Annotated in this window: 52 protein-coding genes (1 of these 52 running past the window's edge); 22 read left to right on the top strand and 30 right to left on the bottom strand. The window is 72.6% G+C overall.

Annotated features, from left to right (window positions below; translation table 11 throughout):
- On the bottom strand, positions 1 to 103 hold the 5' portion of the coding sequence (locus ADK86_RS34895; protein ID WP_053700211.1) for an LLM class flavin-dependent oxidoreductase. The gene continues 926 nt to the left of window position 1, outside the view; 103 of the gene's 1029 nt are visible here — the first part of the coding sequence; its start codon is at positions 101 to 103; the stop codon falls past the left edge of the window.
- A gap of 188 nt (positions 104 to 291) precedes the next feature.
- Between ADK86_RS34895 and ADK86_RS34890 the strand changes: the two genes are divergently transcribed.
- Positions 292 to 609 carry a hypothetical protein gene (locus tag ADK86_RS34890; protein WP_030374571.1) on the top strand — a complete coding sequence of 106 codons (318 nt, stop codon included), beginning with the start codon at positions 292 to 294 and terminating at the stop codon, positions 607 to 609.
- A 1-nt stretch (position 610) separates the two neighbouring features.
- On the opposite strand, the gene ADK86_RS34885 is transcribed toward ADK86_RS34890, so the two are convergent.
- From ADK86_RS34885 to mce, 7 genes are all read right to left on the bottom strand, one after another.
- Positions 611 to 1924 (bottom strand): ABC transporter permease subunit, encoded by a 1314-nt coding sequence (locus ADK86_RS34885; RefSeq protein ID WP_078952459.1) that lies wholly within the window; start codon positions 1922 to 1924, stop codon positions 611 to 613.
- Positions 1921 to 3177 carry an ABC transporter ATP-binding protein gene (locus ADK86_RS34880; RefSeq protein ID WP_053700210.1) on the bottom strand — a complete coding sequence of 419 codons (1257 nt, stop codon included), beginning with the start codon at positions 3175 to 3177 and terminating at the stop codon, positions 1921 to 1923. Before ADK86_RS34880 ends, ADK86_RS34885 begins: the two co-directional genes overlap by 4 nt.
- Positions 3178 to 3393: 216 nt before the next feature.
- Positions 3394 to 4167, bottom strand: a complete 774-nt coding sequence (locus ADK86_RS34875; protein ID WP_053700209.1) for an ABC transporter permease — start codon at positions 4165 to 4167, stop codon at positions 3394 to 3396.
- Positions 4168 to 4169: 2 nt separating this feature from the next.
- Positions 4170 to 5219 carry an ATP-binding cassette domain-containing protein gene (locus tag ADK86_RS34870; protein ID WP_053700223.1) on the bottom strand — a complete coding sequence of 350 codons (1050 nt, stop codon included), beginning with the start codon at positions 5217 to 5219 and terminating at the stop codon, positions 4170 to 4172.
- Positions 5220 to 5454: 235 nt separating this feature from the next.
- Positions 5455 to 6393: a cellulose-binding protein gene (locus tag ADK86_RS34865; RefSeq protein WP_030374566.1), complete on the bottom strand. Its 939-nt coding sequence runs from the start codon at positions 6391 to 6393 to the stop codon at positions 5455 to 5457.
- Between the two features lie 114 nt (positions 6394 to 6507).
- Positions 6508 to 10752 (bottom strand): polarized growth protein Scy, encoded by a 4245-nt coding sequence (scy, locus tag ADK86_RS34860; protein WP_053700208.1) that lies wholly within the window; start codon positions 10750 to 10752, stop codon positions 6508 to 6510.
- A gap of 199 nt (positions 10753 to 10951) precedes the next feature.
- Positions 10952 to 11425 carry a methylmalonyl-CoA epimerase gene (mce, locus tag ADK86_RS34855; protein WP_053700207.1) on the bottom strand — a complete coding sequence of 158 codons (474 nt, stop codon included), beginning with the start codon at positions 11423 to 11425 and terminating at the stop codon, positions 10952 to 10954.
- 173 nt (positions 11426 to 11598) lie between these two features.
- Between mce and ADK86_RS34850 the strand changes: the two genes are divergently transcribed.
- Entirely contained in the window at positions 11599 to 12774 is a 1176-nt protein-coding gene (locus ADK86_RS34850) for an acetyl-CoA C-acetyltransferase (RefSeq protein WP_053700222.1), read from the top strand.
- Between the two features lie 27 nt (positions 12775 to 12801).
- Entirely contained in the window at positions 12802 to 13770 is a 969-nt protein-coding gene (gene meaB, locus ADK86_RS34845; RefSeq protein WP_053700206.1) for a methylmalonyl Co-A mutase-associated GTPase MeaB, read from the top strand.
- Positions 13771 to 14031: 261 nt separating this feature from the next.
- On the opposite strand, the gene ADK86_RS34840 is transcribed toward meaB, so the two are convergent.
- Together ADK86_RS34840 and ADK86_RS34835 are read right to left on the bottom strand one after the other, a co-directional pair.
- Positions 14032 to 14916 carry a DUF2268 domain-containing protein gene (locus ADK86_RS34840; protein ID WP_053700205.1) on the bottom strand — a complete coding sequence of 295 codons (885 nt, stop codon included), beginning with the start codon at positions 14914 to 14916 and terminating at the stop codon, positions 14032 to 14034.
- Positions 14917 to 14983: 67 nt separating this feature from the next.
- Positions 14984 to 15649: a PepSY domain-containing protein gene (locus ADK86_RS34835; protein ID WP_053700204.1), complete on the bottom strand. Its 666-nt coding sequence runs from the start codon at positions 15647 to 15649 to the stop codon at positions 14984 to 14986.
- A 128-nt stretch (positions 15650 to 15777) separates the two neighbouring features.
- On the opposite strand from ADK86_RS34835, the gene ADK86_RS34830 reads away from it, so the two are divergent.
- Entirely contained in the window at positions 15778 to 16440 is a 663-nt protein-coding gene (locus tag ADK86_RS34830; RefSeq protein WP_053700203.1) for a response regulator transcription factor, read from the top strand.
- A 4-nt stretch (positions 16441 to 16444) separates the two neighbouring features.
- On the top strand, positions 16445 to 17836 hold the full coding sequence (locus tag ADK86_RS34825) for a sensor histidine kinase (protein ID WP_053700221.1): 1392 nt from the start codon (positions 16445 to 16447) through the stop codon (positions 17834 to 17836).
- A 151-nt stretch (positions 17837 to 17987) separates the two neighbouring features.
- Here the strand turns inward: ADK86_RS34825 and ADK86_RS34820 are convergent, their stop codons facing one another.
- The 4 genes from ADK86_RS34820 to ADK86_RS34805 form a co-directional block, all read right to left on the bottom strand.
- Entirely contained in the window at positions 17988 to 18464 is a 477-nt protein-coding gene (locus tag ADK86_RS34820; protein WP_030595585.1) for a MarR family winged helix-turn-helix transcriptional regulator, read from the bottom strand.
- Positions 18465 to 18580: 116 nt separating this feature from the next.
- Positions 18581 to 19366, bottom strand: a complete 786-nt coding sequence (locus tag ADK86_RS34815; protein ID WP_053700202.1) for an AIM24 family protein — start codon at positions 19364 to 19366, stop codon at positions 18581 to 18583.
- Positions 19363 to 20013: an AIM24 family protein gene (locus ADK86_RS34810; protein WP_030636117.1), complete on the bottom strand. Its 651-nt coding sequence runs from the start codon at positions 20011 to 20013 to the stop codon at positions 19363 to 19365. Before ADK86_RS34810 ends, ADK86_RS34815 begins: the two co-directional genes overlap by 4 nt.
- A complete protein-coding gene (locus ADK86_RS34805; protein WP_078952457.1) occupies positions 20013 to 20651 on the bottom strand; it encodes an AIM24 family protein in 639 nt (212 codons plus the stop codon). The genes ADK86_RS34810 and ADK86_RS34805 overlap by 1 nt, the downstream gene beginning before the upstream one ends.
- Positions 20652 to 20780: 129 nt before the next feature.
- On the opposite strand from ADK86_RS34805, the gene ADK86_RS34800 reads away from it, so the two are divergent.
- Together ADK86_RS34800 and ADK86_RS34795 are read left to right on the top strand one after the other, a co-directional pair.
- Entirely contained in the window at positions 20781 to 21125 is a 345-nt protein-coding gene (locus ADK86_RS34800) for a DUF3817 domain-containing protein (RefSeq protein WP_030595573.1), read from the top strand.
- Positions 21122 to 21427, top strand: coding sequence for an MTH1187 family thiamine-binding protein (locus ADK86_RS34795; protein ID WP_053700200.1), 306 nt, complete (start codon positions 21122 to 21124; stop codon positions 21425 to 21427). The genes ADK86_RS34800 and ADK86_RS34795 overlap by 4 nt, the downstream gene beginning before the upstream one ends.
- 15 nt (positions 21428 to 21442) lie before the next feature.
- Here the strand turns inward: ADK86_RS34795 and ADK86_RS34790 are convergent, their stop codons facing one another.
- Positions 21443 to 22441, bottom strand: coding sequence for an ArsR/SmtB family transcription factor (locus ADK86_RS34790; protein WP_030374559.1), 999 nt, complete (start codon positions 22439 to 22441; stop codon positions 21443 to 21445).
- Between the two features lie 118 nt (positions 22442 to 22559).
- Here ADK86_RS34790 and ADK86_RS34785 point away from each other — a divergent pair, with 118 nt between their 5' ends.
- From ADK86_RS34785 to ADK86_RS34770, 4 genes are all read left to right on the top strand, one after another.
- Complete coding sequence (locus ADK86_RS34785) at positions 22560 to 23876, top strand: MFS transporter (protein ID WP_053700199.1); 1317 nt, start codon at positions 22560 to 22562, stop codon at positions 23874 to 23876.
- Positions 23877 to 23942: 66 nt separating this feature from the next.
- Complete coding sequence (locus ADK86_RS34780; protein ID WP_003982601.1) at positions 23943 to 24452, top strand: MarR family winged helix-turn-helix transcriptional regulator; 510 nt, start codon at positions 23943 to 23945, stop codon at positions 24450 to 24452.
- Positions 24453 to 24505: 53 nt separating this feature from the next.
- A complete protein-coding gene (locus ADK86_RS34775; protein ID WP_053700198.1) occupies positions 24506 to 24838 on the top strand; it encodes a DUF3817 domain-containing protein in 333 nt (110 codons plus the stop codon).
- 158 nt (positions 24839 to 24996) lie between these two features.
- Positions 24997 to 26697 (top strand): acyl-CoA mutase large subunit family protein, encoded by a 1701-nt coding sequence (locus ADK86_RS34770; protein WP_053700197.1) that lies wholly within the window; start codon positions 24997 to 24999, stop codon positions 26695 to 26697.
- 51 nt (positions 26698 to 26748) lie between these two features.
- Here ADK86_RS34770 and secD read toward each other — a convergent pair whose 3' ends face one another.
- From secD to ADK86_RS34750, 4 genes are all read right to left on the bottom strand, one after another.
- Complete coding sequence (gene secD, locus ADK86_RS34765; protein WP_053700196.1) at positions 26749 to 29091, bottom strand: protein translocase subunit SecD; 2343 nt, start codon at positions 29089 to 29091, stop codon at positions 26749 to 26751.
- A 119-nt stretch (positions 29092 to 29210) separates the two neighbouring features.
- Complete coding sequence (locus ADK86_RS43505) at positions 29211 to 29999, bottom strand: hypothetical protein (protein WP_053700195.1); 789 nt, start codon at positions 29997 to 29999, stop codon at positions 29211 to 29213.
- Positions 30000 to 30095: 96 nt separating this feature from the next.
- The gene (locus ADK86_RS34755) at positions 30096 to 31493 is read right to left on the bottom strand and encodes a sensor histidine kinase (RefSeq protein WP_053700194.1); all 1398 of its coding nucleotides are present in this window, start codon (positions 31491 to 31493) and stop codon (positions 30096 to 30098) included.
- Positions 31490 to 32314 (bottom strand): response regulator transcription factor, encoded by an 825-nt coding sequence (locus ADK86_RS34750; RefSeq protein WP_053700220.1) that lies wholly within the window; start codon positions 32312 to 32314, stop codon positions 31490 to 31492. The genes ADK86_RS34755 and ADK86_RS34750 overlap by 4 nt, the downstream gene beginning before the upstream one ends.
- Positions 32315 to 32377: 63 nt before the next feature.
- On the opposite strand from ADK86_RS34750, the gene ADK86_RS34745 reads away from it, so the two are divergent.
- Both ADK86_RS34745 and ADK86_RS34740 read left to right on the top strand, forming a co-directional pair.
- Positions 32378 to 33550, top strand: a complete 1173-nt coding sequence (locus ADK86_RS34745) for a UDP-N-acetylglucosamine--N-acetylmuramyl-(pentapeptide) pyrophosphoryl-undecaprenol N-acetylglucosamine transferase (RefSeq protein WP_053700193.1) — start codon at positions 32378 to 32380, stop codon at positions 33548 to 33550.
- Complete coding sequence (locus tag ADK86_RS34740; protein WP_033035020.1) at positions 33547 to 34566, top strand: GDP-mannose 4,6-dehydratase; 1020 nt, start codon at positions 33547 to 33549, stop codon at positions 34564 to 34566. The genes ADK86_RS34745 and ADK86_RS34740 overlap by 4 nt, the downstream gene beginning before the upstream one ends.
- A gap of 33 nt (positions 34567 to 34599) precedes the next feature.
- Here the strand turns inward: ADK86_RS34740 and ADK86_RS34735 are convergent, their stop codons facing one another.
- Positions 34600 to 35304 carry a TetR/AcrR family transcriptional regulator gene (locus ADK86_RS34735; RefSeq protein WP_030595537.1) on the bottom strand — a complete coding sequence of 235 codons (705 nt, stop codon included), beginning with the start codon at positions 35302 to 35304 and terminating at the stop codon, positions 34600 to 34602.
- Positions 35305 to 35651: 347 nt separating this feature from the next.
- On the opposite strand from ADK86_RS34735, the gene ADK86_RS34730 reads away from it, so the two are divergent.
- The 4 genes from ADK86_RS34730 to ADK86_RS34715 all read left to right on the top strand — a co-directional run bounded on the left by ADK86_RS34730 (position 35652) and on the right by ADK86_RS34715 (position 39895).
- Positions 35652 to 36614, top strand: coding sequence for a tetratricopeptide repeat protein (locus ADK86_RS34730; RefSeq protein ID WP_053700192.1), 963 nt, complete (start codon positions 35652 to 35654; stop codon positions 36612 to 36614).
- A 615-nt stretch (positions 36615 to 37229) separates the two neighbouring features.
- Positions 37230 to 37862, top strand: coding sequence for a DUF6230 family protein (locus ADK86_RS34725; protein WP_053700191.1), 633 nt, complete (start codon positions 37230 to 37232; stop codon positions 37860 to 37862).
- A gap of 142 nt (positions 37863 to 38004) precedes the next feature.
- Complete coding sequence (locus ADK86_RS34720; protein WP_030595530.1) at positions 38005 to 38511, top strand: DUF6114 domain-containing protein; 507 nt, start codon at positions 38005 to 38007, stop codon at positions 38509 to 38511.
- Positions 38501 to 39895, top strand: a complete 1395-nt coding sequence (locus ADK86_RS34715; RefSeq protein WP_053700190.1) for a hypothetical protein — start codon at positions 38501 to 38503, stop codon at positions 39893 to 39895. Before ADK86_RS34720 ends, ADK86_RS34715 begins: the two co-directional genes overlap by 11 nt.
- 133 nt (positions 39896 to 40028) lie before the next feature.
- On the opposite strand, the gene pyk is transcribed toward ADK86_RS34715, so the two are convergent.
- The 3 genes from pyk to pta all read right to left on the bottom strand — a co-directional run bounded on the left by pyk (position 40029) and on the right by pta (position 44930).
- Positions 40029 to 41456 carry a pyruvate kinase gene (gene pyk, locus ADK86_RS34710; protein WP_030595525.1) on the bottom strand — a complete coding sequence of 476 codons (1428 nt, stop codon included), beginning with the start codon at positions 41454 to 41456 and terminating at the stop codon, positions 40029 to 40031.
- Between the two features lie 117 nt (positions 41457 to 41573).
- The gene (locus ADK86_RS34705) at positions 41574 to 42785 is read right to left on the bottom strand and encodes an acetate kinase (RefSeq protein WP_053700189.1); all 1212 of its coding nucleotides are present in this window, start codon (positions 42783 to 42785) and stop codon (positions 41574 to 41576) included.
- 45 nt (positions 42786 to 42830) lie between these two features.
- Complete coding sequence (gene pta, locus ADK86_RS34700; RefSeq protein ID WP_053700188.1) at positions 42831 to 44930, bottom strand: phosphate acetyltransferase; 2100 nt, start codon at positions 44928 to 44930, stop codon at positions 42831 to 42833.
- Positions 44931 to 45161: 231 nt separating this feature from the next.
- On the opposite strand from pta, the gene ADK86_RS34695 reads away from it, so the two are divergent.
- From ADK86_RS34695 to ADK86_RS34680, 4 genes are all read left to right on the top strand, one after another.
- Positions 45162 to 46187: an ATP-dependent 6-phosphofructokinase gene (locus ADK86_RS34695; protein ID WP_053700187.1), complete on the top strand. Its 1026-nt coding sequence runs from the start codon at positions 45162 to 45164 to the stop codon at positions 46185 to 46187.
- Between the two features lie 182 nt (positions 46188 to 46369).
- Complete coding sequence (locus tag ADK86_RS34690; RefSeq protein WP_003982581.1) at positions 46370 to 46789, top strand: phage holin family protein; 420 nt, start codon at positions 46370 to 46372, stop codon at positions 46787 to 46789.
- Positions 46786 to 47184: a DUF3618 domain-containing protein gene (locus ADK86_RS34685; protein WP_050498911.1), complete on the top strand. Its 399-nt coding sequence runs from the start codon at positions 46786 to 46788 to the stop codon at positions 47182 to 47184. Before ADK86_RS34690 ends, ADK86_RS34685 begins: the two co-directional genes overlap by 4 nt.
- On the top strand, positions 47184 to 47444 hold the full coding sequence (locus tag ADK86_RS34680) for a DUF4235 domain-containing protein (protein WP_053700186.1): 261 nt from the start codon (positions 47184 to 47186) through the stop codon (positions 47442 to 47444). Before ADK86_RS34685 ends, ADK86_RS34680 begins: the two co-directional genes overlap by 1 nt.
- A gap of 75 nt (positions 47445 to 47519) precedes the next feature.
- Here the strand turns inward: ADK86_RS34680 and ADK86_RS34675 are convergent, their stop codons facing one another.
- The 7 genes from ADK86_RS34675 to ADK86_RS45335 all read right to left on the bottom strand — a co-directional run bounded on the left by ADK86_RS34675 (position 47520) and on the right by ADK86_RS45335 (position 55209).
- Entirely contained in the window at positions 47520 to 47825 is a 306-nt protein-coding gene (locus ADK86_RS34675; RefSeq protein WP_003982203.1) for a hypothetical protein, read from the bottom strand.
- A gap of 18 nt (positions 47826 to 47843) precedes the next feature.
- The gene (locus tag ADK86_RS34670) at positions 47844 to 49502 is read right to left on the bottom strand and encodes a catalase (protein WP_053700185.1); all 1659 of its coding nucleotides are present in this window, start codon (positions 49500 to 49502) and stop codon (positions 47844 to 47846) included.
- A 137-nt stretch (positions 49503 to 49639) separates the two neighbouring features.
- A complete protein-coding gene (locus tag ADK86_RS34665) occupies positions 49640 to 50620 on the bottom strand; it encodes a YihY/virulence factor BrkB family protein (RefSeq protein WP_053700184.1) in 981 nt (326 codons plus the stop codon).
- A gap of 117 nt (positions 50621 to 50737) precedes the next feature.
- Positions 50738 to 53341, bottom strand: coding sequence for an ABC transporter permease (locus tag ADK86_RS34660; RefSeq protein ID WP_053700183.1), 2604 nt, complete (start codon positions 53339 to 53341; stop codon positions 50738 to 50740).
- Between the two features lie 40 nt (positions 53342 to 53381).
- Positions 53382 to 54170, bottom strand: a complete 789-nt coding sequence (locus ADK86_RS34655; RefSeq protein ID WP_053700182.1) for an ABC transporter ATP-binding protein — start codon at positions 54168 to 54170, stop codon at positions 53382 to 53384.
- Positions 54171 to 54433: 263 nt separating this feature from the next.
- Entirely contained in the window at positions 54434 to 55078 is a 645-nt protein-coding gene (locus tag ADK86_RS34650; protein WP_053700219.1) for a DsbA family protein, read from the bottom strand.
- Between the two features lie 5 nt (positions 55079 to 55083).
- Positions 55084 to 55209 carry a hypothetical protein gene (locus ADK86_RS45335; RefSeq protein WP_267888827.1) on the bottom strand — a complete coding sequence of 42 codons (126 nt, stop codon included), beginning with the start codon at positions 55207 to 55209 and terminating at the stop codon, positions 55084 to 55086.
- Positions 55210 to 55488: 279 nt separating this feature from the next.
- On the opposite strand from ADK86_RS45335, the gene ADK86_RS45005 reads away from it, so the two are divergent.
- On the top strand, positions 55489 to 56423 hold a 935-nt coding region (locus ADK86_RS45005), incomplete at its 3' end, for a helix-turn-helix domain-containing protein (protein ID WP_234346217.1).

Genomic DNA, 56423 nt, shown 5'->3' with positions numbered 1-56423 from the left:
CGGCCTCCTCGGCGACCTCGGCGGACCGCACCGCGCGGTGCAGTGTCTCCCCCTGTCCCTGGCCGGGAAACTGAGCGGCCAGGATGAATGCCCCAACGCGCATCGCTCTTCTGCCTCCTCGCAGCCGACGCGACATCCCCCTAACAGGCAACAACGGGTGACACGTGCCAAGGGCACGGCCTGGGGCGAAGTTTCCCGATGATCGCAGGATTGTGGCAGGCGGCGGACCCCATGACCGATCCGCGTAGGGTGGTGACGGCCCGTGACCCCGTAGATTTCCCGAGGTGCCCAGTGTCCCCGCGTCGAAACCGTCCCCGCGGCGGTGAGAAGCCAGCCGACCACTCGGGCGCAGGCCGCTACGGTCTCGAACGTACCGAGGAGTGGCGCGGCGAGGACTGGGTCGTACGGCACCTGGGGGGCGGCGGTGCGGCCAAGCACTACCGCTGCCCGGGCTGCGACCAGGAGATCCCGCCCGGGGTTCCGCACGTCGTCGCCTGGCCGCGGGAGGGCGACGTGGACGACCGCAGACACTGGCACAAGGCGTGCTGGAACGCACGGGACCGCCGGAGCGCGCGGCTCCAGCGGTCCCGTAACGCGCCGAGGTACTGACCTACACGTCGCGCTTCTCCAGCGCCGCGTACGCGCCGCCGAGGACGACGGCGGTGATGCCCACGAGGATCAGCAGCGGCTGCCAGCCGGACGGGCCGCTGCCCAGGAACGGCTGGTCGTAGAGCGCGCCGAGGCTGTTGGGGATCGAGTACTCGATCATGGCCTTCGCGACCGGCCGCAGGCTCTCCGAGCTGATCATGAACACGGCCAGCAGCATGGGCAGCAGGACCAGGCCCGTCATCGCGCTGATCGCGCCGGCCGAGTGCCGCAGCAGCGCGCCGGCGCCCAGGGCCAGCAGGCTCAGCACGGCCACGTACAGACCGGAGCCGATCGTGGCGCGCAGCCACTGGTCACCGGTGGGCGCCGGGCCGTTGAGCATCCCGGCGTGCACCACCGCGACCAGGGTGGTGGAGAGCGTGGTGATCACGAAGGTCAGCCCGAAGAGCACGATCGCCTTGGCGGTCAGCACCCGGCCCCGGCTGGGGCAGGCGGTGAACGTCGTACGGATCATGCCCGTGCCGTACTCCGAGGAGATCACCAGCACGCCGAGCGGGATCACGCACAGCGTCCCGAGCAGCAGGCCGAGCCAGGCGGAGCCGAGGACCGGGTCGGCGGTCCGGTACGGGTCCGACAGCAGCAGCGCGATCATCAGCCCGATGCCGACGTTCAGCACGATCATCACGCCCAGCGTCCACATCGTGGAGCGCACCGAGCGGATCTTCGTCCACTCGGAGGCAAGGGCGTGGCCCAGGTTCGTCCGGCGGACCGGGATCGGCGAGACGTAGGCCGGTGCGGCGCCGCCGGGGCCGGCGGCCTGCCAGGCGGCCGGGATCTGCTGTTGCCGGGGCGGCTGCGGGGCCTGCTGCTGCGCGGCCTGCTGCGGCTGGTACGGCGGCTGCTGCGGGGGAGCGGCGGGCGGCTGCTGCGCCTGGAGCGTCATGGTGCCCGCGTCCTTGGGCGCGCCCTGCGGGGGCAGCGGCGCGCCCTGCGGAGCCGCCTGGGCCTGGAGCATCATCGTCCCGGCCTCCTTGCCGGGCGCGGCGGCGGGCAGCTGCTGGGCCTGGAGCATCATGGTGCCCGCCTCGCGCGCCGGGCCGCCCTCCTGCGGCGCGGGACCGGCCTGCGGCGGCATCGGCGCCTGGGCCGGAGGCTGCTCCGGCTGCGGGTGCGCGGCCAGCGGCCGGGGCTCCGGCTGCTCGGCGGGGGCCTGCGCGGGCGGCTCGGGCGCCCCGGCCGGGGGCATCGGGGCGGCCGCGCCGGGGGCGGCGGTGTCGTGCGGCTCAGGCTGCGGCTGAGGCTGCTGAGGGCTGGTCATCGGGCGTCCTCGGTGTGCGGCTTGGAGATGTCGGCGGGGGCGGCGGGCTGGGCGGCGGGCTGCATCGGCGCCGGGGCACCGGCCTGCGGACCCGGCTGCGCGTACGGGTTCGGCTGTCCGTACGGCGCGCCCGGCCCGGCCGCCGGCGGGTAGCCGTATCCCTGGCCCGGAGCGCCGCCGGGTGCCTGCGCGTACGGGTTCGGCTGCCCCGGGTGGGCGGGCTGCCCGTACGGACCCGGCTGCGGCGCGTACCCCTGCGGCGGCTGCTGTCCCGGCATGCCGGGGCCCTGCGGCGCGGGAGCGGCCACCTGCTGCTGGAGACCGGCGCGCTGGTCGGTCGTCGAGCGGTAGTCCACGACGCTCTGCGTCAGCTGCATGTACGCCTCTTCCAGGGACGCCTGGTGCGGCGACAGTTCCCACAGGCGGATGTCCGCGCCGTGGGCGAGGTCGCTGATGCGCGGCAGCGGCAGCCCGGTGACGCGCAGCGCGCCGTCCGGCTCCGGCACGACCTGGGCGCCCGCCTCGCCGAGCACCGAGCCGAGCTTCTCGCGCAGTTCCGGATCGGTGTCCGGGGTGCGTACCCGGGCGAAGTCGGCGGAGTTGGCCGAGATGAAGTCCTTGACCGGCATGTCCGCGAGCAGCTGGCCGCGGCCGATGACGATCAGGTGCTCGGCGGTCAGCGCCATCTCGCTCATCAGGTGCGAGGAGACGAAGACCGTACGGCCCTCGGCTGCCAGCTGCTTCATCAGGTTGCGGACCCACAGGATGCCCTCCGGGTCCAGGCCGTTGACCGGCTCGTCGAAGAGCAGCACCTGCGGGTCGCCGAGCAGCGCCGCCGCGATGCCCAGGCGCTGGCCCATACCGAGCGAGAAGCCGTTGGAGCGCTTGCGGGCCACCTCCTGGAGGCCGACCACGCCGAGCACCTCGTCGACCCGGCGCGCCGGAATGCCGGAGAGCTGGGCGAGCGAGAGCAGGTGCTGGCGGGCGCTGCGGCCGCCGTGCACCGCCTTGGCGTCGAGGAGCGCGCCGACGTGGCGCGGGGCGTTGGGCACCTTGCGGAACGGGATGCCGCCGATGGTGACGCGCCCGGAGGTCGGGGTGTCCAGCCCCAGGATCATGCGCATCGTCGTCGACTTGCCGGAGCCGTTGGGCCCCAGGAAGCCCGTGACGGTGCCCGGCCGCACCTGGAACGACAGGTTGTGCACGGCCGTCTTGGCGCCGTAGCGCTTCGTCAGGCCGACTGCCTCGATCATTCTCCGCCCCTCGAAAGATGGTTCGGGGCAGAGGTGCTCTCGTACCCCCGTAAGGGTTAGGAGGTTATCGGGCAGCTGACGGTTCCCGTCAAAACGCGGACGGGTGGGGCGCACGGGACGCGGGGGGCCGCGCCGGATGCCGGGCGCCCGGTCTCAGGGGCGGCCCGGTTTCAGACGCTGCCCGTCTCAGATGCAGCCCGGTTTCGCACGCTTCCCTCAGGCGTCGCGCCGCTTCAGCAGCAGGTACCCGCCCAGCAGGGCGGCGGCCGTCCAGGCCAGCATGATGCCGAACCCGCCCCACGGCCCGTACGGCACGTCCTGCCCGGCCGGCGGCACCACTTGCATGATCCGCGCGCCGGCCTGGTCGGGGAGGTACCGGCCGATCTTCCGGGTGGCCGAGACGTTGCCCAGGATGCTGGAGATCAGGAAGAAGAACGGCATCAGGGTGCCCAGCGCCAGCATGGGGCTGCGCAGCATCGTCGCCACGCCCATCGCGAACACCCCGATCACCGTCATGTAGAGCCCGGCGCCCACCACGGCGCGCAGCACGCCCGGGTCGCCGAGCGACGTCGCGTGGTCGCCCAGCATCGCCTGGCCGACGAAGAAGGAGAGGAAGGCCGTCACGAAGGAGACGGCCAGGGCGAGCAGGGTGGCCACGGCGATCTTGCAGAAGAGGAAGACGCCGCGCTGCGGTACGGCGGCCAGCGACGTACGGATCATGCCGGTGCTGTACTCGTTGGAGACCACCAGCACCCCGAAGACGATCATCGCCAGCTGGCCCAGGCCCATGCCCGCGAAGCTGGTGCCGGCGGGATCGAAGCCGGACCGGTCGCGGGGCGCCGTGCTGCCGAAGTCGTTCGCGGAGAGCAGGCAGATCAGCGCGCCCAGCGCGACCGTGACGACCAGTGCGACGCCCAGCGTCCACACCGTGGACCGCACCGAGCGGATCTTGGTCCATTCCGACCTCAGGACCTGGGGGACGGCCGCCATCGTCACGCCCCCCGCTTCTTGTTCCGCCAGTCGGCACCCCAGCCGCCGGGCCGCGCGCCCGGCGCTCCCGGTGCGCCTGGTGTGCCTGGTGCTCCCGGTACGTCAGCGGCGCCCGGTGGTACGCCGCCCTCCGCCGCCCGCGGCGCCTCCGTCGTATGCGCGTGGTACTCCACCGACCCGGCGGTCAGCTGCATGAACGCCTCCTCCAGCGACGCCTGCTGCGGGCTCAGTTCGTGCAGGACGAGCCGGTGCCGCGCGGCCAGCTCGCCCAGGTCGGCGGCGCTCGCCCCGTCGATCTCCACCGCGTCGCCGGCCGGCACCGCCGCGTACCCGCCCTCCCGGAGCACGTCGAGCAGCCGCTCGCGCTCCGGCGACCGCATCCGTACGTACGAGCGGGAGTTCTCCTGGATGAACCGGGCCATCGAGGTGTCCGCCAGCAGCCGGCCCTGGCCGATGACGATCAGGTGCTCGGCGGTCAGCGCCATCTCGCTCATCAGGTGCGAGGAGACGAACACCGTCCGGCCCTGGGCGGCCAGACCCTTCATCAGGTTGCGGATCCAGTGGATGCCCTCGGGGTCGAGGCCGTTGACCGGCTCGTCGAACATGAGGATGCGGGGATCGCCGAGCAGCGCCGCCGCGATGCCCAGGCGCTGGCCCATGCCCAGCGAGAAGCCCTTGGAGCGCTTCTTGGCCACCGGGGTCAGCCCCACCGTGTCCAGCACCTCGTGGACGCGGGCGCGCGGGATGCCGTTGCTCTGCGCCAGGCACAGCAGGTGGTGGTAGGCGCTGCGGCCGCCGTGCACGGCCTTGGCGTCGAGGAGGGCGCCGAGGGAGGCCAGGGGGTCGGACAGCTGCCGGTAGCGGCGGCCGTCGATACGGACCCGTCCCGACGTCGGATGGTCCAGGTCGAGCATCATCCGCATGGTCGTGGACTTGCCGGCGCCGTTCGGGCCGAGGAATCCGGTGACGACACCGGGCCGTACGGTGAAGGTCAGCCCGTCCACGGCGAGCTTGTCGCCGTAACGCTTGGTCAGCCCCTCGACTTCGATCATGTACAGCACGCTAAGCGGGGGTCAGGAACCCCGCATCTCGGGCGTACCGGGCGCCGCCCACGGGGCGCCTGTCAGGTCGTACCACTGTTGAAAAAAGCATTCCGCCCGCCCGGCCTCCGAAGAGAGGTGGGGCGGGCGGAGCGCGTCTGCCGCCGTCGGGCGCGGTACCGGCCGTCACGGGTGCGGGCTGCGGGAGCCCACCGGCCGCACCGGCGTCACAACGGCGAACGGCGCCTCAGCGCGACTGCTGCGCCGGGACGCCGCGGGAGATGGGCTCCTCGTCCGCCGGGGTGCCGGCCGCGGCGACCGCCGCGCCGGTCAGCGTGGCGAGCATCTCGCGGACGTTCGTCAGCTGGGCGTTGATCGAGTCCCGGCGGTTGGTCAGCGCCGCCAGCTCCCGCTCGGACTCGCTGCGGATCCGGTCCGCCTTGGCGTTCGCGTCGGCCACGATGTCCTCGGCCTGGCGCTGCGCCGTCTCCACCGTCTGGCGGGCCCGGCGCTCCGCGTCCGTGCGCAGCTTCTCGGCCTCCAGCCGCAGCTGCTCGGCCCGGTGCTCGATCTCCGCGAGCCGCTTCTCGGCCTTGGCCTGACGCGAGGCCAGGTCCCGTTCGGACTGCTCGCGGCGCTTGGCGAGGTTGGTCTCGAAGTCCGCGGCGGCCTGCGCGGCCTTGGCGCGGGTCTCCTCGAAGAGGGAGTCCGCCTCCTCCCGCTTGGACTGCGCGTCCTTCTGCGCCTCGGCACGCAGCGCGGTCGCCTCGCCCTGCGCCTTCTCGACGATGCGGGCGCCCTCGTCCTCGGCCTTGGCCTTGCGCTCCGACGCGAACTGCTCGGCGTCGTTGCGTACCTGCTGGGCGGCCGACTCGGCCAGTTCGCGGTGCTGCTCGGCGGCCCGCCGGGCCTCCTCGCGCAGGTCCTTCGCCTCTTCCTCCGCCAGCCGGAGGATCTTCTCCACGCGCGCGCCGAGGCCCGCGTAGGACGGTTCGGCGTCGTTGACCTGGGCCTGGGCGTTCTGCGTTTCGAGGTGCAGCTCCTCGATCCGCTTCTCCAGGGAGGTGATGCGGGCCAGGGCGCTGTCGCGGTCGGCGACCAGCTTCGAGATGCGGTCGTCCACCTGACCGCGGTCGTACCCACGCCGCACGAGCTCGAAGCCGTAGGGGGAGGAAGTGTCGCTCATGGGGTTCCTGTCGAAAGAGACCGGTGAGGTGATAAAGGGAATCCTAGGGGCCGCAACGGCGTGTCATCGAGTCATTGCGCGTTTGAAGTGGAGAATGGCCCCTCATTTGGGTGGCTACCCCTCAGACTGCTTGCCACTCGAACGAGTTGCGCCCGCTCCCGCGGCAGCCTTCGCCCCTTCCTTGCCACCACCGTTCGACGGCGCCTCGAAAGATTCCAACGCCTCCAGCACGTCCTGGACACGGGAGATCTCCGCGTTGATGTCCTTGCGGCGCCGCACGAGCACCTCCAGCTCGCGCTTGCCCTCCTCGACGATCCGCTCCGCCTCCGCGCGGGCCTCGGCGCGCATCCGCTCCGACTCCCGTACGGCCTCGGCCTTCTTCTGCTCGGCCTCCTTGAGCAGCCCCTCCGCCTTCTTCACCGCGGCGATGCGGACCTTGCTGGCCTCGCTGCTGGCGTCCGACACCATGCGCTTGGCCTTCTCCTCGGCCTCCGCCTGCTGCTGGGTGGCCTGCGCGATCAGCTTGTCGACCCGCTCCCCGGCGTTCTTCATCGTCTCCGAGGACTCCCGGCGGGCCCGCTCGTGCAGCTCCTCGACCTCGCTCTCGATACGGGTGCGCAGCTCCTCGGCGCGCTCCCTTATCGCGGTGGCGTCCCCGCGGGCCTCGCTGAGCAGCGTGTCCGCGTCCGTACGGGCCTTCTCGACGAACCCGTTGCCCTCGGCGGTGGCCTCCGCGACGATCCGCTCGGCCTCCTTGCGGGCCGCGCCGACCATCGTGTCGGCCTGCTCCTCGGCGGCGGTCGCCGCCTTCAGCGCCTCCTCCTGCGCCTTGGCGATCAGCTGGTCGGCCTGCTCGGCGGCGTCCGCGCGGCGCTGCGCCGCGTCCTTGCGGGCCGCGTCGACGGTCTGCTCCGACTCCTCCAGCGCCTCGGTGCGCAGCCGGTCGGCCTCCGCCTCGGCCTCCTCCTTGATCCGCTCGGACTCGGCACGCGTACGAGTGGCGTGCTCCTGCGCCGAGGTGACGGTCTCCGCCGCCTCCGCGCGCAGCCGGTCCGCCTCCGCGGTGGCCTCGGCGATCATCCGGTCGGCCTGCTCGCGGGCGTCGGCCCGGGTGCGGTCCGCGTCCCGCTCGGCGCCCGCCACGGCCTCCGCGGCGTCCGCGCGCAGCCGCTCGGCCTCGCTGCCGGCCTCGGACATCAGCTGGTCGGCCTGCTCGGCTGCGTCCGAACGGGTCTTGTTCGCCGCCTCGCGCGCCTCGTCGCCGATCCGCTCCGCCTCCTGGCGCGCGGTCTCCAGCGCCTCGGCGGCCTCCGTCCGCAGCCGCTCCGCCTCGGCGGTCGCCTCCGCGACCAGCTCCGCGGCGCGCTGCTCGCCCTCGGCGCGCAGCCGCTCGGCGGCCTCCCGGCCCTCGCGCACCGTGCGGTCCGCGTCGTCCTGCGCCGACGAGGTCAGCTCGGTCGCCTCGGTGACGATCCGCTCGGCCTCCGCGCGGGCCTCGGTGAGCAACTGGTCCACCTGCTCGGCGGCGTCCGAACGCATCCGGTTGGCGTCGTTGCGGGCCTCCGCGCGGGCCCGGTTGGCGTCCTGCTCGGCCGAGGCCAGCGCGTCGGACGCGTCCGTACGCAGCTGCTGCGCCTTGGCGGAGGCGTCCGCCACCATCTTCTCGGCCTGCGCGGTGGCCTCCGCGATCAGGCTGTCGGCCTGCTCGGCGGCGTCCGTACGGGCCTTGCCGGCCGCCTCGCGCGCCTCGTCGAGGGTGCTGTCGGCCTCCGCGCGCAGCCGGTCGGCCTCCGCGATGGCCTCGGCGACCGTGCGGTCGGCGAGCGCCTTGGCGGCCTCGGCCTCCTCCTGCGCCTCGTGGCGGGTGCGGGCCGCGTCCTCGGAAGCGCGCTCGCGCTCCGCGTAGGCGTCGGACCGTACCCGGTCGGCCTCCTCCTGCGCCTCGGTGCGCGTACGCTCCGCGGCGTGCTCGGCGGCCGAGCGCAGCCCGGCGATCTCCTCCTCGGCCTGCTCGTGCAGTCCGGCGACCGCGTCCCGCACCTGCTGGGCGGTCTGCTCGGCCGCGGCGACCAGCTCGGCGGCGCGCCGCTCGGCCTCCTCGACCAGCCGCTCCGCCTCCTCCTGCGCCTCGGCGACCCGCTTGCGGGCCGAGGCGAGCAGCTCCTCGCTCTGCTCGCGCGCGGCGGTGCGCTCCTGGTGGGCCTCGTCGCGGGCCTCGCCGAGCAGCTGCTCGGCCTCCCGGCGGCGGCGGGCCGCCTCCTCCTGGGCGGCGGCCAGCGCCTCGGCGGCCTCGGCGCCCGTACGCTCCGCGGCGGCGGCAGCCTCCGCGCGCACCCGGTCCGCGGTCTCCTGGGCCTCGGTCTTCAGACGCTCCACCTCGGCGGCGGCGTCACTGCGCAGCCGTACGGCCACGGACTCGCCTTCGGCGCGCGCGGCGGACGCGTCGGTCGCCGCCTCCGAGCGCAGCCGCTCGGCCTCCTCCTCGGCCTGCTGCTGGAGCGTGCGCAGCCGCTCCGCCGACTCGGTCTTGAGCTTGGCGGCCTCCTCCTGCGCCTCCCGGCGCAGCTTCTCGGCCTCGGCGCGGGCGTCGTGCAGCGCCTCCTCGGCGGCGGTGACCTTCTCCGCCGCCTCGGCCCGCAGCCGGTCCAGCTCCTCCTGCGCCTCGGTACGGCGCTCGGCGGCGGCCTCCTCGGCCTCCGCACGCAGCTGCCGGGCGGCCTCCTCGGCCTCGGCCTTCAGCGCGGCGGCGGCCTCCTCGCTCTCGCCGCGCAGCTCCTCGGCCTCCTCGCGGGCGCGCTCCAGCACCTCCTCGGCCTGCTTGCGCAGGGCCGTGGCCCGCTCGATGGCCTCGGTACGGACCCGCTCGCTCTCCGCGCCGGCGCCCGACCGGGTCTCCTCGGCGTCGGCCTTCGCCTTGGCCAGCAGCTCCTCGGCCCGGCCGGCCGCCTCCTCGATCTGCTGGACCGCCTCGCGGCGCGCCTCGGCCCGGATCCGGTCGCCCTCGTCGACCGCCTCGGCCCGCAGCTGCTCGGCCTCGCCGCGCAGCCGGCGCGCCTCCTCCTGGAGCTCGACGGTCTTGGCGCGGTACTCCTTGGTGTCGTCCTTGGCGGCGCCCTTGAGCTGCTCGGCGGTGTCGTGCGCCTCACCGCGCAGCCGGTCCGCCTCCGCCTCGGCCTCCCGGCGGACCCGCTCGGCCTCCTCGGCGGCGGCCTTGGTGGTGGCCTTGGCGTCCTCCGACGCCTTGGTCAGCACCTCCTCGGCGGTCCGGGCGGCCTTCGCGAGCTGCGCCGCGGAGTCCTCCGCGGCCTTGGACCTGGCGGCCTCCTGCGCCTCGGCGACCAGCCGCTCCGCCTCCGCGCGGGCGTCGGCGCGCAGCTGCTCGGCCTCGGCCTTGAGCGCGTCGGCCTCCTTCGTGGCCTCGGCGACCAGCCGCGCGATCTCCGCCTTGGCGGTCCGCAGCCGCTGCTCCTGGTCCGACTCGGCGGCCGACAGCCGCTTGGTGGCGCTCTCCTGCGCCTCGGTGACCAGCTTCTCGGCCTCGGCGCGTGCCTCGCGCAGCGCGCGGTCGGCCTCCTGCATCCGGGCCTCGGCGGTACGCGTCAGCTCGGCGGCCTGCCGCCGCGCCTCCTCGGTCTCCGAACCGACGCTGGTCCGCAGCTGCTCGGCCTGGTCCGTGGCCTCCTGGGCCTGGGTGGAGGCGGCGTTCAGCAGCCGCTCGGCGTCCGTACGGGCACGCCGCAGGATCGCGTCGGCCTCCGCGCGGGCCTGCTCGGCCTCGCTGCCCAGCCGGGCGCGGGTCTGCTCGGCCAGCCGCTGCGCCTCGGCGCGGGCGGCGGCCAGCGCCTGCTCGGCCTCGGCGCGCGTCTCGTCCATCAGGCGGCGCGCCTGCGCCTCCGTACGGGAGCGCAGCTGCTCGGCCCAGGCCACGTTCTCGTTGACGTGCGACTCGACGGTCTGGCGGCGCTCGTTCAGCTCCTCGTCCAGCCGCCGGCGCCGCTCGACCGCCTCGGCGTGCAGGTCGGCCTCCATGCGCGCCTGGCGCTCGGCCTGCTCCTGCAGCAGCCGCTGCGTCTGGGCACGCGCCTCGCGCACCTCGCGCTCGGCGTCCGTACGCAACTGGTCGGCCTGGATCTGGGCGTTGCGCAGCAGCTGCTCGGCCTGGTGGCTGACGTTGTCGTAAGCGGGGCGGGACGCGATGGTGCGCCGCGCCTCATGGAGCTTGGCTCGCAACACCTCGACCTGATAGCCGAGGTCGTCGGCGTGCTGGACCGCCTTGTCCCGCTCCGTCTTCAGCCGCTCCATCTCGGCCTCGAACTGCGAGAGGTGGTCGTCAGCCTCGTAGCGGTCGTTGCCCCGCACTGCGCGGTCCCATCCGTCCCCTGGTCATGGTGGCGGCCGGCTCCCATCTGCTCGTGCGCAGCCCGAAATGCCTCGTGCGGGACGCGTACTGGAGCTGACCCTTCCGAAGAAATGGTGTCAGATCATCGGCGGAGTGTGGACCGAGCCCCGACCCGGCCCCCGGCCGAAGGTGCACTCTACCGGCCGGGGAAGGGAAAGGTCAGTGCTCTGTCGTGGAGGGAGACGTGGAAGAGGGGGTGGCAGTTCCCTCGTGGGGCGCCGCGGTGACCAGTTCGGTCAGCACGCCGTGGCAGTCCTTGGGGTGCAGAAAAGTGATCCGCGACCCCATGGAGCCCACCCGCGGCTCGTCATAGAGCACCCGAACCCCCTTCTCCCGGACAGCCTCCGCATCCCCGTCCACATCCGCGGTACCGAAGGCGATGTGATGCACCCCCTCCCCGTTCTTGGCGAGCCACTTGCCCACCGCGGAGTCCTCCCGGGTCGGTTCCAGGAGCTGGAGGTACGAGGCGCCGCCGTCCGGCGTATCGTTGATCTTGAGCATGGCCTCGCGGACGCCCTGTTCCTCGTTGACCTCGCTGTGGAACACCTCGAAGCCGTACGTGGCACGGTAGAACTCGACGGTCGCGTCGAGGTCCTTGCAGGCGATCCCGATGTGGTCGATTCGCGTCAGCATGCCTCCAGTGCACCGCTCGCACGCGTGGTTACGCAACGTGCGCGCGATCACACCCGCAGCCCGGTGACCCGGCGCCTACCCCTCAGTACATTGACGGGAACCCTCGTTAACCTCCCTGTACAGGAAGGGCCGCGCTGATGTCGACAGCGAACGGTACGTCCAGCACCACCTCCGTGATCGTCGCGGGCGCCCGGACCCCCATGGGCCGCCTGCTGGGTTCCCTGCGCAGCTTCTCCGGCGCCGACCTGGGAGGCGTGGCCATCAAGGCCGCGCTGGACCGGGCGGGCATCGGCGGCGACCAGGTGCAGTACGTGATCATGGGTCAGGTGCTGCAGGCCGGCGCGGGCCAGATCCCCGCCCGCCAGGCCGCCGTCAAGGCCGGCATCCCCATGAGCGTCCCGGCCCTGACCGTCAACAAGGTCTGCCTCTCCGGCCTGGACGCCATCGCCCTCGCCGACCAGCTGATCCGCGCCGGCGAGTTCGACGTGGTCGTCGCCGGCGGCCAGGAGTCCATGACCAACGCGCCCCACCTGCTGCCCAAGTCCCGCGAGGGCTTCAAGTACGGCGCCGTCGAGATGCTCGACTCGATGGCCCACGACGGCCTCACCGACGCGTACGAGAACGTCGCCATGGGCGCGTCCACCGAGAAGCACAACACCCGCCTGGGCATCGGCCGCGCCGAGCAGGACGAGATCGCCGCCCGCTCCCACCAGCGCGCCGCAGCCGCCCAGAAGAACGGCCTCTTCGAGGCGGAGATCACCCCCGTGGAGATCCCGCAGCGCAAGGGCGAGCCGGTCGTCTTCAGCAAGGACGAGGGCATCCGCGGCGAGACCACCACCGAGACCCTGGCCAAGCTGCGCCCCGCCTTCGCCAAGGACGGCACCATCACGGCGGGCTCCTCCTCCCAGATCTCCGACGGCGCCGCCGCGGTGGTCGTCATGAGCAAGGCCAAGGCCGAGGAACTGGGCCTGGACTGGATCGCCGAGATCGGCGCCCACGGCAACGTGGCGGGCCCGGACAATTCCCTCCAGTCCCAGCCCAGCAACGCGATCCGGCACGCACTGGGCAAGTCCGGCCTCGCGGTCGAAGATCTTGACCTGATCGAGATCAACGAGGCGTTCGCCGCGGTGGCCGTGCAGTCAATGAAGGACCTCGGGGTGTCCCCGGAAAAGGTGAACGTCAACGGCGGCGCCATCGCACTCGGTCACCCGATCGGCATGTCCGGCGCCCGCATCGTGCTCCACCTCGCCCTGGAACTGCGCCGGCGCGGCGGCGGCGTGGGCGCGGCGGCACTGTGCGGCGGCGGCGGCCAGGGCGACGCACTGATCATCCGCGTACCGGGCAAGTAACCCAACCGAACCGGGAGGAACAGGGCAGTGGTGGACGTCCCCGAACTGGTGGAACAGGCACGACAGGGCCGGCCGCGGGCCGTGGCCCGGCTGATCTCGCTGGTGGAAGGGGCGTCCCCGCAACTGCGCGAAGTGATGGCGGCCCTGGCCCCCCTGGCCGGCAACGCCTACGTGGTGGGCCTGACCGGCTCCCCCGGCGTGGGCAAATCCACGTCCACCTCCGCCCTGGTCACCGCCTACCGCCGAGCGGGCAAACGGGTCGGCGTCCTCGCCGTCGACCCGTCGTCCCCCTTCTCCGGCGGAGCCCTCCTCGGCGACCGCGTCCGCATGTCGGAACACGCCTCCGACCCCGGCGTCTACATCCGCTCCATGGCCACCCGGGGCCACCTGGGCGGCCTGGCATGGGCCGCCCCCCAGGCCATCCGTGTCCTGGACGCCGCAGGCTGCGACGTGATCCTCGTGGAGACCGTCGGCGTCGGCCAGTCCGAGGTCGACATCGCCTCCCAGGCCGACACCACGGTCGTACTCCTCGCACCGGGCATGGGCGACGGCATCCAGGCGGCCAAGGCCGGAATCCTGGAAATCGGCGACGTCTACGCCGTCAACAAGGCCGACCGCGACGGCGCCGACGCCACGGCCCGCGAACTCAACCACATGCTCGGCCTCGGCGAGGCAAGGGCCCCCGGCGACTGGCGCCCCCCGATCGTCAAAACGGTCGCGGCCCGCGCCCAAGGCACCGACGAACTGGTAGAGGCCCTGGAAAAGCACCGAGCATGGAGCGAGGAGCGCGGAGTCCTGGCGGAACGCCGCCGCGCCCGAGCAGCCCGCGAGGTCGAAACCATCGCCGTAACCCAACTACGGGAACGCATCGGCGACCTCCGAGGCGACCGCCGCCTGTCCGTACTGGCAGAACGCATCACCGCAGGAGAACTGGACCCGTACGCGGCGGCAGACGAACTGATCGCCGGGCTTACGGGGGAGGAGACGGCGGGCTAGACCGACGCGCCCCACGCCCAGGACTGGGGGCTTGTAAAGACCCCAGCCACGGTGGCGGGAAAGCCGCAAACGGACCGGGCTCGGGGACACGTAGGGGTCTCACCGCAGGCGACCGAAGCCCCGGTTGCGTCCAAACTGTTCGGCCGCTCCAGGCAACGTGGGGGCACCCCCGGCCGGAGGCTGGGGGAGAGAGACCCCGTCAGCGGGGCCCCGAGCCCCCACCCACCGAACCCAAAGCGCCAAGGCGAACCCCCGCCGGGGTCACGCCTCAGTAACCACCCCCGCACTCGTAAGAACCTCCCGAGCCGACAAGCCCACACTCTCCGCCGCACTCACCCCCGAAGCACCCAGATGCGCATCCGCGATGCGCAACCCCACCGCATACCCAGCGTTATCCGGCAACCCGACAGGCGTAAGCCCCATACGCCGAGCAACCGCATCCCCGTACACATACGGCGGCAGATTCCCCATCCCCGCCACATCGACCGCCCCCACAACCGTCCCGTACGCAGCATCCAGCTCCGCCCCCGACAGCGCAGTGGCCCAGGGCCCCATCGCCTCCGCCCCCGCCACCTCCCGCACGAACGCCTCGGCCAGCCCCTCAGCCACCACCTGCTCGCCCACCGTGACCGCCACCGGATCCCAGACCACATTCGCGTAGCGCACGTTGTGGTGCAGCTCATGCGCCGCGGCATACCCGATCTTCGCCAGGCTGACCTCCGTGGGCCACATCGTCAGATGAATCGCCCCCGGAAACCCGCCCAGCCCGGTGTACCCGGCATTACGCATCAGCAGGTCATCGTCCGGATCACCGAGCACCAGCACCACATGCACCGTGTCGGCGGCCCGGAGCCCCGACGCGACGACGGGCCGCAGCCGCTCCCACGCCGCACCGAGCTGTTCCTCCACCCGTTCCCACACCCGCGCGCCCCGCATCCGCTCCAGGGCGGCCAGGTAGCGCGGATCCTCCCGGTCGATCCGGAAGCCGCAGCCCATCTCATGCATCTGCATCAGGTCGACGCCCCCGACGGACATCGCGTCCTGCAGCGGGCTGAGCATGTCCCGCAGGGCGTCGGGCCGCTCCTCCAGCGGGCGCCGGAGGAGCTCGGCCATGGCGGACGCCGTGTCATGCACAACAATCTTCATGACCCGGGACCGTAGAGCCTCACGCTGCGTGAGGCTCAAGCCGCGACGTCACAAAAGCCGCGAACCCTCAGTCGTCGGCGCCATCGGCGTCACCGTCCCGCGGCGCGACCGACACCTTCCCCGACCGCGGGTCGACGTTCAGCTTGTGCTCCTTGCCGTCCTTCGTGACGGTCTCGACCTCCCACACAGCGCTGCTGCGGTGGTCGTCGTCCAGGTCCACGGAGGTCACCGTCCCGTACGAAGCAGCCGCCTTCTCCGCAGCCGCCACCGCACCGACGGACGCCCCCTTCAGCTCGGCACGCGCACGCGCGACACCGTGATCGTCGTCGTCCTCGTGCTCAACGCGCTGGTTCAGAACCTTCGCGTTGCCGGCGTCGAGCGTCACCTCGTGCCACTTGTTGTCCTTGCCGAGCACGTCCACCTCCCAGACCAGACCGGGCCGGTCCTGGTCCAGGTCGATGCCGGTGACCGTGCCGGGCGTGGCCTTCAGCGCGGCCGCCGCGGCCTGCGGCGCGGAGACGGTCGCGGCCTTGGCCTCCCGCGCGTCCTCGTTCACGTCGTCGTCCGGCACGCTGACACTGGACCGCGGCGTGGACGCGGACGACGCGGACGACGCGCCCGCCGTGGACGACGCATCCGACGCCCCGGAGCCGCCGAAGGCCACGGCGGTGGCGGTCCCGCCGCCGATCAGCGCGGCCGCGGCAACGGTGGCAATGACGATGTTGCGCTTCATAGCGATATCTCCCCGATCCATGAGGTGAGGTCCTGCTCGATGACGTGATCCACCGTGGCGCGGCCGACCTGAAGCGGACCTGAAGCCACCTGAAGCGGGCTTCAGGTGAGCAGTGGCATCGTGGGCGCATGCGCCTGTTGATCGTGGAGGACGAGAAGCGACTGGCCCTGTCCCTGGCCAGGGGACTGCGGGCCGAGGGGTACGCGGTCGATGTGGTGCACGACGGCCTGGAGGGCCTGCACCGGGCGGGCGAGGGCACGTACGACCTGGTGATCCTGGACATCATGCTGCCGGGAATGAACGGCTACCGCGTGTGCGGCGCCCTGCGCGCGGCGGGCAACGAGGTGCCGGTGCTGATGCTGACGGCCAAGGACGGCGAGTACGACGAGGCCGAGGGGCTGGACACCGGCGCGGACGACTACCTGACGAAGCCGTTCTCGTACGTGGTGCTGGTGGCCCGCGTGAAGGCGCTGCTGCGCCGCCGCGGGCGGACGGCGCTGCCCGTGCTGCGCGTGGGGGAGCTGAGCATCGACCAGGGCGCGCACCGCGTGGAGCGGGCCGGCGTGGAGGTGACGCTGACCGCCAAGGAGTTCGCCGTGCTGGAGCAACTGGCGCTGCGCGCGGGCGACGTGGTCTCCAAGGCCGAGATCCTGGAGCACGTGTGGGACTTCGCGTACGAGGGCGACAACAACATCGTCGAGGTGTACGTGAGCGCGCTGCGCCGCAAGCTGGGCGCCGCGGCGATCCAGACGGTGCGCGGCGCCGGGTACCGGCTGGTGCCGGGTGCGTAGGGTCATCGGAAAGGTACGGGTCCGGGCGGCGCTGGGCGCCTCGCTCGTCGTGGCGGTCGCCCTGGTCGCCGCCGGCACCGCCCTCCTCCTGGTCCTCAAGAACAACCTCGTGGGCCAGGCCGACCTCCAGGCGGAGAACGCCGCCCGCGAGGTCGCCACGCAGATCGCGACCGGCAAGCCGTACGGCAAGCTGGACCTCCCCGACGGCGACGACCGCCCGGTGGTGGTGCTGTCCGAGGACGGCCGGGTGCTGGCGGCGGGCGAGGACGTACGGGCGGTGGACGGCAAGGCCGTCACCGCGCAGCAGACGCCGCCCACCGGGCAGCCGCGCGACTCCGACGACGATGACGACGACCGCGAGATCAAGCCGGGCGAGGTCGAGGACAAGGCGCGGCACACCGGCGGTACGGCGACGGTCGGCCACCGTACGGCGGACTACCGGTTCGCCACCGTCGAGGCGAAGGACACCCAGGGCGCCAAGGCCGTCGTACGGGCCGGGGCGCCGCTGGCGGCCGAGCGGGAGGCGGTGGGCTCGGTGCGCACCGCGATGCTCATCGGGCTGCCCTGCCTGCTGCTGGTCGTGGCCGGGGTGACCTGGCTGGTCACGCGGCGGGCGCTGCGCCCGGTGGAGGGCATCCGCCGGGAGATGGCGGCGATCACGGCCAGTACGGATCTGTCGCGGCGGGTGCCGGAGCCGGGCTCGCGGGACGAGATCGACCGGCTGGCCCGGACGACCAACGAGACGCTGGGCGCGCTCCAGGAGTCGGTGGAGCGGCAGCGGCGGTTCGTCGCGGACGCCTCGCACGAGCTGCGCAGCCCGATCGCGAGCCTGCGGACGCAGCTTGAGGTGGGCATCGCGCATCCGGAGCTGCTGGACACGCCGGGCGCCGTGGAGGACGCCGTACGGCTGCAGAACCTGGCGGCGGACCTGTTGCTGCTGGCGCGGCTGGACGCGGGGGAGCGGCCGGCGGACGCGCGGATCGACCTGGCGGCGCTGGTGCGCGAGGAGGTCTCGCAGCGGGTGGGCGACCGGATCGCCGTGGAGGTGGGCGAGCTTGCGGGCGTGGAGGTCGCCGGGTCGCGCGGTCAGCTCGGGCGGGTGCTGGGGAACCTGCTGGACAACGCGCAGCGGCACGCGCGGGAGTCCGTACGGGCGAGTGTGGCGCGCGAGGGGGAGTGGGCCGTGCTGCGGGTCGAGGACGACGGGCCCGGGGTGCCGCCGGAGGAACGGGAGCGGATCTTCGAGCGGTTCGTCCGGCTGGACGACGCCCGCAGCCGTGACGACGGCGGGGCCGGACTGGGCCTCGCCATCGCCCGTGACGTAGCCGAGCGGCACGGTGGCACGCTGACTGTCCGCACGGGCTCGGTCTTCGAACTACGCCTGCCGGTGGCGTAGCGGCCCGGCCGTCCGGCGTAGCGTCCCGCTCCCTGGGCGCCGCAACCGGCCACGCGGCGCCCGGTCACGTACGGGTCCCCGGTCACGTACCGTCATCCGACGGCGTGGCTGTCAGACGTACCGTCCCCCCGACGGCGCACTCGTCAGCCCGTCAGATCTTCCCCCGCCGGCCCCGCAGATGCTCCGCCACCGGCGTCAGGGACGTGCGCAGCGCTTCCAGGTCCTGCGTGGTGAACAGGTCGATGAAGTGGCGCCGCACGGAGGCGACGTGGTGCGGCGCGACCCGGCGCATGGTGTCCCAGCCCTCGTCCGTGAGCACCGCGTACAGCCCGCGGCGGTCGGACTCGCAGCTCTCGCGGCGCACCAGGCCGGCGTTCTCCATACGGGTGATCTGGTGGGACAGACGGCTCTTGGACTGCAGGGTGGCGGCGGCCAGATCGCTCATGCGCAGCCGCCGGTCCTCGGCCTCGGAGAGGTTGACCAGGATCTCGTAGTCGTTGTTGGTCAGTCCGAACGGCTGCAGGTCCCGCTCCAGCTGGTGCATCAGCAGCCTGCTGACGTCCAGGTGGGTGCGCCAGGCACGCTGCTCCTGGTCGGTCAGCCAGGGAGTGTCGCTGTCGGTCGTCATGAATGAATTCTACCCGTGGAAGTTGAATATCGAATTAAGTCATGGCTGTGACATGGCTCAGGCGCTCGGCCGGGCGCTTGCTCAGACGTTCGAGGTCACCGTCCGCAGACTACCGCTCACAGCCCGAAGCGGCGCTGGAGGCCCCCCAGCCCGCCCGGCAGCTGCGGCAGTTGTGAGCCACTTTGGCGAGTTGCCTCGCCCTGTCCGCCGCCCCCGCCCGGTACCCCCGCCTCGGATACGACCTCACCCGTGGGCAGCTCGGGCATCAGCTGCTCGGTGGACTGGAGCAGCACCGTGCCCGCCCCCACGAACTCGAACTGGTGCTCCTCGCCGGAGACCCCGCCCAGGCCGGTGTGCGCCCGGATGCCGCCGAGGAATCCGCGCAGGTACTGGTGGTCGTAGTGGTGGCACGGCGAGGGGCAGTCGGCCCAGCCCACCAGGGCCTGTGGGTCCACCCGGATCGGCGGTTCCATGAAGACCACCGGACCGTTGGAGGCGGCCACGAACTTGCCGGTGCCGATGAGTGTGAGGAAGCCCGGGATGATCGACTGCTTCAGCGACAGAGATGGCTGAAAGGCAAGCAAGTTGCCCGAGCGAATGGTCAGGTTGCCGTCTTCCAGATCATAGGAATTCACGTCGAACGCCCGGTCGGCGAGGAGCATCTTGCCCTGGCCCTCGGCCACGACCCAGTCCGCCGCGTGCAATGGCGAATGGAAGCTGTGGGCGACCAGGCGGTCCAGCGCGCCGTGTCCGATGCCCTGGAAGTCGATCCGCCCGTAGTAGGCGATCATCTTCCCCTTCTGCAGGAACCACTGGCCGTTCAGGTCGACGCTGAAGGTGTAGTCGTTGACGTTGTCGTCCGAGGGGAGGGTGTGGGGGTCGAAAACCACGGGACCGGTCACAGTTTCTCCTCCGACGCCTGTACGTAGACGGTGCCCTGGCCGGACAGCTCCAGCTGGAACGCTTCTCCCGAGCCGCGGCCGACCATGTCGCGCCAGCCCAGCGCCGTGGAAAGCTTGTTGCGGACGTCGCCGCGGTGCGCCACGTACGCCTGGGGGTCGACGTGCACGGGACGCTGCGGGGTGATGGGCAGTTCGATGACGCCGCCGTGCGCCATCACGGCCACCGCGCCCTGCCCCTTGAGGGTCGTGGTGAACAGTCCCTGGCCGGTGACCTGGCCGCGCACCATGCCCATCACGCCGCCCTGCGACCCCATGAACATCGTGCCCTGCTGGAGCGTCCCGTCGAAGGCGAGCAGCCGGTCCGCCTCGACGTAGAGGGTGTCGCCGGTCAGGTCGACGACGTGGACGTGGTGGCCGCCGTGCCCGAAGAGGACGGTGCCACTGCCTTCCACGGTCATCAGGGGAGTCGCCTCGTTGGCGATCCGCCGGCCGATCATCGAGCCGATGCCGCCCTGGCCGCCCTGGATGTTCGGGGTGAAACTGACGTCCCCCTGATAGGCGAGCATCGCGCCGCGCTGGCTGAACATCCGCCGGCCCGGGGAGACCTGTGCGCGCACCATACGGGAGTTGACCATGGTGAACGGCATCAGAGCTCACCGCCGACCGTGTTGCGCTCGCTGGGCTGTACGTACACCAGGCCCTCGCCCTCGAAGCGGATCTGGAAGGACTCGCCGGAGCCCTCTCCGATGAAGGTGCGGAAGTTCACCCCGGACTGGAAGTGCTGCTTGAGGTCGCCGGTGTGGGCGACATACGCGCCCGGGTCGACCTGGAGCGGGTACTGCTTGGTGACGCGGAGCACCACCGCCGGGCCGTCCGAGATGAGCGCGGCCTGACCGCTGCCCTCGACGGTGGTGGTGAACAGGCCGTTGCCCTGGGAGGCGCCGCGCAGCCCGGTGAAGGTGGTGCCGGTGCGCAGCGCGGCGTCCGTGCACAGCAGGTTGCTGGCTTCCACGTACAGCTTCTCGCCGTGCAGCTGCACGAGGTTGATCTCGCTCGCGCGGTCGGCGAAGTAGCAGGTGCCGTGACCTTTCACCTCCATCACTTCCATCTGTTCGCCGGTCAGCCGGCGGGTGACCATGCCGCGCAGCCCGTCACCGCCGCCGGTCATCTTCTTGAACGTCATCTGGCCGTCGTAGGCGACCATCGAGCCGTTCTTCGCCTTGACGGCATCGCCCGTCATGTCGACGGCGAGCACTTTGCTCCCCTGGAGCCGAAACTGAGCCACGGGATCGAAGGTAACCGGCGCGCCGACCCCTGAACAGTGATCCTTTACGGGCCTGCCACAATGGTGACGCTCTTGTGAAATGCCGCACAAGCGCACCGTGCCGCCACCTGCCACCCGAACGAGGTTCCCGTGGACATCAAGACCGCATCCGCCCTGCGCCGGCTCCGCCTGGTCTCCGCCCCCGAGGCGGTTTCCTTCCTGCTGCTGCTCGTCTGCTCGGTCCTCAAGCGGACCACCAGCTTCGACGGCGTGATGGTGATGGGCATGGTGCACGGCATCCTGTTCATCCTCTACGTGGTCTTCTGGCTGGACGCCTGGAGCCGCACCAAGTGGCAGTTCAAGACCGCCGCCCTCTACTTCGTGCTCTCCGTCCTGCCCACCGGCGGCTTCTTCGCCGAGCGCAAGCTCAAGCGGGAGGCCGAGGCCAGCGTGATCGCCGCCCGCGCCCGCCGGGAAGGCGTGGTCAACGCATGATCGTCGCATTTTCGGTCAGCCCGCTGGGGGTCGGTGAGGACGTCGGGGAGTACGTCGCCGACGCCGTACGGGTGGTCCGCGAGTCCGGGCTGCCCAACCGCACCGACGCCATGTTCACGTCCATCGAGGGCGAGTGGGACGAGGTCATGGACGTCGTCAGGCGCGCCGTGGCCGCCGTCGAGGCGCGCGCCGGGCGGGTCTCGCTCGTCCTGAAGGCCGACATCAGGCCCGGCGTCACCGACGGCCTGACCTCCAAGGTCGAGACCGTCGAGCGCCACCTCGCGGCGGGCCGCGAGGACTGAGCGCCGGTTCCGCGCTCAGCCCGGCCGCGGGCCGCCCGCGCTGAGCGCGATGCCCAGCGGCGTGCGCTCGTACAGCACCTGGTGCCCGTGCCGGCGCGACGTCAGCAGTCCGGCGTCGCGCAGCACGGACAGCTGCGCGGACACCGAGGACGGCGCCAGGCCCAGCCGGTGCGCCAGCGCCGTGGTGGACGCCGGCTCGTCCAGCGCGGTGAGCACCGCCGCCCGGTTCACGCCGAGCAGCCGGGCCAGCGCCCGCCCGGTCCGCGGCTCGTGCCACAGCCCGCCGATGCCGCGCGCCGGGTAGATCACGGTGGGCTGCCAGTGCGGCTCGTACGCGCTGACCACGTCGGGCCATACGAAGACGCTCGGCATCAGCAGCACGCCCCGGCCGTCCAGGTCCTGGATCTGGAGGAACCGGGCGCGGGTGCGGACCGTGAGGGTGCCGTCCGACCAGGTGATCCGCGGGCTGAGGTCCGCGAACAGCTTCTCCAGCCCTTCGCCCGCCAGCTGCCGCGACCGGTAGGCGACCTCGGCCTCCAGCAGCGCGCGCAGCCGCGGCCAGTCCGCCTCCAGCAGCGCGCGCCAGGCCCGCTCGGTGACATCGGCCAGCTCCTGTACGGCGGCGGCCGGGTCCGCCAGCATCGCCCGGCCCCGCGGGGACTCGGCCGCGCCCGGCGTACAGGCCAGCGACTTGGCCAGCTCCGCGTGGGCGATGGCCGGGTCCGTGGCCCGTACGCGCGCCAGCTCCTCTTCGAACGGCGCGAGCGACGACTGCGGCGGCGGCCCCAGGAAGTCCGGGGTGTAGCCGGGGTTCGGGGACGGCATCAGCAGCCACAGCGCGGACAGGTCCAGTCCCGCCACCGCGGCGCGCATCCGCCGCAGCCAGGGCAGGTGGTAGCCGTGCCGGTCGGTGCGTAACAGCGTCCGTACGGCCTCGTGCGTCTCGCACAGCGGCGAGATGGCGAAGCGGATGCGCAGCAGGTCCTCCGCGCCGAAGCGCATGTCCAGCGGCATGGCCGCGGCCCCCCTTTCCTCACACCCCCACTCTTCCCGCCCTGCGGCCGGTCGTCCCCTGGATTCGGCTGTCGCCGAAAGACTGGGGCCCTACGGACCGGCCCGGCACGCTGCCGTCATGCCGACGCCTTCCGGGCCCGCCGCCACGGGCCCCACCGAACCGTGCCCGGACCCGGCCGCGCCACCGGAGCCCACGGCCCCGGCCCCGTCGTCCCCAGGCACCGGATACCGCCTCGTCTTCGCCGTCCCCGAATTCCGCTCCGTCTTCGCCGCGCACCTCCTGTCCGCCCTCGGCGTCGTCGTCTGCGAGCTCGCGCTGTCCGTGCTGGTCTACCGGCTCACCGGATCGCCCCTGCTCAGCGCGCTGACGTTCGCGCTCGGCCTGCTGCCGTACGTCATCGGCGGCACGCTGCTCTCCGCGATCGCCGACCGCTGTCCGGCCCGCCGCGTCCTCGTCGTCTGCGACCTGCTGTGCGCGGGCTGCGCCGCCGCGATGGTCGTCCCGGGCACGCCGGTCGCGGTGCTGCTGGCGCTGCGCTGCGCGACCGCCGCCATCGCCCCCGTCTTCGCGGGCACGCGCGCCGCGACGCTCGGCGATGTGCTGGGGGAGGGCGACCTCTTCGTCCTGGGCCGCTCGCTGATCCGCATCGTCAACCAGAGCGCGCAGCTCGTCGGCTTCGCGGCCGGCGGGCTGCTGCTGGCCGCGGTGACGCCCGGCACGGTGCTCGCCATCACGGCCGGTACGTTCCTCGGCTCGGCGCTGCTGCTGCGCCTGGGCACCCGCGCCCGGCCCGCGCGCCGCACGGCCCGCGGCGCGCTGCTGGGCACCTCGCTGTCCGGGACCCGCCGCCTGCTGGCCGACCGCCGCATCCGGGCGCTCCTGCTGCTGACCTGGCTGCCGCCGACGTTCGTCGTCGTCCCCGAGGCGCTGCTCATCCCGTACGCGGACCTGCTCGGCGTGGGACCGGCAGGCGCGGGGCTGCTGATGTGCGCCATGCCGGTGGGCGCGATCACCGCCGAGACGCTGGTCGGCACGTTCCTCGGCCCGCGCGCCCGGGCCCGGCTGACGTTCCCGCTGGGCGTCTTCTGCGTCCTGCCGTCCCTCGGCTTCGCCGCGCGGCCGTCGCTGGGCTGGGCGGTGGTGCTGCTGGTCCTGACCGGCACCGGTATCGCGTACAACTTCGGCGTGGACCGCTGGTTCGTCGCCGCCGTCCCCGACGAGCTGCTGGGGCAGGCCATGACGGTGATGCAGGCGGGCCGTATGACGATCATGGGCCTGGGGATGGGCGCGGCGGGCGTCGCCGCGGAGTACGCGCCCCTGTGGGTGGCGATGCCGGCGGGCGGGGTGGTGGGGGTGGTGTGCGTGCTGCTGGTGGTGGCAGAGGTGCGGCGGACCCGCGCCGGCCGGCCCGTGCTCGCCGGGCCCGCGGAGTGAACAGGACGCGTACCGAAAAGCGAGACAGGGCTGACCACGATATGACCGACCGGTAGGGTCGGTGGCGTGCCGAAGCCGCTCAGCCTTGCCTTCGACCCCATCGCACGCGCCGATGAACTGTGGCAGCAGCGATGGGGCGCCGTGCCGTCCATGGCCGCCATCACCTCGGTCATGCGCGCCCATCAGATCCTGCTGTCCGAGGTGGACGCGGTGCTCAAGCCGTACGGCCTGACGTTCGCCCGGTACGAGGCGCTGGTGCTGCTCACCTTCTCCAAGGCGGGCGAACTGCCCATGTCGAAGATCGGCGAGCGGCTGATGGTCCACCCGACCTCGGTGACCAACACCGTGGACCGGCTGGTGAAAGCCCGCCTGGTCGACAAGCGGCCGAACCCCAACGACGGGCGCGGCACGCTGGCCTCCATCACCCCCAAGGGGCGCGAGGTCTGCGACGCGGCCACCCGCGACCTGATGGCGATGGACTTCGGCCTGGGCGCCTACGACGCCGAGGAGTGCGCGGAGATCTTCGCGCTGCTGCGTCCGCTGCGGGTGGCGGCCGGGGATTTCAAGGACGACTGATCCGTGGTAGGGGCGGCGAAGATCGCACCGGAACGGGCGGTTACGCTCGGACCATGAAACGAAGCGTGCTGACCCGCTACCGGGTGATGGCCTACGTCACTGCCGTGATGCTCCTCGTCCTGTGCGCCTGCATGGTGGCCAAGTACGGCTTCGGCACGGGCAAGGACCTGACCCTCGTGGTCTCCCAGATCCACGGTGTGCTGTACATCATCTACCTGGTCTTCGCCTTCGACCTGGGCTCCAAGGCGAAGTGGAAGTTCGGCAAGCTGCTGTGGGTGCTGATCTCCGGCACCATCCCGACCGCCGCCTTCTTCGTCGAGCGCAAGGTCGTCCGCGAGATGGAGCCGCTGGTCGCGGACGGTACGCCGCAGCCCGCCAAGGTCTGAGACCCGCACGGCGGTGCGCCGGCCGGGAGCCGTCCCGGCCGGCGTTTTTCGCTGTGACCCGTCCCACCTGCGCTTTCCCTGCTCTTCACGGGACCGCCCGAAGGGCGTCCCCGGCTTGCCATCGACAATTACTAGGACGTCCAAGTAAATTTGTCGGTATGGACGCTGAAGCCATCGAAGAGGGCCGCCGCCGCTGGCAGGCCCGGTACGACTCCGCCCGCAAGCGGGACGCGGACTTCACCACGCTCTCCGGCGATCCCGTCGAGCCGGTCTACGGCCCCCGCCCCGGCGACACCGTCGACGGCTTCGAGCGCATCGGCTGGCCCGGTGAGTACCCGTTCACCCGGGGGCTGTACCCGACCGGCTACCGCGGCCGTACGTGGACCATCCGCCAGTTCGCGGGCTTCGGCAACGCCGAGCAGACCAACGAGCGCTACAAGATGATCCTCAAGGCCGGCGGCGGCGGCCTCTCGGTCGCGTTCGACATGCCGACCCTGATGGGCCGCGACTCCGACGACCCGCGTTCGCTCGGCGAGGTCGGCCACTGCGGCGTCGCCATCGACTCCGCCGCCGACATGGAGGTCCTGTTCAAGGACATCCCGCTGGGCGAGGTGACGACCTCGATGACGATCTCCGGCCCGGCCGTCCCGGTCTTCTGCATGTACCTGGTCGCCGCCGAGCGCCAGGGCGTGGACCCGGGCGTCCTGAACGGCACGCTCCAGACCGACATCTTCAAGGAGTACATCGCGCAGAAGGAGTGGCTCTTCCCGCCCGAGCCCCACCTGCGCCTGATCGGCGACCTGATGGAGCACTGCGCGCGCTCTATCCCCGCGTACAAGCCGCTGTCGGTCTCCGGCTACCACATCCGCGAGGCAGGCGCGACGGCCGCGCAGGAGCTGGCGTACACCCTCGCCGACGGCTTCGGCTACGTCGAGCTGGGCCTCTCCCGCGGCCTGGACGTGAACACCTTCGCGCCCGGCCTGTCCTTCTTCTTCGACGCCCATGTGGACTTCTTCGAGGAGATCGCGAAGTTCCGGGCGGCCCGCCGCATCTGGGCCCGCTGGATGCGCGACGTGTACGGCGCCACCAGCGAGAAGGCGCAGTGGTTGCGCTTCCACACGCAGACCGCCGGCGTCTCGCTGACCGCCCAGCAGCCGTACAACAACGTCGTCCGTACGGCCGTGGAAGCGCTCGCCGCGGTCCTCGGCGGCACCAACTCCCTGCACACCAACGCGCTGGACGAGACCCTCGCCCTGCCCAGCGAGCAGGCCGCGGAGATCGCGCTGCGCACGCAGCAGGTGCTGATGGAGGAGACCGGCGTCGCCAATGTCGCGGACCCGCTGGGCGGTTCGTGGTTCGTCGAGGCGCTGACCGACCGGATCGAGGCCGACGCCGAGAAGATCTTCGAGCAGATCAAGGAGCGCGGCACCCGGGCGGTGCCCGGCGGACAACACCCGATCGGCCCCATCACCTCCGGCATCCTGCGCGGCATAGAGGACGGCTGGTTCACCGGCGAGATCGCCGAGTCCGCCTTCCAGTACCAGCAGGCGCTGGAGAAGGGCGAGAAGAAGGTCGTCGGCGTCAACTGCCACCACGGCTCGGTCACCGGCGACCTGGAGATCCTGCGCGTCAGCCACGAGGTCGAGCGCGAGCAGGTACGGGTGCTCGGTGACCGCAAGGCGGCCCGCGACGACGCCCAGGTGCGCTCCTCGCTGGACGCCATGCTCGCCGCCGCGCGCGACGGCGGCAACATGATCGAACCGATGCTGGAGGCCGTACGGGCCGAGGCCACGCTCGGCGAGATCTGCAACGTGCTCCGCGACGAGTGGGGCGTGTACACGGAGCCCGCGGGCTTCTAGAGGCAGTACGTACCGGGGGCGGGGCCGTGCGGTCCCGCCCCCGGTGCCGTGTCAGACCACCGCCCCCGTCCCCGTCCTGGCCTTGTCGCGCGGCCGGGAGACCGGCGCGTCCGGGGCCGGGTGGCGGCCTTCCAGGAGGACGGCGGCCGGGGTGGCGGTGAAGACGGTCGAGGCGATGCCGAACAGGACGCCCGCGAGCAGCGCCACGGAGAAGTCGGCCAGCGAGTCGCCGCCCAGCACCGCGAGGGCGGCGAGGACGAACAGGGCGCCCATGCCGGTGTTCACCGTGCGCGGCACGGTCTGCACGATCGCCCGGTCCGCGAGCCGGGCCAGCCCTTCCGGACCGCGCGCCGCCCGGTCGCCCTTGGCGCCGCGCCGCAGCTCCCGTACGCGGTCGAAGAGCACCACCGTGTCGTTGACGGAGTAGCCGACGACGGTCAGCAGCGCCGCCAGGAAGACGCTGTCCACCGGCTTGCCCAGCCAGGCGAACAGGCCCACCACCAGCACCACGTCCTGCACCATGGCGAGCACCGCCGCCGTCGCGAACGTCCAGCGGAACCGGATGCTCAGATAGACCAGCTGGGCGGCGACCGCGATGCCCAGCGCGATCAGCGCCTTGCCGCGCAGCTCGCTGCCCATGCTGGGCCCGATCTTCTCGTCCCGCTCGACCTCGACCGTGCCGCCGGGCTTCTGGAGGGACGTGCGGATACGGTCCTGCTCGGCGTCGGTCAGCCGCTCGGTCCGTACGGTGATGCCGCCGTCGCCCGACTCCTGGACGACCGCGCGCGGGAAGCCCGCGTCGGCGACCGCTGCGCGCGCCGTCCCGGCGTCGACCGTACGGCTGGTGCTGTACTCGACGAGCCGTCCGCCGGTGAACTCGACGCCGAACTCCAGGCCGCGGATGCCGATCCCGGCGACGGCGAACAGCAGCAGACCGGCGCCGATGCCCAGCCAGGTGCGGCGGTGCCGCATCAGCCGCGGCTCGCGGCGGGCCAGCCAGTGCCGTACCCGCCCCTCGGACGCCATCCCGGTGAGCGCGGGCCGCCGCTGCACGGAGCGCCGGCGCACCGCCCACTCCGCCAGCGCCCGGGTGATGACCAGCGCGGAGACCATCGAGGCCAGCACGCCGATGGACAGGGTCACACCGAAGCCCTTGACCGGGCCGGTGGCGAAGAAGAACAGCAGGCCGGCGGCGAGCAGCGTGGTCACGTTCGAGTCGATGATCGCGCTGAACGCCTTGCCGAAGCCCTCGCGCAGCGGGCGCCGCAGATCCCCGCCGGAGCGGGCCGCGCGGCGCGCGTACTCCTCCCGGGCCCGTTCGAAGACCAGCACGTTGGCGTCCACCGCCATGCCGATCGCCAGCACGAAACCGGCGAGCCCGGGGAGGGTGAGGGTGGCGCCCAGGGCGACCAGCACGGCGTACGAGAGCAGCCCGTACGCGGCGAGGGCCACCGTGGCCAGCGCGCCCAGCAGCCGGTAGACGACGATCACGAACGCGCCGGTGCACAGCAGGCCGATGACCGCGGCGGTGGCGCTGGCCTCGATGGCGTCGGCGCCCAGCGTCGGGCCGACAGTGCGCTGTTCGACGACCTCGACGGGCACCGGCAGGGCGCCGCCCTTGACCAGGGCCGCCAGGTCGCGGGCCTCGGCGTCACCGAACCCGCCGGTGATCTGCGCGTTGCCGCCCGCGATCCCGGTCTTGCAGGGCACGCTCTGCTGCATGCCGGGCGCCGATATGATCTTGTCGTCCAGGACGATCGCCACCCGCCGCGCCGGATCGCCGGGCGCCGCGCACGCCGCCTGGCCGGTGACCCGCGCCCAGGCGTCGGCGGCGGCGCCCCGGAAGGCCAGGTCGACGGTCCAGCCGCGCCCGCCCTGCGCGTCGAAGACGGCCTCCGCGTCCTTGACGCCCTCGCCGGTCAGCGCGGGCGCGCCGAGCCGCAGGGCCCGGCCGGGGGCGTCGGGGTCGGGGAGGACACGGGTGCGGTCTCCCTTGGCCTTCGCTTCCGGCGTGCCCTTCGGGTCCTGCGTGGTCCCGAGGACGGGATGGAAGGTGAGCTGCGCGGTACGGCCGATGACCTCGACGGCCTCCTTCGGGTCCCGTACGCCGGGCAGTTCGGCGACGATGCGCTTCTCCCCGGAGCGGGACAGCGACGGTTCGGCGACGCCGAGCGCGTCGACCCGCTGCCGCAGCACCTCCAGGGCCCGGTCGGTGGCGGCGGAGTCGGCGCGTGCGGTGGGCGAGTCCTTGGTCTCCAGGACGATCTGGGTGCCGCCGCGCAGGTCGAGGCCGAGGCGGGCGGGCGTGGTCAGGGCGAGGAACAGCGACACGGCGACGGCGGCGAGCGCGAGCAGCGCACGCCAGTGACGCCGCGACGGTGCGCGGGACGGCATGGGTCTCCCCTTCAGGGATACGGAGGCGGAGCGCCGGGCGGCGGCGCGCACCGGTCCGCCGCGGCGCGCGGGGCGTCGCGGGGCATGCCGGTGCTGCGGGCGGCCGGGCGCCTGGGGCGTCAGCTGCTCCGTACGAAGGGCGGGGCGCGCGGGCTGCGCGGGGAGTACCGGGTTCCGGGCGGCGCCCGTTCCTGGCGGGGGCCGACGGTCTCGCCGTACCCGAAGGGGGAGTGGCGCGGCGCGGGGGCCGCGGACGGCAGCGCACCCGGCAGGCCCGGGAAGCGCGGGTGCGGGAGGACCGCGTGGACGTGGGCGGTGGCGGACTGGCGCGCCACCGGGCGGTCGGGCGTGGTCCGGGCGTCGGCCCGGGGATGGGCGGGCGTGGAGTGCGCGGTGAGTGCCTGGGGTGCGCTGGACGATGGCTGGGAAGCGGTGCCGACGGGGCCGGAAGTGGCGGCTGCCGGACTGGAGGCGGCGAGCGGGCCGGGCCCCAGCGGGCCGGACGCGGCACCTGCCGTACCGCCGGATGCGGCCTCTGCCGCACCGGACGTACCAGTCAGGGCCGTGGCGGGCGTACCGGGCGTACTGGCCAAGGCTGCACCGGGCGTACCGGCCGCCACCGTGGCGGGCGTACCGGCCAAGGCCGCCCCGGGCATGCCGGCCAAGGCCGCCCCGGGCATGCCGGCCAAGGCCGCCGGCATGCCGGCCAAGGCCGCCCCGGGCATGCCGGCCAAGGCCGCCCCGGGCATGCCGGCCAAGGCCGCCCCGGGCATGCCGGCCAAGGCCGCCCCGGGCGCACCAGCCACCGCCGCCCCGGACGCACCGCCCAGAACCAGCAGCACGGCCCACACCCCGGCCAGCGCGCGGGGCAGGAAGCCCGGCAGCGCACGACGCGCGCGTACGCTCACCGCCTGCCCTCCCGATCCGCCCGGCACCGGCCGGTCTCCGTCCACGGCCCCGGCCGTGATTGCGGCCCAGGGTAGTACGCCGATTCCGTCCTGGCCCTACCCCGCCGGGAAGCGCAGGCGGAAGACCGCCCCGCCGCCCGGCGCCTGTGCTGCCGTCAGTTCGGCGTGGTGCGCGCGGGCGATCTGGCGGGCCATGGCCAGGCCGAGGCCCGAGCCCGGCAGCGCGCGGGCCGCCTCGGCGCGGTAGAAGCGGTCGAAGACGTGCGGCAGGTCCTCGGCCGAGATGCCGGGGCCGTGGTCGCGTACGGTCAGCTCCAGCGCGCCCGCCGAAACGGTCAGCGCGGTCTCGACCGGGCCGCCCGGCGGCGAGAACTTCGCCGCGTTGTCGAGCAGGTTGGACAGCAGCCGGGACAGCCGCGCCGGAACGCCGGGAACGGCCGCCCCGGCCGCCGCCTCGTCGGTCCGTACAGTGAACTCGATCTCCGGCCAGTGCCCGCGCGCCGCCTCCACCGCGTGCTCCAGCAGCACCGCCGGGCGCACCTGCTCCACCAGCGGCTGCGGCTCCTCGTCCCTGGCCAGTTCGATCAGGTCGTTGACCAGTGTGGTGACCTCGCGCAGCTGGCGGCCCAGCGCACCGGACGCGCGGTCGCGCTGGGTGTCGGTCAGCCGGCCGGAGCGGGCGAGGAGTTCGGCGTTGGTGCGCAGTGCGGTCAGCGGTGTGCGCAGCTCGTGGGAGGCGTCCGCGACCAGCCGCCGCTGCGCCGCCACGGACTGTTCCAGCTCGCCGAGCATGGTGTTGAAGCTGGCGGCCAGCCGGGTGATCTCGTCCTGGCGTCCGGGCGGTCCCGGGGGCAGTTCGATGCGGTGCCGGGCGTCGCGGGTGGCGGCGATCCGTTCGGCGGTGGCGGTGAGCCGGGCGACCGGCGCCAGGCCCGTACGCGAGACCCAGTAGCCGAGCCCGGCCGCCAGCAGGACGCCCAGGCCGCCCGCTCCGGCCAGCGCCTTCGCGGTCTTCTCGACGCCGTGGTCCACGATGTCCGAACGCAGCGCCACCTGGAGCGCCAGGTCCCGGCCGCGCAGCTTCGTGGTGTAGACCCGCACCGGCCAGCCGGCCACCGACTGGTTCTCGTAGTACGGCAGCTGGTGCCCGGCGGCGACCGCGCGGACGGTGTCGTCGATCTTCAGCGCGTACGGCTGGCGCGGGTCCTTGGACGGGTCGGCGGCGACCGACTGGACGCAGGGGACGGCCCGGTACTGGCAGCCCGTGTCCCCGGCCGTCGGGCCCTGCTGACGGAAGTCCTCCGTGTACTGGCTGGCCGTGCGGACCAGGTAGGCGTCGAGCTGGCGGGTCATCTGGTCACGGGTGATGAAGAACGCCGCCACGCAGATGCCGACCGCCACCACCGCCACGGCGGCGGACGTGGCGATCGCCAGCCGCGTCCGCAGCGGGCGGCGCCGCCGCCAGCGCGTGCCCAGACCGCGCCGGCCGCTCACGCCCGTCCCGTTCTGCCGCCACGGCCCGGCCTGCGGGTCCTGCCGGACCGCTCGGCCTTGGCCTCCCCGCCCGGCTGGTCCGGCTCGTCCAGGCGGTAGCCGACGCCGTGCACGGTGTGCACCAGCCGCGGCTCGCCGTCCGCCTCCAGCTTGCGGCGCAGGTAACCGACGTACACGGCGAGGGAGTTGGAGTCCGGGCCGAAGTCGCGGCCCCAGACCCGCTCCAGGATCAGTTCGCGCGGCATCACCTGCCCGGGGTGCAGCAGGAGCAGTTCCAGCAGCGCCCATTCCGTACGGCTGAACTCCAGCGGCCTGCCGCCCCGGTGGCCGGTACGCGTGACGGGGTCCACGACCAGGTCGGCGAAGGACAGCGAGGTGTCGTCGGCCGCCGCGGCCGAGGCACGGCGCAGCAGCGCGCGCACGCGCGCCACCAGCTCGTCCAGCGCGAACGGCTTGACGAGGTAGTCGTCGGCGCCCGCGTCCAGCCCGTCCACCCGCTCGCTGACCGAGTCCAGCGCGGTCAGCACCAGGATCGGCGTACGGTCGTCCAGCGCGCGCAGCCGCCGGCACACCGCCAGGCCGTCCAGCACCGGCATCATCACGTCCAGCACGATCGCGTCCGGCTGCCAGGAGGCGACCTCGGAGAGCGCGGCGAGTCCGTCGGACGCGCCGCGCACCGCGTACCCCTCCACGCTCAGGCCGTCCTCGACGGCGGCCCGCACCTCCGGTTCGTCGTCGACGACGAGGATCTTCGGCGGGGGCGCGGCGGGCTGCGGGGCGGCGCTCCGGCCGGCGGGGTGCGGTGCAGGAGTGGACGGCATGCACACAGGCTGCCAAAAGTCCGTCTTAGAACCTTCTTAGGGCGCCTCGCGAGCGTGGCGGCCATGCGCACACCACTTTCGGTTGTCATCGGTGCGGGAGGTACCGGCGGCCACATCTATCCCGGGCTCGCCCTCGCGGACGCCCTGCGCCGGGCGGTGCCCGACGCGGTGGTCTCCTTCGTCGGCACGGAACGCGGGCTGGAGACGCGGCTCATCCCGCAGGCCGGCTACCGCCTGCACACCGTGGACATGATCCCCTTCGACCCGTCGCTCGGCGTCAAGCGGTACCTGCTGCCCGCCGCGCTGCTGAGATCCGGCAACCAGTGCCGCTCGATCCTGCGCACCCAGGGCGCCCAGGTCGCCGTCGGCATGGGCGGCTACCCGAGCGCGCCGGTCATCGTCGGCGCGCGGCTGGCCGGGCTGCCCAGCCTGATCCACGAGTCCAACGCGGTGCCGGGCCGGGCCAACAAGTTCGCCGCCCGGCTCACCCCGCACGTCGCGCTCGCCTTCGACCGCAGCCGCGAGCACCTGGCGGGCGGCGAGCACGCCGAGACGGTCGGCATGCCGCTGGTCGGGCCGCTGGCCACGCTGGACCGTACGGCCCTGCGGGCCCGCGCCCGCCGCGAACTGGGCATACCGGAAGGCGTCCGGCTGCTGCTCGTCAACGGCGGCAGCCTGGGCGCGGCCCGGCTCACCGCGGCGGCGGTGGGGCTCGCGGCCCGCTACCGCTCCCGCAACGACCTGCGGCTGCTGATCAAGACCGGGCCCGCCGCCCTGGACGAGACCCGGGAGCGGCTCGTCGCGACGGGCGGCGCGGCGGTCGCCGATGCCGTCCCGTACCTGGACCGGATGGACCTGGCCTACGCCGCCGCCGACCTGGTGGTGTGCCGGGCCGGCTCGGCGACCGTCGCCGAACTGGCCACGATCGGCATGCCGGCGGTCCTGGTGCCGTACCCCCACGCGCCCGGCGACCACCAGACGCACAACGCGCGGGTGCTGTCCGACGCGGGCGCCGCCGCGCTGCTGCCGGACGCCGAGACCACCGCGGAGCGCCTGGACGCGCTCGTCACACCGCTGCTCGACGACCCCGGCCGGCTCGCCGCCATGGGCCAGGCCGCCGACCCCGGCACCCACGCACAGGCCGCCGACCTCCTGGCCGCCAAGGTCCTGGAGCTGGCCGGCCACGTCGCGACCCACTCCGCCCCCTACCCGCACACCTTCAAGGAGAGCGCATGACCACCACCGACCACGCCACCATGGAAGCCCGCTGGAAGGGCCGCACCGTCCTGGTCACCGGCGCCGAGGGCTTCATCGGCTCCACGCTCGTCGACCAGCTCGTCGGCTACGGCGCGAAGGTGCGCGCCTTCGTCCACTACAAGCCGTACGCCGAGAAGGGCCACCTCGCGCGCTACCTGGGGCCGGACAGCCCGGTCGAGATGATCGCGGGCGATGTGCGCGACGCGGGCCGGGTCTCCGACGCGGTGGCCGGCTGCGACACGGTCTTCCACCTCGCGGCCCTGATCGGCATCCCGTACAGCTACGACTCGCCCGGCGCCTATGTGCAGACCAACGTCGTGGGCACCGAGAACATCGCCGAGGCGTGCCGTCGGCACTCCGTGCGCCGCATGGTGCACACCTCCACCAGCGAGGTGTACGGCACCGCCCTGACCGCGCCGATCGGCGAGGACCACCCGCTGCAGCCGCAGTCCCCGTACTCCGCCTCGAAGATCGGCGCGGACATGATGGCGCTGTCCCACTGGCACGCCTTCGAACTGCCGGTCACCGTGGTGCGCCCGTTCAACACCTACGGCCCGCGCCAGTCCGCGCGCGCCGTGATCCCCACCATCCTCGCCCAGCTGCACTCCGGCTCCCGGGAGATCCGGCTCGGCTCGCTCGCCCCGACCCGTGACTTCACCTACGTCACCGACACCGCGGCCGGCTTCCTGGCGATGGCCGACTGCGACCGGGCGCTCGGCGAGGTCGTCAACCTCGGTACGGGACGCGAGATCTCGATCGGCGACCTGGCGCGGGCCCTGATCGCCGCGTCCGGGCGGGACGCCGAGGTGGTGGTCGAGGGCTCCCGCCTGCGGCCCGCCGGCAGCGAGGTCCAGCGACTGCTTTCGGACAATTCGCGGGCACGCGAATGGGCGGGCTGGACGCCCGAAGTGTCCCTGGAGGAGGGCCTGAAGCGGACGTCCGAGTGGGTGGCGGAGCATGTCCACCTGTTCGCGGCGGACCGCTACCAGGTCTGAGACCCGCGGGGCCGGCCGGGCCCGTCCGGAGCGCTACGCGCCGGGCGGGCCCGCCTCCGTTTCCGCGAGCCCGCCCAGCCCGGCCAGCAGCAGCGTGCTGAACTGCTGCGCCCACAGCTCGTCCACCGGCTCCGCGCTGACCAGTGCCCGGTGCACCACCGCGCCCGCGATCACGTCGAAGATCAGGCCCACCGCCCGCCCGGCCGCCGCCGCGCCCTCCTCGCCGGCCGCGTCCGGCGGCAGCTCCCCGCGCTCCTGCGCCCGCTCCCGCCCGAGGACCACCAGCCGCTTCTGCCGCTCCACCACCGCGGAGCGGATGCGCAGCCGCAGCGCCTCGTCGGTGGTGGACTCGGCGACCACCGCCATCAGCGCCGTCTTGGTCTCCGGACGCGCCAGCAGCGACGCGAACTGCAGGACCACGCCCTCGATGTCCGCCTGGAGACAGCCGCGGTCGGGCAGCTCCAGTTCGTCGAAGAGGACCGCCACGGCGTCCACGACCAGCTCGTTCTTGTTGGCCCAGCGGCGGTAGAGGGTCGTCTTGGCCACCCCGGCGCGGGCCGCCACATCGCTCATCGTCAGCTTGCCCCAGCCCAGCTCGACCAGCGCGGCGCGGGTCGCGCCGAGGATCGCGCGGTCCGCCTCGGCGCTGCGCGGCCGGCCCGTACGGCCCCTGGGGCCCGTACGGCCCTCGGGGGAGCGGGTGCCGGTGAGGGGGCAGCGGTGCATGCGGGCGACCATACCGGCCAGTACGGGAGGGTGGGCCCGCCGTCGTGAGGCAGATCACTCCCGCGGTTCGCGGCAGGGGTTGCCGGGCCGGGGCGCCGCACAGTTACGCTACGGGTCGTAGCGAAAGGGTCCGCCGACGCGGCGCGCCCCGACGCGACAACCACAGGCCGCGGGTGGGGACCCGGGGCCGTACGCGGCATCCGCCGGACCTCCGGGACCGGCGGGAACGCGGCACCACCGTCCTGCGCCGGCACACCGGCGGGCCGCACGGACGGGACCGGCGCCGCGCGTTTTTCGCGCACCGTGAATTTTCGGCACCGCTTTTCGCAACGGTCCGCGGAAGGGGGGAGGATAGGCCCATGCAGCCACGCAACATGTCCATGAGTGGAGTCGTCGACCTCGCCGCGGTGAAGGCGGCCGGGGAAGCCAAGCAGAAGGCGGAGCAGGCACGCGCCGAAGCCGCCCGCACGGGCAAGCCCGCCGGTGGCGCCCGTCTGGTGTACGACGTCGACGAGGCGGGGTTCCAGCAGGACATCCTCCAGCGCTCCACCGAGGTGCCGGTCGTCATCGACTTCTGGGCCGAGTGGTGCGAGCCGTGCAAACAGCTCGGCCCGCTGCTGGAGCGGCTGGCGGGGGAGTACGCCGGCAAGTTCGTCCTGGCCAAGATCGACGTCGACCGCAACCAGGCGCTGTTCCAGCAGTTCGGCGTGCAGGGCATCCCGGCGGTCTTCGCGGTCGTCGCGGGCCAGCCGATCCCGCTGTTCCAGGGCGCGGCCCCGGAGGCGCAGATCCGCCAGGTGCTGGACCAGCTCGTCCAGGCCGCCGAGCAGCAGTTCGGGATCGTGGGCGCGCCGGTCGACCCGGCCGACGCCGCGCCCCAGGAGGACGCCCCCGCGCCCGCCGGTCCGTACGACGCGCTGCTGGAGGCCGCGAACCAGGCGCTGGACAACGGCGACCTCGCCGGTGCCGTCCAGGCGTACAAGAACGTCCTCGCGGACGACCCGGCCAACCCGGAGGCCAAGCTGGGCCTCGCGCAGGCCGAACTCCTCCAGCGCGTCCAGGGCCTGGACGCGCAGCAGGTGCGCAAGGCCGCGGCCGACGCCCCGGGCGACGTGCAGGCGCAGATCAAGGCGGCCGACCTGGACCTGGTCGGCGGGCACGTCGAGGACGCCTTCGGGCGGCTGGTGGACACCGTCAGGCGCACGGCCGGCGACGACCGCGAGGCCGCGCGGGTGCGGCTGCTGGAGCTCTTCGAGGTCATCGGCGCCGAGGACCCGCGGGTGATTTCGGCGCGTACGGCACTGGCGCGGGTGCTCTTCTGAGTCATCGGCGCTCCGTCTCCCGCGCCTCCTGAAGCGCGGAGACCCCTTCCTCAGCAGCGGCCACGTTTTACCAAATCTTGGTAATCGTGGCCGCTGTTACTTGGAGTAAGAGCAGTGCCGCGATTCGACGCTTTTTGTCCGTGATTCCCCCGTGTCGCGTCACCGTTGGCGACAACCCTGGGTGCGTGCCCGATTTCGCGCTGTCGCACGCCGGTTATCTCTCCGTTACTCGCAAGTAACGAACCTCTTGTGCGACGGCTCCCGATGCACCACGATCGGCCACGCTCGGTCCGTTTCCCCCGCCCGGCAACCGGTCGGCGTCGCGGGGGCGACGGGTCCCCACCGAGTGACCGGCGGCACCGCCACCGGTCCTGGACAGGGGGGGTCCTGCCCAACCCGGCAGGGCCTGTCCGACAAGGGCCGCGCGCGAGCGTGGCCAGTGGTTGTCGCTCGGGGGTGATCGCCGGTGCTTCGGAACGCGCTACGCCTGTACGCCTTTCGATACGGGCGCTCTCCTTCCCGAGGACGTAGCACTTCTCCCATCCCAGGTACGGCCGCCGTCTCCCCGAGACGTGGACCGCAACCGGAGATGTACGTCCGAGAAGGAGGAAAGTCATGGAGTCCCTGGCTCGTGGCGGGACCAGATGGAAGCGGTTCGCGGTCGTCATGGTCCCGAGCGTCGCGGCGACGGCGGCCATCGGTGTCGCCATCGCGCAGGGTGCGCTGGCGGCGTCGTTCAGCGTCTCCGGCCAGCAGTTCAAGGTCACCGCGTCCGAACTCGACGGTGACGGATTCGTCCAGTACGGCGCCCTCGACAAGGGCAAGAACGGCCAGCACCCGGTCGCCGTGGTGGGCATGAACTCCGCGGAGATCACCAACCTGTGCCAGTCGGTCGTCGTGCCGGTGCCGATCTTCGGCGACGTGACGATGCAGCTCAAGGCGGGCGGCAAGGGCGGTCCGCGGGTCGAGGCGAAGAAGCTCTACATCGACGCCGACGACCTGCAGACCAACGCGACGTTCACCAACGTGGACATCGGTGTCTCGGTGGACAGCACCACCAAGGGTCCCGGTCCGGCCAAGCCTGGCGAGGGCGGCCAGGGGAGCTACCTCTCCAACTCCTTCGCCCAGCAGGCCGAGAAGGTCCACTTCGAGGACGTCAAGCAGCGTGCCTGGGCCACCACGGCCGGCACGTTCAAGCTCAGCGGACTGCACATGAACGTCAGCCGCGGCAAGAACGAGTGCTACTGACGCCCTGAGCGCACGGGGGCGGGGGGTGTGCGGCGGGAGCGGCCCGCCGTCCGCGCGCCCCGCACCCGTACGCCGGCGGCCACCGCACCACGCACCCCAGCTCACGTACCACCGATGAGCCAGTCCCGAGGAGCTGTACGACATGAGCGCCGACACGCGACCACGGCTGAACGAGAGCATCGGCCGCAAGCGCACTTCGTTCCGGGAGTGGCGGGGTCAGCGCCCGTTCTGGGGCGGGGTGCTGACGCTGCTGGCCGGATTCCCGATCATGTACATCCCCTACGCGAACCTCACGATCGGCTCCCTGACCGTACGGATGGCGACGACCGCGGGCGCCGGCTCGCTGATCATCGGCGTACTCCTGGTCGTGCTCGGCCTGACCATGTGGTTCCAGCCCGCCTCCCGCGTCTTCGCGGGCGTGGCGGCGATCCTGCTGTCCCTGGTCTCCCTGGTGGTCTCCAACTTCGGCGCCTTCATGGTCGGCTTCGTGCTCGGCCTGGTCGGCGGCGCGCTGGGGGTCTCCTGGGCGCCGGGCAAGCCCCTCGCCCCCGAGGACGGCACCCCGGCCCGGCCCGCGGGCGGCACACCGGACGACCTGTCAGGAGCGAGCCCGGTCAACGGGACGAACGGGAGGCACAGTGCCGGGTGACGAGCTGCACGAGACGAACGCGGCCGCCCCGGGGGCGAGAACGGGGCCGCGCCACGCGGCCCCGCGCAAGCCGCTGCTGACCCGGCTGCACGTGCCCGCGGGCAAGGCGATCGCCATTGCCGCGATGCCGTCCGCCGTCCTGATGGGCATGGGCCTGACCCCGCAGCTGGCGATGGCCAAGCCGCAGCCGCCGGAAAGCCCCTTCAGGAACGGCCCGTGCGTCAGCGCCCCCGACAAGGCGGAGCAGGACGCGAAGGACAAGGCGGCGAAGGACAAGGCCGAGAAGGAGAAGGCCGCCAAGGACAAGGCCGAGAAGGAAAAAGCGGCCAAGGACAAGGCGGCCGAGGACAAGGCAGCCGAGGACAAGGCAGCCGAGGACAAGGCGGCCGAGGACGGCAAGTCCGCCAAGCCCGGCAAGGACCAGGCCGCCGGTGGTACGGGCTCCACACCCGCCCCGTCCTCCGACACCTCCTCCCGGACTCCCTCCCCCTCCCCGGACAAGGCCGGAAAGGCCCCCGCGCCCACTCCGTCCCCGTCGGCCTCCTCTCCCTCCTCGGAGCAGAACCCCTGGTACGACCCCCTGGGCGTGGGCAAGAAGCTGCACGACGTCTTCCACCCCGGCCAGGACGAGCCGGCCGGCCCCGGCGCGACGCCGTCCCCGTCACCCTCGGGGAACTCCGGCACCGGCAAACCAGCGGACCAACCCTCCACCAAGCCCACCGACCCGCTGAAGGACGCCGTCGGCAAGGCGGACGAAGCGGCCGGGGACGCCACCGGCAAGGCCGGGAAGGCCGCGAAGGACGCGGCGAAGGACGCCAAGGACAAGGCGGACGACGCCTCGCCGTCGGCCTCCCCGTCCCCCAGCGGCAGCGCCGGCCCGGGCGCCCCCGACGCGGACGGCAAGAAGCCGTTCCCCTGCGTCGAGGAGAAGAAGGCCGCCGGCACGGACGAGCGGCCCCCGGCCACCGTCCCGAACCAGCCCTGGTACCTGGAGTCCAGCGGGCTGACCCTGCGCGGCCTGGACTACGAGGGCGTCGTCAACCTCACGATGCCCGACGGCCGTACCAAGCAGGCCCTGAAGTTCACCGCCGACAGCATCGACATCGGCGACCTCCACCAGATCGTGGACGGCCCGGCCGGGAAGAAGTACCACGTCCAGGCGGCCGCGGGCTCGACCTCCACGATCCGGGGCGGCAAGGTCACCATGTACACCGAACGCCTCCAGGGCAACCTCTTCGGCCTGATCCCGATCGTCTTCGACCCGGAGCACCCGCCCCCGCTCAATGTCCCCTTCGCGTACTTCACCAAGGTCAAGATCACCCAGGCGGGCCAGTTCGGCGGCACCCTGACGATTCCGGGGCTGCACCAGTCGATCACGGACTGACGCGTGCGGGAGCTGGACGCCTGGCCGGAGGTGTGCCCGCTGCTGCCCTGAGGGCACACCACCGGAAGACGGCTGTGGGCCGCATCCCCAATCGGATGCGGCCCACAGCCGTATTCACGTCGGACGCCGTGCGTCAGGCGCGGTCCCCGCCCAGGTGGTGGACGCGCACCATGTTGGTGGTGCCGGGGACGCCGGGGGGCGAGCCGGCGGTGATGATCATCGTGTCGCCGTCGTTGTAGCGCTGGAGCTTCAGCAGTTCGGCGTCGACCAGGTCGACCATCTCGTCGGTGTGCTCGACGTGCGGCACGACGAAGGTCTCCACGCCCCAGCTCAGCGCGAGCTGGTTGCGGGTGGCGGCGTCCGTGGTGAAGGCCAGGATCGGCTGGGCCGCGCGGTAGCGCGACAGGCGGCGGGCGGTGTCGCCGGACTTGGTGAAGGCGACCAGGGCCTTGCCGTTGAGGAAGTCGGCCATCTCGGCCGCCGCGCGGGCCACCGCGCCGCCCTGCGTACGGGGCTTCTTGCCCGGGACCAGCGGCTGCAGGCCCTTGGACAGCAGCTCCTCCTCGGCCGCCTCGACGATCTTCGACATCGTCTTGACGGTCTCGATCGGGTACTGGCCGACCGAGGACTCGGCGGAGAGCATGACCGCGTCGGCGCCGTCCAGGATCGCGTTGGCGACATCGGACGCCTCGGCGCGGGTCGGCCGCGAGTTGGTGATCATCGACTCCATCATCTGGGTCGCCACGATCACCGGCTTGGCGTTCCGCCGGCACATCTCCACCAGGCGCTTCTGCACCATCGGGACCTTTTCGAGGGGGTACTCCACGGCCAGGTCACCGCGGGCGACCATGACGCCGTCGAAGGCCGCGACGACCTCCTCCATGTTGTTGACCGCCTGCGGCTTCTCCACCTTGGCGATCACCGGTACGCGCCGGCCGACCTCGTCCATGACGCGGTGCACGTCGTTGACGTCCTTGGCGTCCCGCACGAAGGACAGCGCCACCAGGTCACAGCCCATGTTCAGGGCGAACTTCAGGTCCTCGATGTCCTTCTCGGACAGCGCCGGGACGTTGACCGCCGCGCCGGGCAGGTTGATGCCCTTGTGGTCGGAGATCACGCCGCCCTCGATGACGATGCAGCGCACCCGGGGGCCGTCGACCTCGATGACCTGGAGCGCCACATTGCCGTCGTTGATCAGGACCGGGTCGCCCTTGGAGACGTCACCGGGCAGGCCCTTGTAGGTCGTGCCGCAGATGGTCTTGTCGCCGGGCACGTCCTCGGTGGTGATGACGAACTCGTCGCCGCGCACCAGCTCGACGGGGCCGTCGGCGAAGGTCTCCAGGCGGATCTTCGGGCCCTGGAGGTCGGCCAGCACGCCCACGGCGCGGCCGGTCTCCTCGGCGGCCTTGCGGACGCGGTGGTAGCGCTCCTCGTGCTCCGCGTGGGTGCCGTGGCTCATATTGAATCGGGCCACGTTCATGCCGGCCTCGATCAGCGTCTTCAGCTGGTCGTAGGAGTCGACGGCGGGGCCCAGGGTGCAGACGATTTTGGAACGGCGCATGGGATCGATCCTATCGTTTGTTTCGGAGCGGAATTATTTGGGCTCGGGTGCCCGGAAGCGGGGGAGCGGCCAGGCGCCGTACGGGTGCCGGCGGCGCCTGGCCGGTCGTGCCACGGGTCAGTTGCTGACCAGGGCGTACGTCTGGTTGGCGATCTCCAGCTCCTCGTCGGTGGGGACGACGGCGACCGCGACGCGCGCGTACTCCGGCGATATCAGCCGCGCCTCGTCGGACCGTACGGAGTTCAGGTCGGCGTCCACCGCCAGCCCCAGCTCCTCCAGACCCTTGACCGCGGCCTCGCGCACCGGGGCGGCGTTCTCGCCGACGCCCGCGGTGAACGCCACCGCGTCCACCCGGCCCAGCACCGCGCTGTAGGCGCCGATGTACTTCTTCAGCCGGTGGATGTAGATGTCGAAGGCGAGCGCCGCCCGCTGGTCGCCCTCGTCGATCCGGCGCCGGATCTCCCGCATGTCGTTGTCGCCGCACAGCCCGATCAGGCCGCTCTTCTTGTTGAGCAGTACGTCGATCTCGTCCGCGTCCATGCCCGCCACCCGCTTGAGGTGGAAGACCACCGCCGGGTCGATGTCGCCCGAGCGGGTGCCCATGACCAGGCCCTCCAGCGGGGTCAGGCCCATCGAGGTGTCCACGCAGCGCCCGCCCGCGACCGCCGAGGCGGAGGCGCCGTTGCCCAGGTGCAGCACGATGACGTTGACGTCCTCGGGCGCCTTGCCGAGCAGCTCGGCGGTCTTGCGCGAGACGTACGCGTGCGAGGTGCCGTGGAAGCCGTAGCGCCGGATGCGGTGCGCGTCGGCCGTCTCCACGTCGATGGCGTAGCGCGCCGCGTGCTCCGGCATCGTGGTGTGGAAGGCGGTGTCGAAGACCGCGACCTGCGGCAGGTCGGGCCGCAGCGCCTGCGCCGTCCTGATCCCGGTGATGTTCGCCGGGTTGTGCAGCGGCGCCACCGGCACCAGCCGCTCGATCTCCTTGAGCACCGCATCGTCGATCACCGTCGGCTCGGTGAACTTCAGACCGCCGTGCACCACCCGGTGCCCGATCGCCGCCAGCTCCGGCGAGTCCAGGCCGAGCCCGTCCGCGGCCAGCTCGTCGGCGACCGCCTTCAGGGCCTCGTCGTGGTCGGCTATCCGGGCCTCGCGCTCCCTCTTGTCGCCGCCGGTGGCCAGCGGCGTGTGGGCCAGGCGCGAGGTCTCCTCACCGATCCGCTCGACCAGGCCCGCCGCGAGCCGGGAGCCGTCGCGCATGTCGAGCAGCTGGTACTTCACCGACGAGGAGCCGGAGTTGAGGACGAGGACGCGGGTGGCATTGGCAGTCATGAAGCAGCTTTCGGTTGGTGGTGGGGGGATGGGCGGCCGGGGGCGTCAGGCACCGGCGGCGGGCGAGCCGCCCGGTGCCGCGCCCTGCGCCTGGATGGCCGTGATGGCCACGGTGTTGACGATGTCCTGGACCAGCGCGCCGCGCGAGAGGTCGTTGACCGGCTTGCGCAGACCCTGGAGGACCGGGCCGACGGCGACCGCGCCCGCCGAGCGCTGGACGGCCTTGTAGGTGTTGTTGCCGGTGTTCAGGTCGGGGAAGACCAGGACGGTGGCCCGGCCGGCGACCTCGGAGTCCGGCAGCTTGGTCTTGGCCACCGCGGCGTCCACCGCGGCGTCGTACTGGATCGGGCCCTCCACCAGCAGGTCGGGGCGGCGCTCGCGGACCAGCTCGGTGGCCTTGCGCACCTTGTCGACGTCCGCGCCGGAGCCGGAGGTGCCGGTGGAGTACGACAGCATCGCGATCCGCGGCTCGACGCCGAACTGCGCGGCGGTGGCCGCCGACTGGATGGCGATGTCCGCCAGCTGCTCGGCGTCCGGGTCCGGGTTGACCGCGCAGTCGCCGTAGACCAGCACGCGGTCGGCCAGGCACATGAAGAACACCGAGGAGACGATCTGCGCGCCCGGCTTGGTCTTGATGATCTCGAAGGCGGGACGGATGGTGGCCGCGGTGGAGTGCACCGCGCCGGAGACCATGCCGTCGGCCAGGCCCTCCTGCACCATCAGGGTGCCGAAGTACGACACGTCCGCGACCACGTCGTACGCCAGCTCGTAGGTGACGCCCTTGTGGGCGCGCAGCTTGGCGTACAGCTCGGCGAAGCGCTCGCGCAGCGGCGAGGTCTGCGGGTCGGTGATCTGCGCGTCCGCCAGGTCGATGGCGAGGTCGGCGGCGCGCTTGCGGATCGCCTTCTCCTCGCCGAGCAGCGTCAGGTCGCACACGTCGCGGCGCAGCAGCACGTCGGCGGCGCGCAGCACCCGCTCCTCGGTGCCCTCGGGCAGCACGACCCGGCGGCGGCCCGAGCGGGAGCGCTCGATCAGCTCGTGCTCGAACATCATCGGCGTGACGCGGCCGGAGCGGGCGACGGAGATGCGGTTCGTCAGCTCCGCGGTGTCCACATGCCGCTCGAACAGGCCGAGCGCGGTCTCCGCCTTGCGCGGCGCGGCGGCGTTCAGCTTGCCCTCGATGGCGAACAGCTCGGCCGCGGTCGGGAAGGAGCCGCCGGCCACCGAGATCACCGGCGTGCCGGGGGCCAGCCGGTTGGCCAGCGCCATGATGTCCGGGCCGGGCCGCTCGTCCAGGGTCAGCAGCACGCCCGCGATGGGCGGGGCGCCCGCGCTGTGCGCGGCGAGCGAGCCGATGACCAGGTCGGCGCGGTCGCCGGGGGTCACGACCAGGCAGCCGGGGGTCAGCGCCTTGAGGAAGGTGGGCAGCATGGCGCCGCCGAAGACGAAGTCGCGGGCGTCGCGGGCCAGCCCCGAGTCGTCGCCGAGCAGCACCTCGGCGCCGAGCGCGTGCACGATCTGGCCGACGGTGGGCGCGGAGAGCGCGCCGTCCTCCGGGAGCGCGTAGCAGGGCACCGGCAGGTGGGCGGCGAGCTGCCCGGCCACGGCGGTGTGCTGCTCGGGCGCCACCCGGTTCACGATCAGCGCGACGACGTCGCAGCCCAGCGAGTGGTAGGCGCGGTAGGCGTTGCGGGCCTCGGCGCCGACCGACTCGGCCTCCTGGCCCTGGCCGCCGACGACGGCCAGCACCGCGGCACCGAATTCGTTCGCCAGCCGGGCGTTGAGGTTCAGCTCGGCCGGCAGGCTGGTGGCCGCGTAGTCGGAGCCGAGCACGAGGACGTACTCGTGGTCCCTGGCCACCTGGTGGAAGCGCTCGACGAGCCGGGAGACCAGCTCGTCGGTGCCCTGCTCGGCCTGGAGGCGGGCGGCCTCCTCGTAGCCCATGCCGTACACGGTCTCCGCGGGCTGGGAGAGGCGGTAGCGCGCCCGCAGGAGTTCGAACAGGCGGTCGGGTCCGTCGTGGACCAGCGGGCGGAAGACCCCCACCCGGTCCACATGGCGGGTCAGGAGCTCCATGACTCCCAGCTCGACGACCTGGCGGCCGTCGCCGCGGTCGATCCCGGTCACGTACACGCTGCGCGTCACGCGTGCTCTCCGATCCATCCGTCGCTTCGCAAGGTCAAATCAACCGTTATGGTGAGCTTGCCCCCCTTGACAATACCTGCGGCTGTGGTTAAGCCGCTCTTCCAGTTTTACGCATGCGTCAGCGGGTGACGGCAGCGGTGCCCGGTGCCGTGCGGGCACCGCCTCCCGGCCCGTGAAACAATCGGACCGGCTCACACGAACCAGCAGCGAGCACACAGGAGACACAGCACCATGCGTATCGGAGTCCTCACCGCAGGCGGCGACTGCCCCGGCCTCAACGCTGTGATCCGTTCAGTGGTGCACCGGGCGCTGACGGGCCACAACGACGAGGTCATCGGTTTCGAGGACGGCTTCAAGGGCCTGCTCGACGGCCGCTTCCGCAAGCTCGACCTGGACGCGGTCAGCGGCATCCTGGCCCGCGGCGGCACCATCCTCGGCTCCGCCCGCCTGGAGCGCGCCCGGCTGCGCGAGGCGTGCGAGAACGGCAAGGACCTCGCCCGTGAGTACGGCATCGACGTGCTCATTCCCATCGGCGGCGAGGGCACGCTCACCGCGTCCAAGATGCTCGCCGACGCCGGTCTGCCGATCGTCGGTGTGCCCAAGACCATCGACAACGACATCTCCGCCACCGACCGCACCTTCGGCTTCGACACCGCCGTCGGCGTCGCGACCGAGGCCATCGACCGTCTGAAGACGACCGCCGAGTCGCACCAGCGGGTCATGGTCGTCGAGGTCATGGGCCGGCACGCGGGCTGGATCGCGCTGGAGTCCGGCATGGCCGGCGGCGCCCACGGCATCTGCCTGCCGGAGCGCCCCTTCGACGTGAACGACCTGGTGAAGATGGTCGAGGAGCGCTTCGACCGGGGCAAGAAGTTCGCCGTCGTCTGCGTCGCCGAGGGCGCCCACCCCGCCGAGGGCACGATGGACTACGGCCACGGCGAGATCGACCAGTACGGCCACGAGCGCTTCCAGGGCATCGGCACCGCCCTCGCCCGCGAGCTGGAGCACCGCCTCGGCAAGGAGGCCCGCCCGGTCATCCTCGGCCACGTCCAGCGCGGCGGCACGCCCACCGCGTACGACCGCGTGCTCGCCACCCGCTTCGGCTGGCACGCCGTCGAGGCCGCGCACCGCGGCGACTTCGGCCAGATGACCGCCCTGCGCGGCACGGACATCGTGATGAGTCCGCTGGCCGACGCGGTCACCGAGCTGAAGCGGGTGCCGCTGAACCGTATGCAGGAGGCCGAGTCGGTCTTCTGATCCGGCTGCCGGAGAACCTTCGACGGCGCGCGTTCCCTGCCCGGGGACGCGCGCCGTTCGCGTGGGCGCGCGGCCCGGCACCCGGCCGTACGCGGGGTTCCGGCACCCGTACGGGCCAACGTTCCGGTTAGCCGGCCCGTGAGGAGGTACCCGGCGCGCACAGGGAAGGAGGCGTGACCGGGATGAGCGACTTCGTGGATCACCGGACGGCCCGGCCGGACGGCAGGCCGGTCAACGAACTGGTCACCCAGGCGTCGGAGCAGCTGTCCAGCCTGGTACGCGACGAGATGCGGCTGGCGCAGTCGGAGCTGGCACGCAAGGGAAAGCGCTTCGGTGTGGGCGGCGGGCTGCTCGGCGGGGCCGGGACGGTGGCGTTCCTGGCCGCCCAGGCGCTGGTGGCCACCGCGATCATCGCGCTCGGGCTGGTGCTGCCGCTGTGGGCCGCGGGCCTGGTGGTCGTGGGCGCGCTGCTGGTGCTGGCGGCGGTCCTCGGTCTGCTGGGGCGGCAGCGCATCCGCCGGGCCACCCCGCCGGTGCCCGAGGAGGCCGTGCACAGCGTCCGCCAGGACATCGAGACGATCAAGGAGAGGGCCCGGCGATGACCAGTGACCCCCGCAGCGGCGACGGCGCGAGCCCGGCCGAGCTGCGTGCCCGTATCGAGCGGACCCGGCAGGAACTCGGCGACACCGTGGCCGAGCTGGCCGACAAGGCCGACGTGAAGAGCCGCGCCCAGGAGAAGGCGGCCCGGATCAAGGACAGCGCCGCGGCGGCCACGCACCGGCTTACGGGCTCCACGGCCGTCCGGACGGCCGCCGCCGCGGGCGGCGCGCTGCTGGCCGGCGCGCTGGTGCTGCGGCGCCGTGGCCGCGCCCGGGTGCGCCCGCACCTGCGGCGTACGAGACTGCGTACCGGGCCGCGCGCGAAGAAGACCGCCCGCCCGCTCGCCACTGCGGGCGCCAAGGCCCGCCGGGCCTGCCGGAGCAAAGGACACCACTGATGATCAAACTGCTCTACAAGCCCCTGGGCATGGTGTTCGGTGCCCTCGGCGGGGTGCTGGCCGGCTTCCTGTTCAAGCGCCTGTGGAAGCTGGTCGGCCAAGAGGAGGACGCGCCGAAGGCCACCGACGAGGAACGCCGCTGGCGGGAGGTGCTGCCGGCCGCCGCGCTCCAGGGCGCCACGCTGGCGGTGGTGAAGGCGGCCGTGGACCGCAGCGGGGCGGTCGCGGTGCGCAAGGCGACGGGGACCTGGCCGGGCTGAGCTCGTCTTTCAGCCCATGAGGCCGTCGCCCCGGCGCCGCCGTGCCCGTCCGCCGGACACGGCGGCGCCGCGGCGTCAGGGCCGGGGGTTCGTCCGGTGCCAGCGGGGCCGGGCGTCGGTGCCCCGGCGTCCGGCCACCGACGCGCAGCGCGGGCACACCCGCCGGACCCGGTCAGCGGCCCCGCCCGACTCGGGGAGGATGTCCGGCCACCCGATGTGCGGGAACCGCCCCAGCTGCGAGCGGCTGAGCGAGAGGCCGCACACCGTCTGGTTCAGTCCCTGCTCCCAGGCGTGCACCTCGCCCGCGGGGAGCCGGCGTCCGTCCTCGTCGTCCACCCACGTCCCCGACGCCGCGACCGCGTACCGCTTCGGCGCTGCCATGCCCGGCCGGACCTCCTCTCAGCCCGCGACGGCGTGCCGCTCGTCGGGTACGCAGTGGGTCATCGTGAGCCCCGAGACGTCCCGCGGCGGGTTGTTGCCGAGGTTCGCCAGCCGCTTGCGGTCCTCGTCCGTCAGAGTCTGGTCCTCCAGCGGCTCCAGGTGGGACACGTCGCCGGGCCCGATGCCCAGCCCCTCGCCGACCCGCAGGCCGAGTTCGTTCTCGACCAGCAGGAAGTGCCACACCATCCGCTCCTGGACCCGCCGGTCGGCCTGGGAGATCAGGTCGGTGAAGTTCTTGACCAGGTCGTCGCGCTCCCAGTCCTCCAGCAGCCGGAAGCGCTGGCCCGCCTGGAGGTAGTCGTTGGTGCGCGGGATGCGCTTGCGGGTGAGGCGGCCGCGGATCTCCGGGCCCTGCTCGTCGTGGGACGGCTCCCGCGCCTCGTGCAGCCCGCCGGTCAGCGACGGCTCGTAGTTGACCTCCGGGTCGCCCCCGTGCGGGTCCTGCTCGTACGCCATCAGCCCGTCGCGCTGGTTGGTGTGGACGGTGGCGTGCTTGGCCCGGTTGACCGGCAGCTGGAGGTAGTTCGGGCCGACCCGGTAGCGCTGGGTGTCGCTGTAGGAGAAGGTCCGGCCGACGAGCATCTTGTCGTCGGAGAAGTCCAGCCCGTCGACGAGGACGCCGGTGCCGAAGGAGATCTGCTCGTTCTCGGCGAAGTAGTTGTCCGGCATCCGGTCGAGCACCATCCGGCCGACCGGCTTCGGCGGGAAGTCCTGCTCCGGCCAGGTCTTGGTGTCGTCCAGCGGGTCGAAGTCCAGCTCCGGGTGGTCGTGGTCGTCCATCATCTGGACGAGCAGCTCCCACTCGGGGTACTCGCCGCGGCCGACCGCCTCGTACAGGTCCTTGGTCGCGTGGCCCAGCTCCTGGGCCTGCACCGCCGCCGCGTCCGCCTCGGTCATGCTGCGCACGCCGAGCTTGGGCATCCAGTGGTACTTGACCAGGACGGTCCGGCCCTCGTCGTTCACCCATTTGTAGGTGTTGACGCCGAAGCCCTGCTGGTGCCGGTAGTCGGCGGGGATGCCGCGCGGGCTGAACAGGTTGACCAGCATGTGCATCGACTCGGGCGTCTGCGACATGAAGTCGAAGATCCGGGCCGGTTTCTGCTCGTGCGTCACCGGGTCGGGCTTGAGGGCGTGGATGACGTCCGGGAACTTGATCGCGTCCCGGATGAAGAAGACGCCCAGGTTGTTGCCGACCAGGTCCCAGTTGCCGTCCTCGGTGTAGAACTTCACGGCGAAGCCGCGCGGGTCGCGGGCCGCCTCGGAGGAGTCCCGGCCGCCGATCACGGTGGAGAACCGTACGGCCACCTCGGTGCGCTTGCCGGCCTCCTGGAACAGCTTCGCCCGGGTGTGGCGGCCGATCGGCTCGTCGCCCCACTTCCCGTAGCTCTCGAAGAAGCCGTACGCGGTCACACCGCGCGCGTGCACCACCCGCTCGGGGATGCGCTCCCGGTCGAAGTGGCTGATCTTTTCGAGGAACTGGTAGTTCTCCAGGGTGGCCGGGCCGCGCGCGCCGACCGTCCGCTGGTTCTGGTTGTCGTGGACCGGGTGGCCCTGCCGGTTGGTGAGCACCGGGCGGTCGTCGCCCGCCGCCCGTCCCTGACTCGCTGTGTCTGTCACTGCTCTCGCTTTCCTTCGGCACCCGAAGGCGCTCGGGTCCGCGCCGTGGGTGGGGCTCCCGAGGGGTACCCGCCCTGGACGCCGGTCGTGCAGACGCTCACCCTCTTGGTGCAGTCCGGCTTGGTGGGGTCCGGCGCTCAGCGGCCGGTGGACGGCTCGTGCCGTTCGCGCCGCCTGCGCAGGCGGGACGGCCAGGCGCGGGTGTCGCGCGGCTCCACGTACGGCTCCTCGCCCGGGTGCCCCTCGGCGATCGCCCGCTGCCGGGCCAGCTCGGCGTCGAACTCCAGGCCCAGCAGGACCGCCAGGTTCGACAGCCACAGCCAGACGAGGAAGATGATGACGCCCGCCAGGGTGCCGTACGTCTTGTTGTACGAGCCGAAGTTGGCCACATACAGGGCGAAGCCCGCCGAGGCGGCCAGCCACAGCACGACGGCCAGGAAGCTGCCGGGGGTCAGCCAGCGCAGACCCGGGCTGCGCACGTTGGGTGTGGCCCGGTACAGGATGGTGATCATCAGGACCACGAGCAGGACCAGTACGGGCCACTTGGCGACCGACCAGACCGCGAGCCCGGTGTCCCCGATGCCCAGGCCGCGGCCCGCCTGCCGGGCCAGCGTGCCGGTGAACACCACGATCACCGCGCTGGCGGCGAGCAGCACCATCAGCAGGACCGTCACGCCCAGCCGCAGCGGCAGCGTCTTCCACGCCGGCCGCCCCTCGGGCAGGTCGTAGACGGCGTTGGCGGTACGGATGAAGGCGGCGATGTAGCCGGAGGCCGACCACAGGGCGCCCAGCAGGCCGAGCACGGCCAGCACGCTGCCCGTACCGGGCCCGTCCCGCAGTTGCCGCACCGCCTCGCTCACGATGTCCCGCGCGGCCCCCGGCGTGATCTGCTCCAGGTTCTTCAGGATCGCGTCGGTCGCCGACTGCCCGATCACCCCGAGCGTCGAGACCAGCAGCAACAGCGCCGGAAAGAGCGAGAGCACCCCGTAGTACGTGAGCGCCGCGGCCCGGTCCGGCAATTCGTCGTCGAGGAACTCCTTGCCCGTCCGCCGCAGTACGTCCCACCAGGAGTGGGCGATCACAGTGGTGGGCTTCTCGGTGGAGTGTTCGCCAGCCATGGAGGGCGGGTTGCCCTTTCGGGGCGGGCCAACCCCGGTGCCGGCCCCGGACCTACGAAGACGCCCGCCCCGTCCCCGGGGGAGAGGGGACGGGACGGGCGGGAGCGGGGCCGCGGGTCACTCGGAGCCGATGGACTCCAGCATGTTGAGGCGGGCGGCGCGGCGGGCCGGCCAGGCGGCGGCGAGGATGCCGACGACCAGGGCGATGGCCAGGAAGGCGCCGAGGCGGTCCCAGGGGAGGACCATCTCGTACGTCGGCATCGCGCCGGCCGCCATGCTGCCGCCGGCCCAGGCCAGGAAGACGCCCACGCCGATGCCGAGGACCGCGCCGAACAGCGAGATGACGACGGATTCGAGGCGGACCATCTGCTTGATGCCGCTGCGGGCGAGGCCGACCGCGCGCAGCATGCCGATCTCCCGGGTGCGTTCGAAGACGGACATGGCCAGGGTGTTGACCACACCGACCACCGCGATGATCACGGCCATGCCGAGCAGTCCGTAGACCATGTTCAGCACCGTGTCGATCTGGCCGGCGTTCTCCTTGCGCAGCCCGTCGTGGTCCTGGATCTTCAGCAGCGGGCTGTCGCCGAGCGCCTTGCGGATGTCCTTCGCGAGCCCCGCCTCGGGGCCGTTCGCGGCCTTGATCAGGACCTTGTCGTCCTTGAGGGGCTTCAGGTGCGGGTCGACGAGCTTGGTGGAGGCCAGCGTCTCGCCCACGACCTGGTTGTCCTCGTAGATGCCGGCGATCTTCAGCGGCGTCTTCTTCTGGTTCTTCCGCTGGTGCTCGTCACCCCGGGCATCGGTGGGGAAGGTGGCCTGGAGGGTGTCGCCCGTCTTCCAGCCCTTCTCCTTCGCCCGGCTCGCGGAGACCGCGATCCCGCCGCCGTCCCGTACGGCCTTCAGGGAACCGTGTCGGAACTTCAGCTCGGTGACCTTGCCGATCCGGTCGAGGTCGGTGCCGGTGAGCATCCCGAACGTGCCGTCCGCCGCCACGTCGAAGACGGTCTGGCGCAGCGGCACCGCCGCCTCGACGCCGGACAGGGCCGCGGCCCGCTGCGTCAGCTTCGGGTCCAGGCCGCGGAAGTTGGACGTGCTGACCTGGTAGTCGGCGGTCAGGCCCTTGGCGGACATCTCGTCGGCGGCCCGCTGTGTCGACAGGCCGGCGACCGTCATGCCGGTGATCAGCGTGAGGCCGATCATCAGGGCCGAGGCGGTGGCGGCGGTACGGCGCGGGTTGCGCAGCGCGTTCTCCTTGGCCAGCTTGCCGCTGATGCCGAAGATCCGCGTGGTGACCCGGCCGGCCAGCGCGACCAGCGGCCGCGACAGCAGTGGGGAGAGGACGATGACGCCGGTCAGGGTCAGCGCCGAGCCGGCCATGGCGGTCATCAGGGTGCTGTCGTCGCTCTTGGTGAGGGTGGAGACGTACAGCATGATCGCGACGCCGAGGGCGGTGACGATCGCGCCGATGGTGTTGCGCACGACCAGGCCGCGCAGCGCGGGGGCCGCGTCCACCGTGCTCAGCGCCTCGACCGGGGCGATCTTCGCGGCCTTGCGGGACGGCAGCCAGGCGGCGAGCACGGTCACCAGCACCCCCACACCGAGCGCGGAGAGCACCGCGGTCGGGCTGATCACCAGCGGCCCGGCGGGGAATCCGGCGCCGTTGGCGTCGAGCACCGCGCGCATGGCGACCGCGATGCCGGTGCCCAGGGCGAAGCCGACGACGGAGGAGATCAGCCCGAGCAGGGCAGCCTCGACCTGCACCGAGCGGACCACCTGGCGGCGGGAGGCGCCGATCGCCCGCATCAGCGCGATCTCGCGGCTGCGCTGGGAGATGAGCATGGTGAAGGTGTTGGCGATGATGAAGATGCCGACGAACAGGGCGATGCCCGCGAAGACCAGCAGCGTCTTGCTCAGCGCGCTGTTGCTCTGCTCGACCATCTTGGCCTGCTCGGCCGCCAGCGCGGTACCGCTGGTCGCCTCGGCGCGGTCCTTCGGCAGCACCTTCTTGACCGCGTCGGTCAGCGCCGCCTCGTCGGTGCCGGGCTTCGAGGACACCACCAGCTCGTCGTACGTGCCGGGGTGGGTGAACAGCTTCTGCGCGGTGGCGGTGTCGAACAGCGCCAGGCTGCCGCCCGCGGTGATCTTCGGGTCCTCGGAGTGGACGATGCCGACCAGCTTTTTGTGCAGGGCCGGTCCGTCGGTGGCGAAGCGCACGGTGTCGCCGACCTTCAGCCCGGCCTTCTCGACGGTGCCCTCGTCCAGCGCGATCTCACCGGCCGAGGCGGGGCCGCGGCCCTGGACGAGCGGGTAGCGGCCGTCCTTGCCGTCCGCGCCCGGCTGGTAGTTGGTGGCGCGGCTCTGCCACTCCGTGCCGATGGGCTGGTTGTCCTTGTCGGCGACGGTGGCGCGGCCGCTGACGTTGGCGTGTACGGAGGCCACGCCGGGCAGCGCGCGGATACGGCCGGCCAGCTTGTCGTCGAGGGCGCTGACGCGGCGGCCGTCGGCGTCCTCCGGCGCGGGGCCGCCTTCCGGCGAGCCCGCCTGGACGGAGACGGCCACGTCCTTGAAGCTCTTGGCCGAGGCGTTCTTGACGGCCTGGCCGACCGAGTCGCTGAAGACCAGGGTGCCGGAGACGAAGGCGACGCCGAGGAGGACCGCGAGGGCGGTCATCATCAGCCGGGCTTTGTGCGCGAGGACGTTGCGCAGGGCGGTGCGGAACATGGTGGTGTGTCAGTCCTGGGGTGGGGGGGGGCGGCGGGCGTCAGCTCGTACGGTTCTTGGCGTCGAACAGCCGCATCCGGTCCAGGACGGCGTCGGCGGTCGGCTCGTACAGTTCCTCGACGATGCGGCCGTCGGCGAGGAAGACGACGCGGTCGGCGTGCGCGGCGGCGACCGGGTCGTGGGTGACCATGACGATGGTCTGGCCCATGGCCTGCACCGATTCGCGCAGGAAGCCCAGGACTTCGGCGCCGGAGCGGGAGTCGAGGTTGCCGGTCGGCTCGTCCGCGAAGATGATCTCCGGCTGCGAGGCGAGGGCGCGGGCCACCGCGACGCGCTGCTGCTGGCCGCCGGACAGCTGGCTGGGGCGGTGCTTGAGGCGCCCGGACAGGCCGACGGTCTGGATGACCCTCTCCAGCCACTGCCGGTCGGGCTTGCGGCCCGCGATGTCCATCGGCAGCGTGATCAGCGTGATGTTCTCCAGCGCGGTCAGCGTGGGCAGCAGGTTGAACGCCTGGAAGATGAAGCCGATCTTGTCGCGGCGCAGCCGGGTCAGGTGCTTGTCGTTCAGGCCGTTCAGCTCGGTGTCGCCGATCAGGGCGGAGCCGGAGGATATGGAGTCCAGTCCGGCCATGCAGTGCATGAGGGTGGACTTGCCGGAGCCGGACGGGCCCATGATCGCGGTGAAGCGGGCCCGGCCGAACTCCACGGACACGTTGTCCAGGGCGACCACACGGGTCTCCCCCTGCCCGTAGACCTTGCTCAGGCCGGTGGCACGGGCGGCGACGGCCGTGGTGGGGGCGGGGGCGGGAAAGGCTGCCGCGTGGGACACGGGGAAACTCCTGGAACGGGGACGGACGGACGCGCGGGGCACCGGGCCCCGGACGGACGCACGGCTCCCGGGGAGGCCCCGGGAGCCGGACGTGTGGTGCTGTCCCATTCTTGATCGTGCCAGGTGCCCGGCACCTCAGCCCGAAGTGCCGAAAGCCGGACCGGCCGGAAGTCCGACCCGGGAACGGCCCGTCATCCCGTGGAGGGACGGACGTCCGACTTATGGCCGACGTAAAACCCTGAGCCCGGCCCCGGGCCGGGGCTTCAGAAGACCGGTTCGGGCCCGGGGCCCGGTGCGGGGTCCGCCGGCCGGCGCAGCTCCCAGAAGCCGGGCACGGAAGCGAGCTTGAGGGCACCGTCCCACAGCCGCCCCGCCGTCTCGCCCAGGGGTACGGGGGAGACCACCGGCCCGAAGAAGGCCACGCCGTCCACCGCGACCACCGGCGTACCGGCGTCCTCGCCGACCAGGGCGACGGCGCGCGCGTGCGAGGCCCGGATCACCGCGTCGTACTCCGTGGTCCACGCCGCTCCGGCCACCTCGCGCGGCAGCCCCACGTCCGCCAGCGCGCGCTCGATCCCGTCCCACTCGCCCCGGTGGTGCAGCCGGACGCCGAGGGCGAGGGAGAACCGGTCCAGGGCCGCGTGCCCGTACCGCTGTTCCACCGCAGCGCAGGCCCGCACCGGCGCCCACAGATAGTCGCCCCACTCGCCGCCCGGGTCCTCCGGATTGACCTCCCGGCCCTCGTTGAGCACCTGAAGACTCATCAGCCGCAGGCGGACGCGGACCGGGCGGACCCGCGCCACCTCCCGTATCCACCGTGCGGCGATCCAGGAATACGGGCAGACCGGATCGAACCAGAAGTCCACGGCCCTGGCAGGGCAGCCGGGCTCGTCGGAACTCGGGGCCACCGGGATCACCCCCCTCCGGTCCGGGCCCAGAACGACTCCAGGATGCCATCGAGGAACGCCCGCCCCGCGTGGCCCGACTCCCCGGCGTCGAACGGCGGGCCCGGCCGGCCGCCGGTGGGGTGCGTGGTCACCGGCACACGGTAGGGGCGTCGGCAGGGGCGTACCCATGGTGCGGAGGTGCAGGACACGAAGTCGTAGGAAGCTACGGCCACGGGCGTGTGTCCGGCGCGCCGGGGTGCCACGGCGCGAGGACCCGCGTACTCGCACCACCCCCGTGCTGCCACCCCACGGCGCCGGAGACCACAACTCTGTGCGGCCGCGGACTTGTCCGAAAGTGCTGCTCGCCATCGACAAACAAGTCGGACAATGGAGAACCGGGCCGTGGGGGCGGCCACGGGGCAGGAAAGAAGGTGGCGTACATAGCAGGGGCAGGGCAGAACAAGCCCCGGCTGGGACGGCCGGAACGGCCGGTGGACCCGGAGGCCGGACCGGTGGAGCGGCTCGCCTGGGAACTACGGCAGTTGCGGGAGCGGGCCGGGACACCGAGCTACCGCACGCTCGCCAAGACGGCACACTATTCGGCCAGCACGCTGGCGGAGGCGGCCAAGGGCGAGCGGCTGGCGACGCTGGACGTCGTCCTGGCCTACGCCCAGGCGTGCGGCGGGGACCGGGCCGAATGGGAGGCGCGGTGGCGGGCCGCCGCCGGGGCGGGCGAGGGCGGGCCGGACACGGTGCGCTGCCCGTATCCCGGGCTGGCCGCCTTCGAAGCGGCCAACGCCGCCGAGTACTTCGGCCGCGCGACGCTGACCAAGGAGCTGTCCGGCCGCGTCGAACAGCACGCGCTGACCGTCGTCTTCGGCGCCTCCGGCAGCGGCAAGTCCTCCCTGCTGCGCGCCGGGCTGCTGCCCCACCTCGGCCCGCACTGGCACCCGGCGCTGCTCACCCCGGGCCCCCGGCCGCTCGCCGCCCTCGCGGCCGCGGTGGCCCGCCTGGTGACGGGCCCGGACCCGCGGGACGGCGAGGGCACGGAGGCCGACACGGTCCCGGCGACGGGGGACGCGGGCCGGGCGGTGGGAGCGGTGGGGGAGAACGGGACCCCCGCTTCCGAGCCCCGGCCCGACCCTGGCACCCGGCCCGACCCTGGCACCCGGCCCGAGCCCGGCCCCCAAGCCGAGCCTGACTCCGGCCCTCAATCCGAGCCCGGCGTCCGGCCTGAGCCCGGCGTCCGGCCTGAGCCCGGCGTCCGGCCCGAGCCCGGTGCCCGGCCTGAGCCCGGTGCCCGGCCTGAGCCCGGTGCCCGGCCTGAGCCCGGCGCCCAGCCGGACCCCGGCCCCCAAGCCGAGCC

The sequence above is a fragment of the Streptomyces sp. NRRL F-5755 genome (genome assembly GCF_001279365.1).
GTDB classification, from domain to species: Bacteria; Actinomycetota; Actinomycetes; order Streptomycetales; family Streptomycetaceae; genus Streptomyces; species Streptomyces rimosus.
Note: the sequence above shows the minus strand (reverse complement) of the source record. Positions and strands in the feature narration are given on the sequence as shown.

Excerpts from the sequence above, each read along its gene's own strand:
- ADK86_RS34885 (WP_078952459.1), bottom strand. The coding sequence starts at position 1,924 with ATGACCAGCCCTCAGCAGCCTCAGCCGCAGCCTGAGCCGCACGACACC.
- ADK86_RS34880 (WP_053700210.1), bottom strand. The coding sequence starts at position 3,177 with ATGATCGAGGCAGTCGGCCTGACGAAGCGCTACGGCGCCAAGACGGCC.
- ADK86_RS34875 (WP_053700209.1), bottom strand. The coding sequence starts at position 4,167 with ATGGCGGCCGTCCCCCAGGTCCTGAGGTCGGAATGGACCAAGATCCGC.
- ADK86_RS34870 (WP_053700223.1), bottom strand. The coding sequence starts at position 5,219 with ATGATCGAAGTCGAGGGGCTGACCAAGCGTTACGGCGACAAGCTCGCC.
- ADK86_RS34865 (WP_030374566.1), bottom strand. The coding sequence starts at position 6,393 with ATGAGCGACACTTCCTCCCCCTACGGCTTCGAGCTCGTGCGGCGTGGG.
- mce (WP_053700207.1), bottom strand. The coding sequence starts at position 11,425 with ATGCTGACGCGAATCGACCACATCGGGATCGCCTGCAAGGACCTCGAC.
- ADK86_RS34840 (WP_053700205.1), bottom strand. The coding sequence starts at position 14,916 with ATGAAGATTGTTGTGCATGACACGGCGTCCGCCATGGCCGAGCTCCTC.
- ADK86_RS34835 (WP_053700204.1), bottom strand. The coding sequence starts at position 15,649 with ATGAAGCGCAACATCGTCATTGCCACCGTTGCCGCGGCCGCGCTGATC.
- ADK86_RS34830 (WP_053700203.1), top strand. The coding sequence starts at position 15,778 with ATGCGCCTGTTGATCGTGGAGGACGAGAAGCGACTGGCCCTGTCCCTG.
- ADK86_RS34820 (WP_030595585.1), bottom strand. The coding sequence starts at position 18,464 with ATGACGACCGACAGCGACACTCCCTGGCTGACCGACCAGGAGCAGCGT.
- ADK86_RS34810 (WP_030636117.1), bottom strand. The coding sequence starts at position 20,013 with ATGCCGTTCACCATGGTCAACTCCCGTATGGTGCGCGCACAGGTCTCC.
- ADK86_RS34795 (WP_053700200.1), top strand. The coding sequence starts at position 21,122 with ATGATCGTCGCATTTTCGGTCAGCCCGCTGGGGGTCGGTGAGGACGTC.
- ADK86_RS34790 (WP_030374559.1), bottom strand. The coding sequence starts at position 22,441 with ATGCCGCTGGACATGCGCTTCGGCGCGGAGGACCTGCTGCGCATCCGC.
- ADK86_RS34785 (WP_053700199.1), top strand. The coding sequence starts at position 22,560 with ATGCCGACGCCTTCCGGGCCCGCCGCCACGGGCCCCACCGAACCGTGC.
- ADK86_RS34775 (WP_053700198.1), top strand. The coding sequence starts at position 24,506 with ATGAAACGAAGCGTGCTGACCCGCTACCGGGTGATGGCCTACGTCACT.
- ADK86_RS34770 (WP_053700197.1), top strand. The coding sequence starts at position 24,997 with ATGGACGCTGAAGCCATCGAAGAGGGCCGCCGCCGCTGGCAGGCCCGG.
- secD (WP_053700196.1), bottom strand. The coding sequence starts at position 29,091 with ATGCCGTCCCGCGCACCGTCGCGGCGTCACTGGCGTGCGCTGCTCGCG.
- ADK86_RS34750 (WP_053700220.1), bottom strand. The coding sequence starts at position 32,314 with ATGCCGTCCACTCCTGCACCGCACCCCGCCGGCCGGAGCGCCGCCCCG.
- ADK86_RS34745 (WP_053700193.1), top strand. The coding sequence starts at position 32,378 with ATGCGCACACCACTTTCGGTTGTCATCGGTGCGGGAGGTACCGGCGGC.
- ADK86_RS34740 (WP_033035020.1), top strand. The coding sequence starts at position 33,547 with ATGACCACCACCGACCACGCCACCATGGAAGCCCGCTGGAAGGGCCGC.
- ADK86_RS34735 (WP_030595537.1), bottom strand. The coding sequence starts at position 35,304 with ATGGTCGCCCGCATGCACCGCTGCCCCCTCACCGGCACCCGCTCCCCC.
- ADK86_RS34730 (WP_053700192.1), top strand. The coding sequence starts at position 35,652 with ATGCAGCCACGCAACATGTCCATGAGTGGAGTCGTCGACCTCGCCGCG.
- ADK86_RS34725 (WP_053700191.1), top strand. The coding sequence starts at position 37,230 with ATGGAGTCCCTGGCTCGTGGCGGGACCAGATGGAAGCGGTTCGCGGTC.
- ADK86_RS34720 (WP_030595530.1), top strand. The coding sequence starts at position 38,005 with ATGAGCGCCGACACGCGACCACGGCTGAACGAGAGCATCGGCCGCAAG.
- pyk (WP_030595525.1), bottom strand. The coding sequence starts at position 41,456 with ATGCGCCGTTCCAAAATCGTCTGCACCCTGGGCCCCGCCGTCGACTCC.
- ADK86_RS34705 (WP_053700189.1), bottom strand. The coding sequence starts at position 42,785 with ATGACTGCCAATGCCACCCGCGTCCTCGTCCTCAACTCCGGCTCCTCG.
- ADK86_RS34695 (WP_053700187.1), top strand. The coding sequence starts at position 45,162 with ATGCGTATCGGAGTCCTCACCGCAGGCGGCGACTGCCCCGGCCTCAAC.
- ADK86_RS34690 (WP_003982581.1), top strand. The coding sequence starts at position 46,370 with ATGAGCGACTTCGTGGATCACCGGACGGCCCGGCCGGACGGCAGGCCG.
- ADK86_RS34685 (WP_050498911.1), top strand. The coding sequence starts at position 46,786 with ATGACCAGTGACCCCCGCAGCGGCGACGGCGCGAGCCCGGCCGAGCTG.
- ADK86_RS34680 (WP_053700186.1), top strand. The coding sequence starts at position 47,184 with ATGATCAAACTGCTCTACAAGCCCCTGGGCATGGTGTTCGGTGCCCTC.
- ADK86_RS34675 (WP_003982203.1), bottom strand. The coding sequence starts at position 47,825 with ATGGCAGCGCCGAAGCGGTACGCGGTCGCGGCGTCGGGGACGTGGGTG.
- ADK86_RS34665 (WP_053700184.1), bottom strand. The coding sequence starts at position 50,620 with ATGGCTGGCGAACACTCCACCGAGAAGCCCACCACTGTGATCGCCCAC.
- ADK86_RS34660 (WP_053700183.1), bottom strand. The coding sequence starts at position 53,341 with ATGTTCCGCACCGCCCTGCGCAACGTCCTCGCGCACAAAGCCCGGCTG.